Genomic DNA, 49,534 nt, shown 5'->3' with positions numbered 1-49,534 from the left:
GGTGCGTGTCGATGACATGGTCGAGGCGGACGACCTGTTCACCAAGCTGATGGGCGACGTTGTTGAGCCGCGCCGCGAGTTCATCCAGAAAAACGCTCTGAGCGTCGAGAACCTGGATTTCTGAGGTGATGTATGACCGCCCATAAGCTTGCGCTCGCCGCATAAGCTTGCGCGCTTTGCTCAAAAGTCTGCGCGTGGCGTCGTACTCGAGCGCCATGCCAGTTCTTTGGGAGATTTCTGGAAGCCGACACTCATCCCCCGCGAGGGTTTGTAGATCCCACGCATCATGGTGCGCCGTGGCTATCGTGCGCCAGGAACTTCTGGATCGCGGTAGCCGCTCCGAAGCCCGTCGGCGGCCGCTTCCCCTCACATCGCTTGCGATATTTGCCGGGAAAGTTCGGCCAGCGCGCGGCCCAACGCATCGGCCGTGGCGGGCGCGCCGGATCCGGCAATCGGCGTCACGATATCGAAACGCCGCACGAACTCGCGAACGGTTCCTTCAGGTGATGAGACCGCGTATTGGCCCGACAATTCGAAATTGCCGTCGGCGCGGGCATAGGCCTGATCGACACGCACATCCAGCCGGACATCCGGGCCGGTATTCAGCGGCCAGGGCTCGGCCGCGACCGATGCGCCAGTTCGTTCGCTCAGTCCGCGTGCCAGGGCCGAAGTCATGCCACGCGCCGGATCATCGGCCCATTGAGCGCGATCTTGCGTGAACAGTGCCCCACCTTCGCCTTGCGCCACGATATCCGATCCTGCGGCGTAGGCCGGCAACGAGACCTGTCTCACCTCGATCGTGCGTGACCGCAGGTTGGCGGTGCGCTCCCCAGGAGGTGCCGCAATCAAGTAGCGCGGATCGTTTGCACCTGAACAGGCCGACAAAAGGGCAATCGGCAAAAGCAGTATCGCAGCTTTTTTCATGTCATTTTCCAAAAACCAGGGAATTCGGGTTCCGTTCGATCTTGCGGGCCAGCAAAGACACCGCCTGCGCGGCGGCCTTGACCTCGCGCAGAACGCTCAGCGTCTCGGTATTGAACGTCGAGTTGTCCCCGTAAGCGGCCAGCAGGGCTTCGGACTGGGCAAGCAGGCGCTCCAGCCGGGCGGTTAGGGACGGCAGATCCTCGGTCGCCGCCGAAACGGCTTCGGCGGCGCTGCGGGCCGAGGCCATCGCGGCGTTGGCATTGTCCACCATTTCGCCCTCGCGCAGGCTGGTCAGGGTCGCCCGCACCTCGTCGAGCGCCTCAACCATCGCCCCGGGGAGCGCACGGGCGTCATCGGTTCCGATCAAAGCGTCGGCACTGGACATCAACTGATTGGCGGCCCGGATCAACTCTTCGGCTTCCAGCGCGTTGGCCTTGGCAGCGAGCGTGCGGAATTCATCGACCAGGGCGGGCAGTTCTTCCGAGGTCGCGGCCAGATTCGCCGTGATCTTGCTGCCCTGTTCCAGCGCAGAGGCCAGATTGGCGACCGCCTGACCCCGCTCCAGTTCGGCCATTATGGACCGCAGGTCGGCAATCGCCGCCCGCAGCTCGGCCGGCAAGGCCTGCGTCTCTGGATCCGACACGAGCGCGCGGGTGTCCTGCAACAGCGCCACCGCCGCCTGTGGGGCCTGGCGGATGTTTTCATCCGAAACCAGCGCCTCGATGCCGGCCAAGGTGTCGACGGCCTGTGAAATCAACTCCTCGATCGGCAGGTTGCTGATCCGCTCCAACGCCCCTTCTGCGGTGGCCGTGAAATCCGGCAAATCCGACGGGGCGCTTGGCAGCAGCGGGAACGGCTCGGAATCGCGCTGGAATTCCGCCGGATCCGCATCCTCCAGCGTCACCAGTTCGACGAACAACTCGGAACTGAACAACCCGGACGAGGCAAGACGAGCCCGCATGCCGTTGGTGACGGCCTGTTCGAGAAAATCGAAAACCTCCTCTCCGCCCGCACCTTGCGGCAGTCCCATCAGCGCGGGGTCAAGCAACAGCTTCACGACCAGCCGCACCTCGGCTTCGTCGCTTTCGTTCTCGATTACGGCGTTGACACTGCCAACCTCGCCTACCGTAACCCCGCCCAGCTTGACGGCGGCGCCATTGGTCAGGCCGGCAACGGATTCATCGAAGGCAACGGCAACCTCGACCCCGCCGGATCGCGACCGGGCGAACGCCGTGCGTCGGGCAGACGCTTCGTCGGGGTAGATGTCGAAGACCGCGCCGGAACTGACCGGCCTGCCGCCCTCGAACACCGTGTCGAATTCGATGCCGCCTGCAACCAGCGAGGCGATGCTGTCCACGTCCAGCGACAGCCCACCTGCCCCGATTGAGACCGAAAACCCGGACGAATCCCAGAACCGCGTTGCCGAGTTGATGCGGCGGTCGTGCGGGGCCTCGATGAAGGCGTCGACCACGATGCTGTCGCCACTGACCGTCAGACGCGGGCGTTCCAGCCGTCCGACCTCGATCCCGCGAAACAAGACCGGGGCGCCTTCGGAGACCATGCGGCCATCCTCGGTGCGCAGCGTGATCCGCCGGCCGGCCCGACCGGGATGGGCCAGGGGTGGGCTGTCCGCACCTTCGAACCGGGTGCGCGCCTTGCCGGTGGTCTGATCCCAAGCACCTTCGATATAAACGCCGGACAAGACGGTGCTGAGGCCGGATACGCCGCGCGCGCTGACCTCGGGGCGCACGACCCAAAAGGTCGCGTCCTCGTCAAGGTAGGGTGCAATCTCCTTGTCGATGCGGGCCCATACGGACACGCGCGACAGGTCATCGGCAAATCCCACATCCTCGACCTTGCCGATCACCACGTCCCGATAGCGGACGGTTGTGTCATCCGGGGTGATCCCCGAGGCGTTTTCGAAATTAATCTCGATCAGGACGCCGCGATCGGCATAGGATTTCCACGCCACGCCCAGCGAAACCAGCAAGGCCACCAGCGGCACAAGCCAGATCGGCGACAGGTTGCGCCACATCGACGGGCGCGGTTCCGCAACATCCAGATCGGCAGGTTCAGGGGGGGTCATTCAGCGCTCCGGCTGTTGGCGGCCCAAATTAGCCGCGGATCAAAACTCTGGGCCGCCAGCATGGTAAAAGCAACCGACAATGCGAAACTTACCGCGGCAATACCGGGGCTGATGCTGGCTGCAAAGTCAAGCTGGACCAGCGCGGTCAGGATCGCCACGACAAACACGTCGATCATCGACCAGCGGCCGATGAACTCGACAATCTCGAACAGAACCAGCCGGCTGTGGCTGTCCAGAGTCGACGGGCGGCGCACCGAAATCGCCAGATATCCGATGGCCACGAATTTTGCGATCGGGATGAAGATGCTGGCGAAAAACACGATGAAACCGACCCCGAAAGCGCCATGGGCAAACAGTTCGACAATGCCGCCGATCAGCGTGCTTTCCGAACTGTGCCCCAGCGTGGTCGTGCGCAGCATCGGGTAGACATTGGCCGGGACATAGGCAATCAACCCGGCAGCCAGCCAGGCCCAAACGGCTTGCAAGCTGGCCGGATCCGGCGGTGCAATCGCGCTGCCGCACAGGGTGCAAACCCCAGAGCCCCCGGGATTGACGGCCCCGCACATCCGGCAACCGATCATCCCGGCGCGGCTGGCGGTCAGGAATCGCTGCGCGTTTTCAGTGTTTTCCAAACCGTCATCCTGCAGATTGCGCTGTCGGTCATCACCGTGACCACCAGCAGCGCCGCAAAGGACCAAAACGCCGGCCCCAAATCGACCCGGGCCAGGCCCGACACTTTGACCAGCGCAACCGCGACCCCGATTATGAAGATCTCGGCCATGGCCCAGGGCTTGATCCATTCCGCCCAACGATAGACTTCCATCGCGTGTTTGGCGGGACGCCACCCCAAGGCCATCGGCGCCAGCGTGTAGATCAACGCACAGAACCGAGCTGCCGGCAACAACACGATCAGGAAGGCCGTGGCAAAAGACAAAATGGCCATCGGCCCCTGCGAGAATGCCAGAACGGCATCGTACACCGACGCGCGATGCGACAGCCCCTGCGCGTTGAGTTCAAGAAACGGAAAGCCTGCCGCGGCCACAAGCAGGATCAACGCGGTCACCGACAGCATTGTGACACGTGTCATCGCACCCGATTTGGGCGCGGCCAGCACCGAGTCGCAGCACGCGCATCTGGCGATCCGGTGCTTTGGCACGTCCCGGTCACGATGCAGCACATCGCACACGGGACAGGCAATCAGGTCATCGGTGTTCATCGTTCCGCCCTGAAACGGTTGCGCCGTCATTCGGGTGGAACCGATCCGTGCAACACGTCCTTGCCCACCCGTCTGTAGTTGACAAACGAATTCGCACTCATGACCACGAAAAAGCTGTCCATATCAATCAGAATATAGCCCTTCTCGAGCAATGCGCGAGACAACGCCGTCACGTCGTCCTCGTAAAGACGTCGACGCCCGCACAACTCCCGCAGCAGTTTTTGCGGAATCCGGTATCGACCCGAAGATTTTCCGCCGAATTCCCGCCCATAGAGTTCAGCCAGCTTTTCTGCGACCTGTTCCAGTTCCTTCATGCCATTCAGCCATAATTTTTTGCTTATAGACAAAAAATTATCACCAATATACATCGGGCGCAACAGGCGAGGCAACGAGACGATGACCGATTCAACAGAAACCGTTCTGGAACCCGAAGATCTGTCCCAGCGGATCAAGGCTGCGGCGGATGACGCGCGCGCCGAAGATCTTGTTGCCTTGCTGGACCCGCTGACCAGCAGCGAGGCGCTGCGCGAGCTGTTGCAGCTGACGCCTGTGGAGCGGGATACGGTTCTGCAGATCCTACCGGTCGAACTGGCAGCCGACCTGATCGAGGAAGCCCCCAACGAGATGGCCGTCGAACTGGTCGAACGGCTGGAACCGGATCGTGCGGCCGAGATCATCGAGCAGCTGGATTCCGACATCCAGGCCGACGTGATCGGCGAACTGGAAGAAGAGGACGCCGAGGCCATCCTGTCCGAAATGGACGAGGAAGAGGCCGCCGATGTCCGTCGCCTGAGCGCCTATGACGACGACACCGCGGGCGGCCTCATGATGTCCGAGGTGTTCAAGTTCCGCGACGATCAGACCGTCGGCAACGTTCTGCGCGAGTTGGCATCGGACGATGAGGATTTCGAGCGGTATCGTGGTCAGCACCCATATATCGTCGATGCGGATGGGCGCGCGGTCGGTGTGGTCTCGCTGCGCAGCCTGCTGACGGCGAAGCGCAGCGACAAACTGACCACGATCATGGTGCCGCCCTTGACGGTTCCCGTGGATGCACCGCTGGACCAACTTGAGGACGTGTTTGACGAACACCCGTTCCTGGGCGTGCCGGTCGTCGACGAAAACGGCGTTCTGATCGGGGTGGTGTCGCGGACGGCGGTGGCCGACGCGATCCGCGAACGGTCGGAAAGCGAAAGCCTGAAGCGTCAGGGTGTGGTGGGCGACGAGCTGCGCTCGATGCCGCTGATGCTGCGGTCGCGCCGCCGTCTGGCATGGCTGACCGCGAATATCGGGCTGAACATCATCGCGGCCAGCGTGATCTCGGCCTATGAGGAAACTTTGGCGGCCGTCATCGCGCTGGCCATCTTCCTGCCGATGGTTTCCGACATGAGTGGGTGTTCCGGCAACCAGGCGGTGGGCGTCACCATGCGCGAACTCAGCCTTGGCCTGGTGCGCCCGATGGATGCATTCAGGGTCTGGGTCAAGGAAATCTCGGTCGGGGTCATCAACGGAATCGCGCTGGGGATCCTGATCGGGGTGGTCGCGTGGCTATGGAAGGGCAACCCTGCGCTGGGTATCGTGATCGGCGTTGCGCTGGCCCTGAACACGATGCTGGCCGTGTCGATCGGCGGCGTGGTCCCGTTGCTGCTCAAGCGTCTGGGTCAGGACCCGGCCGCCGCCAGCGGGCCGCTGCTGACCACGATCACCGACATGGCCGGGTTCTTCTTCGTGCTCAGCCTGGCGACATTGCTGATGCCGTGGTTGGTGTGACACATGAAACAGAAACAGGACGGGACCATGGACAATACGACGCGGATCATAGGTTGGATGGAATACGTCGATCTACCCGACCTGCCGCTGAACAACATCAAGGCCAAGATCGACACCGGGGCGCTGACCTCGGCCCTGCACGCGATGGAGATCAAACGGTTTCTGCGCGACGGCCATCAATGGGTTTCGTTTCTGACCGAGGACACGGCCGGCGACGGCCTCGTAAAGATCGAAGCGCCCATCAAGGAAAGGAGGGACATCAAGAACACAAGCGGGGTGCCCGAGAACCGGATCGTCATCCGGACGACCATCAGGGTCGGCGATGAAACCTGGCCGCTGGATGTGTCTTTGACCGACCGCAGCAACATGAAGTTTCAAATGATCGTCGGCCGCGCGGCGCTGAAACAACATTCCATCGCCGTGCACACCAATCGCGCGCACCTGCTGCGCAAGAAACCCAGGAAACGCAGAGTAAAGGTAAGCCAATGAAAATTGCCATGCTGGCGCGCAATGCCAAACTGTATACCCACCAGCGTCTAAAGGCCGCCGCCGAAGAGCGCGGGCACGAGTTGGACATCATCGACACGCTGCGATGCTACATGAACATCGCCAGCCGCCGCCCCGAGATCTACTACAACGGGCAGAAGCTCACGGGCTATGACGCGGTGATCCCGCGGATCGGGGCCTCGGTCACGTTCTACGGCACGGCCGTGCTGCGTCAGTTCGAGATGATGGGCGTCTACCCGTTGAACGAAAGCGTGGCGATCGGACGGTCGCGGGACAAGCTGCGCTCGATGCAGCTGCTGGCGCGCGACGGTATCGGGCTGCCTGTCACCACCTTCGCCCATGATCCGAAGCAGACCGAAGAAGTGCTGAAGCTGGCCGGCGGCGCGCCGATCGTGATCAAGCTGCTGGAAGGCACCCAGGGCATCGGCGTGGTTCTGGCCGATACCAACCGGTCGGCGAAATCCGTGGTCGAGGCGTTTCGCGGCGCCGGCGTGAACATCATGCTGCAGGAATTCATCAAAGAGGCCGGCGGAACCGATATTCGTGCCATCGTGATCGGTGGCAAGGTGGTGGCCGCCATGAAGCGCACCGGGGCCGAGGGCGACTTCCGCTCGAACCTGCACCGAGGCGGATCGGCGCAGGTGGTCAAGCTGACACCCGAGGAGCGCGCCACGGCCGTGCGCGCCGCCAAGACCATGGGTCTGAACGCCTGCGGCGTGGACATGCTGCGCGCCAATCACGGCCCGGTGGTGATGGAGGTCAACTCGTCGCCCGGCCTGGAGGGCGTTGAAAAGGCGACCGGCCTGGACATCGCCGGCAAGATGATCGAGTTCCTTGAAAAGAACGCCAAGGCCGGGGCGACCAAAACCAAAGGCAAAGGCTGATCCATGAAGACGCGGCCTCATTTCACGATCGGAAAAACCAAGGTGGCGCCGGGGTCCCGGCTCACCGTGGATCTGCCGGTCAGCGTGCTGTCGGATCACACGCCGGTCACCATGTCGGCCCATGTCGTGCATGGCCGGCATGATGGCCCGACGCTGTTCGTCAGCGGTGGCGTGCATGGTGACGAGGTGATCGGCGTCGAGATCATCCGCCGCCTGCTGCGCGCGCCCAACCTGTCCACGCTCAAGGGCACGCTGATCGCGGTACCGATCGTCAACACATTCGGGTTCATCAGCCATTCCCGCTACCTGCCCGACCGGCGTGACTTGAACCGCGTCTTTCCAGGCAGCGAACACGGATCGCTTGCGTCCCGGCTGGCGCATCTTTTCATGACCGAGATCGTGGCGCGATCCGATCTGGGGATCGACCTGCACTCGGCCGCGATCCATCGGACGAATTACCCGCAGATCCGGATCTCGCCGGACAACCCCCGCACCAAGGAACTGGCCGAGGTTTTCGGTGCGCCAATCGTCATGAAATCACCGTTGCGCGATGGTTCACTGCGCGCCGCCGCCAAGGACGCCGGAACGGATGTTCTGCTCTACGAGGCTGGCGAAGGCCTGCGGTTCGACGAGCTGTCGATACGGGCGGGGCTCGCGGGTATCCTGCGCGTGATGCGGCACATGAAGATGGTTCCTGTAAAAGGCATCTCAAAACCCAAGGCAAAGCCGCATTTCTGCAACTCCAGCAAATGGCTGCGCGCACCGATGGGGGGCGTCCTTCGCGTCTACAAAGCCGACGGTGAACTGGTGCGCAAGGGCGACCTGATGGGGTCGGTCTCGGACCCGTTCGGAGAGCAGGAGATGGAAATACTTGCCCCGTTCGACGGGCTGGTTGTCGGCCGGGCAGTGATGCCCGTGGTCAACGAAGGCGACGCCGTGTTCCACCTTGGCCGTGTTGAGTCAGTTGAGCAGGCCGGCGAGTCGGTAGAAGACCTCAGCGCGCAATTGGAAGACGACCCGATGTTCGATGAGGATGAAATTCTCTGACACGGACGTAACGGGGAGCACCTCAGCAAGACAATGCTTCGTTGAAACAGAAAACCTTGGTTTGAACTTACTGTAAAAACGCTTTTCCAGTTGCTAGTACCCCTTTGTATAGAGAAGGCTTTTTTCCCTGGTTTTGATAGCCATTGTCACTTCACTGCCTGGCAAGCAATGTAAAGAAAAATGTAAAGCGATTTGTATAGCAGAATTGGCCAAAGTAGAGCGGGCTATTTTGCGGAATGGCAAAAAAACACTCAAAGACAAAGGCTTGAGAAAATCTCAATGTGAGGATGGGTGGCGGAGACGAAGGGATTCGAACCCTCGAGACGGTTTCCCGCCTACTCCCTTAGCAGGGGAGCGCCTTCGACCACTCGGCCACGTCTCCGTTGGCGGGTATATCCTTGCCCGACACCCGGATACAAGGCGATTTTCCAGCAAAGATCCATTTTTTGTGAACGTTAGAAACTCGACGGGATGACTCGTGTCATCTCATTGGCTTGTTAGGGATGAATCGCGAACAGAAACAGTTGCTGAGAGGTTGCGAGCACGATGTCTGTTTCCGCGATTGCTCCAACCAAAAGGCGGACGGAACGAGGACAAGCTGCACGCAATGGCAAAACGTTCCTCCGCAAAGTTCAACCACGTCAAACACAGGCGCGACGGATGAGGTCGATTCGGCCCAGGTTTCCCGTCTGCGACCAGTTACCAATTTGGTCGTACCTTTGGTGCGGTCGTCGACGGACCGCTGCCAGCATTTTGGCAACGGTCCGTCTCGATCAGGCCGTCAATCCGGTCTCGCCCCCTCGAATACCAACTACAAAGAATACGAAATAAAATCTTCGATACATTCGAGACCAGCGACTTGCCCGATCCGGTATACCAGTTATGCCGGGGATCAACTTCCGCGACAGTGAAGCAGTTCACATTCCCGAAATTTTTCTAAATTTTGCGCCAATCGAAAAAGCCCGGCCCTGCTTGCCGAAGCAATCTGGTTGCCATGGCGCGGCCCATCTCTAAAGCGTCTTCGATGGCGCCGGTCAAAGTATCGGAGATCGATTCGGAGCCGTCGGGGCGCAGGACTTCGCCGCGCAGACGCAGCTGGCCATCCGCTATCTCGGCCAAGCCGGCGATCGGCGTTTCGCAGGACCCGTCCAGGGCGGCCAGCAAGGCGCGTTCCGCCGTCAGGCGTTGGGCGGTTTCCGCGTGATGGATGGCCTCCAGCATTGCGGCGGCCCGGCTGTCGTCCGCGCGGCGTTCGATGCCGATCGTGCCTTGCGCGATGGCCGGCAGCATGTCATCCGGCGAGATCGCGGTGGCAGGCACGTCCTGCATGTTCAGGCGGCGGAGGCCGGCCATGGCCAGGAACGTGCATTGGGCCACACCATCGGCCAGCTTCTTCAGCCGGGTCTGCACGTTGCCCCGGAATTCGACCACGTTCAGATCGGGTCGGCGGTGCAACAATTGTGCCCGCCGCCGCAGCGACGAGGTGCCGACGACCGCGCCCTCGGGCAGGTCAAGGATCGAGCTGAGGCGAGGCGAGATGAAGGCATCGCGCACGTCCTCGCGCGGCAGGAACGTGTCTAGCACCAGCCCCTGCGGCTGTTCGACGGGCATGTCCTTGGTCGAGTGCACGGCGATGTCGATGTCCCCACCCAGCATCGCCTCTTCGATTTCCTTGGTGAACAGGCCCTTGTTTCCGATCTCTTTCAATGGGCGGTCCGCGTCGATCATGGCGCGGTTGTCGCCAGTGGTCTTGATCACCACGATCTCGAATGCCTGTTCGGGCAGGTCGAAGGCATCGCACAGCCGCTGACGGGTTTCATGGGCCTGGGCCAGCGCCAGCGGCGAACCACGGGTGCCGATCTTCAGCGGCGATGCGGGGGTGGGCAGGGTCAAAGTCATGGGCACAGCTTTAGTCGCGTCACATTGCCCTGACAATGGGGGCCACGCTTGACATTTTGCCGCTGAAGGCGGACCCGTTGCGCGAACCGGAATAGTGGGGGCTGACATGGCCGAGAACAAGAAACTGCTGCGGGCGCTGGCGGGCGAGGTACTGGACACGCCGCCGATCTGGATGATGCGACAGGCCGGACGCTATCTGCCCGAATACCGCGCGACGCGGGAACAGGCGGGCGATTTCCTGTCGCTGTGCTACACCCCCGATCTGGCGGCCGAGGTGACGCTGCAGCCGATCCGCCGCTATGGGTTCGATGCCGCGATCCTTTTTGCCGACATCCTTCTGGTGCCGCAGGCGCTGGGCGCCGATCTTTGGTTCGTCACCGGTGAAGGGCCGGGCCTGTCGACGATCACGCAGCAATCGGATTTCGACGCCTTGAAACCCGTTGATACGATCCACGAAACCCTGTCGCCCGTCTATGAAACCGTGCGTATCCTGTCGCGCGAACTGCCGTCCGAGACGACGCTGATCGGCTTTGCCGGCGCCCCGTGGACCGTTGCGACCTATATGATCGCCGGGCGTGGCACCCCTGATCAGGGCCCCGCCCACGCCCTGCGTGAGGAAAACACCGCGCTGTTCGAGGCGTTGATGGACCGGATCACGGCGGCCACGATCGAATATCTGTCGGCTCAGATCGAAGCGGGGGCCGAGGTGGTCAAGATTTTCGACAGCTGGGCCGGGTCGCTGAAAGGTGAGGCTTTCACCAAATACGCGGTCGAGCCGTGCCGGATCATCACCGAGGCGCTCAAGGAACGCCACCCGGGCATTCCGGTTATCGGTTTCCCGCGTGAGGCGGGCGAGGGTTATGTCGGTTTCGCGAAGGCCACCGGCGTCGATTGCGTGGCGCTGGACAACTCGGTTGCGCCGGAATGGGCGGCCGAACAGGTGCAGGTAGATGGCTGCGTGCAAGGCAACCTGGCCTCGTCGCACATGGTCACCGGCGGGCAAGCGCTGGTGGATGAGACCCGTCGCATTGTGCGCGCCTTTTCCAAGGGGCCGCATATTTTCAACCTGGGTCACGGGATAACACCGGATGCCGACCCGGAAAATGTGCAGTTGATGATCGACACGGTGCGCAGCGGGTAGGCAGCGTGCGAGGGGGCCAGCCCCCTCTTGGCCGTTGGCCAATTCACCCCCGGGATACTTTCGGCCAGATGAAGGGTGTGTCAGGTCTTTTGGGAGCCTTGGAGTTCGATCAGGATTTCGGTCGTGTGTTGGCCGCGGGCCGGGCTAGGTTTCGGCTGCCATTGATGGGTGGAGAAGCGCGGGGCGGCGGCGGCCTGCAAGGTGCCGTCTGCCGCGCGCCAGGTTTGGCGGGCAGTATTCATCGGATGGGTTGCGGCCTCGTCGGGGCTGAGCACCGGGGCGACGCAGGCGTCTGAGCCTTCAAACAGTTCGGCCCAATGGTCGCGCGGTTTGGTTGCGAAGATTTCCGCCAGATGCCGGGTCAGGTCTGGCCAGCGTGTGCTGTCGTATTGTTGCTGGAATGCTGGGTCGTGGGACAGGCCCAGGATTTCCAGGAATTGGGCATAGAATTTCGGTTCGAGGCATTGGACCGAAACAAAGCCGCCATCCGCGCAGGTGTAGGTGCGGCTCCAATGCGGGCCGTCCAACAGGCTTTGGCCGCGCGTGTCGGACAGGTTGCCGGTCTGGCCCAGGCTCATCAGCAGGTTCATCATATGCGCGGACCCGTCGTAGATGGCGGCGTCGACGACCGTGCCCGTGCCGGTTGCGCGCGCGTTCAGCAGCCCGGCCAGTATGCCGGTGACCAAATACATCGCGCCGCCGCCGATATCGCCGACCAGCGTGGCCGGGGTCATCGGCTCGATGCCGGGTGGTGAGCCGTACCAGAGCGCTCCGGACAGGGCGATGTAGTTCAGATCATGTCCTGCGGTGTCGGAAAGCGGGCTGTCCTGGCCCCAGCCAGTCATGCGGCCATAGACCAGCGCCGGGTTCAGAGCGTGGCAGGTATCGGGCCCCAAGCCCAGCTTCTCCATTACGCCGGGCCGGAAGCCCTCGATCAACGCATCGGCGGATGCGATCAGGCGCCGGGCGGTTTCGAGGTCGTCGGGGTCCTTGAGGTCGAGCGCGATCGAGCGTTTGCCCCGGTCCAGCACGGATCGGTCCGGCATGCCCGGTGTGACGGCACCCCCCTTGCGGTGGATGGTCACGACATCGGCCGCCAGATCCGCCAGCAGCATGGCGGCGAACGGGCCGGGGCCAAGCCCCTCGATTTCGACGACGCGGAATCCGTTGAGCATATGTATCCTCCCGGTTCGCGATGCTTTCGGCTTGGCCATGCGAATGCAAGGGCTGGGTGCCGAAAACGTGGCGTCGGGTGAAAAAACCGATGAACGGCCCGGTCTTCGGGGCGCTTGCAAGCCAGGGTCGGCTGGCCTAGCGTTTTCGGCGGGATGTGGAGCGAGGGCTGGAATGCGGCTTTGGATCATGATCGGCGCGGCGCTGGTGGCGGCGGCATTGACCGCGATCGTCCTGCATCTGCACCCTCCGGGCAGCCTGCGGATGGCCGGAGGCCCGAGCGGCGGGGCCTATGAGCAGATCGCGCAGGACTATGCCGAGATTCTGGCGCGTGACGAGATCCGGGTGGAGATTCTGGAAACTGCGGGTTCGGTCGAGAATGCCCGTCTGATCGAAAGCGGCGAGGCAAATGCCGCGCTGCTGCAAGGCGGCATCGTGGCCGATCCCGACAAGGTCGAAGCAATCGGAACGGTTTTCTACGAACCGATGATATTCATGACGCGCGCGGATGCCAGTATTCCCAGCAACCCGGCGCTTTGGCGAGACCTTAGTATCAACCGTGGCGCGGACGGGTCGGGCACGGCCGATGCATTTCGCGATTTTGAGCGTGTAGTCGGCCTGTCCGAGGCGGACAACATCCATGTGTCGCTCGATTATGATCAGGCTGCCGAGGCCTTGCTGGACAACAGGTTGGATATCGCGGTCTTCGTTGCCCCGATCGAGGCGCCCTACCTGCTGGCGGCCTATCAGGAGCCGGGGCTGAAGGTGCTCGAACTGGAGCATGTCGAGGCGATCTCGCGCCGGTTGTCCTATGCGACGGTGGTCACGGTTCCGGCCGGCGGAATGTCACTGGATCCGGTCCTGCCGCCGCGGCCGGTCAAGTTGATCGCGCTGCAAGCGCGATTGGTCGTGCAGGCCGACATTCATCCCGCCCTGGTCAACCGTCTGACGATGGCCGCGATCGAGTTGCATCGGGCGCGGGGCATCATCACCGATGCAGGAGAATTTCCGGGAGTCGAAGGAACGGGCCTGCCGGTCAGCAGTGCCGCGCGAAGGTTGATCGACGAAGGCCCCAGCACGTGGCACAATCTTCTGCCCTATTGGATCGCGGCCCAGGTCAACCGCGTGTTGCTGCTGTTTCTGCCATTCTTTTTCATCGTGGTGCCTTTGGTGCGTGTACTGCCCAAGGCCTATGCCTATCTGCAACGGTGGCGTGTCTGGCAGCATTACCCCGAAATCCGGCAGATCGAGCTTGAGCTTGCCGCCGACCCGTCGCCGGATCAGCTTGGGGACATGCAGGCGCGTCTGCACGAACTGGATGAACGGCTGGCCGAGCTTCGATTGCCGGCCGCTTACCGGCAGGGCCAGTATGACGCGCGGCTGCATGTCGATCTGGTCCAGAAGCGGGTTGCCGAATTGCAGGCACAGGTCGACCTGCGGCAGGCGCACCGCGCCACCCGCGCATGATGGCTGTTGCAAGCTACCGTCTTTCGGGGCTAGGTCTTTTGGGAACCATGCCAGGCAGGAAAGGGGGCGCACCCATGCAGATGAGTGACACGCGCGAGATTCAGGCGGCGCCTGCGGATGTCTTTGCGGCTCTGCTGGACCCCGAGGTCCTGAAAGCCTGCGTCCCCGGCGCGCAAGAGGTCAACGGCAATCCGACCGACGGGTACGAGACCACCGTGGTGCAGAAGGTCGGCCCGGTGAAAGCGACTTTCAAAGGGACGGTGACCATGTCGGGCATGGTCGAGGGGCAGCGCCTGACCATCGAGGGGGAAGGCAAAGGCGGGGCTGCGGGCTTTGCCAAGGGCGGCGCAACGGTGACATTCGCGTCCAGTGACAGCGGCGGAACCGTTCTGTCCTATGACGTCGAGGCCAAGGTCGGCGGCAAGCTGGCGCAATTGGGCAGCCGCCTGATCGACGGCTTTGCCAAGAAGATGGCCGACCAGTTCTTCGCCAACCTGCAGGAGCATTTCGAAGGCCCCGCCCAGCCGGACGAGAGTGCCGACCCCGAGGCGGAACCCGAAAAGAAAGGGTGGTTGGGCCGCCTGACCGGGCGCGACTAGGTCTGCACGGATGCGCATGCCCTTGTGCGGATTTGGCCTGTTCCGGACAGGATCGGCGCGCTAGGGTCTGCGCCGGAACGGGAAAGACGCATGACGACCATTCTTTCGATCAAGGATCTGCGCAAAACCTATGATGACGGTTTCGAGGCGCTCAAGGGCGTGTCGCTGGACATCCGGCAGGGCGAAATTCTGGCCCTTCTGGGGCCCAACGGCGCCGGCAAGACCACGCTGATCTCGACCATCTGCGGGATCACCACGCCGACCTCTGGCACCGTCACCGTGGGCGGGCACGACATTCAGGCCGATTTCCGGGCCGCGCGTCGGATGATCGGCCTTGTGCCGCAGGAAATCGCGCTGGAGCCGTTCGAGAAGGTCTGGAACACCGTGCGCTTTTCCCGCGGGTTGTTCGGCCTGGGCCAAGACAGCGCCCGGATCGAGGAGATCCTGCGCAAGCTGTCGCTGTGGGACAAGCGCAAGAACGCGATCAAGGAACTATCGGGCGGCATGAAGCGGCGGGTGCTGATCGCCAAGGCGCTGGCGCACGAGCCGCGAGTGTTGTTTCTGGATGAACCCACTGCCGGCGTGGATGTCGAGCTGCGCAAGGACATGTGGGCCATCGTCGACGAGCTGAAGGCCGCCGGCGTCACAATCATTCTGACCACGCACTACATCGAAGAGGCGGAGGCCATCGCCGACCGCGTGGGCGTGATCGACAAGGGTGAGCTGCTGCTGGTTCAGGACAAGAAGACGTTGATGGCGCAGATGGGCAAGAAGCAGATCGAGGTCATGCTGACCTGCACGATCCCGTCCATTCCCGACAGATTGGCCCATCACAACCTGGTGCTGAACGGGCAGGGGGATGCGCTGATCTATACCTATGACACCAATGCCGAACGCACCGGCATCACCACCCTGTTGAACGACGTGGCCGAGGCCGGGCTGATACTTCGCGACGTGCAGACCCGGCAATCGAGCCTCGAGGAGATATTCGTCACGCTCGTGTCCGGAGACGTCGCATGAACTGGACTGCCATCGCCGCCATCTACCGGTTCGAAATGGCCCGGTTCTTCCGCACCCTCGCGCAGAGCTTTCTGTCGCCGGTCCTGTCCACCTCGCTCTATTTCGTGGTGTTCGGAACCGCCATCGGCAGCCGGATCCAGGAGATCGAGGGCGTATCCTACGGCGCCTTCATCGTGCCGGGGCTGATCATGCTGTCGGTGGTGATGCTGTCGATCTCGAACGCGTCCTTCGGCATCTATTTTCCCAAGTTCCTGGGCACGATCTATGAATTGCTTTCGGCCCCTGTGAATTTCATCGAGATCGTGATCGGCTATGTCGGCGCGGCGGCCACCAAGGCGCTGTTCGTGGGGTTGGTGATCCTGGTCACGGCGACCTTCTTTGTGGATATCCGCATTGAACACCCCTTTGCCATGGCCGCTTTCCTGATCCTGTCCTGCCTCAGCTTTTCGCTGCTGGGTTTCATCGTGGGTATCTGGGCCAGCAATTTCGAACAGATGTCGCTGGTGCCGCAGCTGGTGGTGACGCCGCTGATCTTTCTGGGCGGCACGTTCTACTCGATCTCGATGCTGCCGCCGGTGTGGCAGACGATCTCGCTGTTCAATCCGGTGGTCTATTTGATTTCGGGTTTTCGCTGGTCGTTCTACGGGCTGTCTGACGTGCCCATCCTGCTTAGCCTGCTGGCGATCCTCGCCTTTACCGGCATCTGCCTTGCGGTGATCGGCTGGATCTTCAAAACCGGATGGCGCATCCGCAGCTAGGGCGTTGCATTTTTGCCGATCACGGCCGCGAAATTCAGTCACGTCGCGTTTCCGCCGGTTCCGGTCCCTTGTTTACGGGTTGGGCGCACTCTACATCGGCACCCATGAAACTCAGCCTGCCGTTTCTGAAAAAGCACCCCGTCGTTGCCGTGGTCCGTCTGTCGGGCGCCATCGGCATGGCCGGTCGCGCCTCGATGAGCGATACCGTGCTGGCGCCGGTCCTGGAAAAGGCGTTCCGCAAGGGCAAGCCCGCAGCCGTCGCGCTCGAGATCAACTCGCCCGGCGGATCTCCGGTGCAAAGTTCTCTGATCGGCGCGCGAATCCGTCGGCTCGCCGACGAGCTGAACGTGCCCGTGCATGCCTTCGTCGAGGACGTGGCGGCCTCAGGCGGCTATTGGCTGGCGGCCTCGGCGGACCGGATCTGGGCCGACGACAGCTCGGTTCTGGGGTCGATCGGGGTGATTTCCTCGGGGTTCGGTGCGCATGTCTTCATCGCGCGTCAGGGCATCGAGCGGCGCGTACATACGGCGGGTCAGTCGAAATCCATGCTGGACCCTTTCGCCCCGGAAAAGCCCGAGGATGTCGCGCGGCTGAAGGGGCTGCTCGAGGATATCCATCACAACTTCATCGCGCATGTCAAAGCCCGCCGGGGCGATCGGTTGGATGAAACGGCCGATCTGTTCACCGGCGAGGTCTGGCTGGCGCGGCGCGCGCAGGATCTGGGCCTGATCGACGGCATCGCGCATCTGAAACCCAAGATGCAGGAGCTGTTCGGCGACAAGGTCCGGTTCCGCCGCTATGGCCTGCGCAGGCCGATCTGGTCGCGTTTCGGGGCGGAAATGGCCCAAGACGCGCTGGCTATGCTCGAGGAGCGCGCGGCCTTCGCGCGTTTCGGCATGTGACATGATCATCAAGGCTGTCACTCTTTTCCTGATCGCGATGGGCGTGCTGGCGATGTTCGGTAAGCTGCGCTTTCCCGGTCAGAGACGTCTGAGCTCGGCCAAATGCCCGCGGTGCGGGCGGTTCCGCATTGGTAAAGGCCCCTGTGCATGTGAAAAAGGAGGCCGTGGATGACGGCGTGGCTGCTTTCCGGCCTTGGTCTGTTGATCCTTTTGCTGGCGGGCGACGCGCTGGTGCGTGGCGCGGTGAACCTCAGCCTGCGGCTGGGCGTGCCGGCATTGATCGTCAGCCTGACGATCGTGGCCTTCGGTACCTCGGCGCCCGAATTGCTGATCGCGATCAAGGCGGTTCAGGAACATGCGCCCGGTATCGCGCTGGGCAATGTGGTGGGGTCGAACACGGCCAACATCCTGCTGGTCCTGGGCATTCCGGCGCTGTTGGCAACCATCCACAGCAGCGAATGCGACACCCGCAGGAACTTCATCTACATGATCCTGGCCTCGGTTCTTTTCATCGGGCTTGCTTTCTGCGGCGTGTTCACCCTGTTCAGCGGCGCGATTCTGCTGGCGGGGCTGGCCCTGATACTGCTGAACGCCTTCCGCGAGGCGCGGGCTCATCGAAACGCCTGCACCGCTCAGGAAGAGATTGAGCTTCTGGAAGAGGCCGACCCGGACATGCCCTATTGGAAGGTCGCGATGTTCCTGATTCTGGGGCTGGTCGGCCTGCCGATGGGGGCGCATCTGCTGGTGGACAACGCCACGATCATTGCCCGCACCTATGGTATCAGCGAAACCGTGATCGGTCTGACATTGGTGGCCGTCGGCACCTCGTTGCCGGAACTGGCGACGACGGTGATGGCGGCGTTGCGTCGGCAGGCGGATGTTGCGCTGGGCAACGTGATTGGGTCGAACATGTTCAACCTGCTGGCCATCGTCGGCATCGCTACGCTGTTCGGGCGCATCCCGGTCGATCCCGAATTTCTGCGATTCGACTTGTGGGTCATGCTGGCTGCGTCGCTTCTGCTGCTTCCCTTCGTGTTTTTCAAACGCGACATTACCCGCACCTGGGGCTTTTTCTTGACGTTTCTTTATGCGGCCTATCTCGTGGCGCTGCTGGCGTGATCTGACCTGGGGAGGCTGCGTATGACCCGAGCATTGGTGACCGGTGCGGGTGCCCGCCTGGGGCGGGCGATGGCGCTTTATCTTGCGCAACGTGGCATGGATGTGGCGGTACATTACGCGACCTCGCAAGGGGCGGCGTCCGAGGTCGTGTCCCAGATCGAATCCCAGGGCCGCAAGTCGACTGCTTTGCAGGCCGATCTGCTGGAGGAGTCCCAGGTCGAGGCCCTGTTGCCGCGCGCGGCCGAGGCGCTGGGCGGGCCGATCACCTGCCTGGTCAACAACGCCTCGATTTTTGAATACGACAACATCCATACGGCAACGCGCCAAAGTTGGGACCGGCACATGGAGAGCAACCTGCGGGCCCCCTTCGTGCTGACACAGGCCATGGCGCGGCAGGGTCTCAAGCCCGCAATCGACGACAGCGGCGAGCCGGTGGCGACTGGTCTGGTCGTCAACATGATCGACATGCGGGTGCGCAAGCTGACGCCCGAATTCATGTCATACACCATTGCCAAGATGGGGTTGTGGGCCCTGACCCGCACCGCGGCGCAGGCGCTGACCCCGACGATCCGCGTCAATGCGATCGGGCCGGGTCCGACCTTGCAGGGCCACCGACAAAGCCCCGAACATTTTCAGGCGCAGCGCAGGAACACCATTCTGGAACGGGGGGCAAACCCGTCGGACATCACTGCCGCGCTCGGCTATTTCCTCGATGCGCATGCGGTCACGGGGCAGTTATTGTGCGTCGACGGCGGGCAGCATCTGGGCTGGCAGACGCCGGACGTTCTGGGCGTAGAATAGGTGAATCCGGTGCAAGTTTTGCACCGCTCGCGATCGTGTTACATGTCCGTTGCAAAAAGGCCTTTTTTTTCATGCACTTGTACGCCGGTCAAAAAAATTTCATGCAAAAACAATAGCTTGATATTCCGCCTATTTTTTGTGCAAGGCGGAGAAAACGCAAGGATTCAAGGAAGAATTCCAGTTCAGGGAAACTTGTCCGCACAGTTATCCACAGGAATCGTGGATTTGTTTTCTCTTGATCTGGGGCGCGCAAGATTGCAGCCACGGGCAGAGAATCGTATCTGATGAGCATGACCGCGGACAACAGATCTCAAGCTGATCCTGAAATCACGGGTTACGCCTGCATCCAGCGCTATGTGAAGACGTTGGACAGTTCGCCGGGTGTCTATCGGATGCTGGATGCAGACAGCCGGGTTCTGTATGTCGGCAAGGCGCGCAACCTGCGAGCGCGGGTGTCGAACTACACCCGCCCGGGACATTCGCCCCGGATCGAGCGGATGATCGCCTCGACCGCGTCGATGATGTTCCTGACCACTCGGACAGAGACCGAGGCGCTGCTGCTGGAGCAGAACCTGATCAAGCAGCTCAAGCCCAAATACAACGTGCTGCTGCGCGACGACAAAAGCTTTCCCAACATACTCGTAGCCAAGGACCACCCGTTTCCGCAGATCAAGAAACATCGCGGGGCCAAGAAGGAAAAGGGCGCCTATTTCGGCCCCTTCGCCAGCGCGGGCGCGGTGAACCGCACGCTGAACCAGCTGCAGAAGGCGTTTCTGCTGCGCAACTGTTCGGATTCGATGTTCGACAGTCGCACCCGGCCCTGCCTGCTCTATCAGATCAAGCGCTGTTCGGGGCCGTGCGTGGGCATGATTTCGCAGGCCGACTATGCCGAAAGCGTGCGCGACGCCGAGCGGTTCCTGTCCGGACGCTCGACCCGTATCCAAGAGGAACTAGCCGCGCAGATGCAGGAGGCCTCGGACGCGATGGAGTTCGAGCGTGCCGCCGCCCTGCGCGACCGGATCCGCGCGCTGACGCAGGTACAGACGGCGCAGGGCATCAACCCACGCGGTGTGGCCGAGGCGGATGTGATCGGCCTCTACATGGACAGCGGTCAGGCCTGCGTTCAGGTGTTCTTCATCCGTGCCAACCAGAACTGGGGCAACCGCGATTTCTATCCAAGGGTCGGGCCCGACGTCTCCTCGGCCGAGGTGATGGAGGCCTTTCTGGGTCAGTTCTACGACAACAAGGAACCGCCGCGCCAACTGATCCTGTCGGACGGGATCGAAAACGCGGACCTGATGCAGCAGGCCCTGTCCGAAAAGGCCGGCCGCAAGGTCGAGATATTGGTGCCGCAGCGGGGCGAAAAGCTCGAGCTGGTCTCTGGCGCGCTGCGCAACGCGCGCGAGGCGCTGGCCCGCCGCATGTCGGAAAGCGCGACGCAGGCCAAGCTCCTGCGCGGTCTGGCCGAGGCCTTTGATCTGGACGCGCCGCCGAACCGGATCGAGGTCTATGACAACTCGCATATCCAAGGCACCAACGCGGTGGGTGCGATGATCGTGGCCGGTCCCGATGGGTTCATCAAGAATGCCTATCGCAAGTTCAACATTCGCGGCGAGGACCTGACGCCGGGCGACGATTTCGGCATGATGAAAGAGGTGCTGACCCGCCGCTTCACCCGCCTGCTGAAAGAGGACCCCGACCGCGACAAGGGCCTGTGGCCCGATCTGCTGCTGATCGACGGGGGCGCGGGGCAGGTGAGCGCCGTGCACGAGATCATGCAGGCGCATGGGGTCGAGGACATCCCAATGGTCGGTGTCGCCAAGGGCGTCGATCGCGACCACGGCAAGGAAGAGTTCCACCGCATCGGCCAGCGCCCCTTCGCCCTGAAGCGCAACGACCCGGTTCTGTATTTCATTCAGCGGCTACGGGACGAGGCGCACCGCTTTGCCATCGGCACCCATCGCGCCAAACGCGCCAAGGCGATGGGAGCGACGCCGCTCGATGAAATCCCGGGCGTGGGCGCGGCCCGTAAACGCGCACTGCTGGCGCATTTCGGCAGCGCCAAGGCGGTCAGCCGCGCCAATCTGGCGGATCTGAAGGCGGTGGACGGGATCTCGGCCGGTCTGGCGCAGAAGGTCTATGATTTCTTTCACGAAAAAGGCTGAGTCCGCTGGCGCCCGCGCCACAGAATGTACAGCCCCGAGGCCACGATCAGCGCGCTGCCCAGCCACATGGCCTGGTCCAGACGTTCGTCAAAGATCAGCACGCCCAGCCCGATGCCGAACAGAAGGCGGGTATAGCGAAACGGGGTCACGGCCGACACTTCACCCGTCCGCATGGCCAGCATTAGCGAAGCATAGGCCACCGCCCCCATCACCACGGCTCCGGTCAGATGCAGGGCGGTTTGGGCGTCCACCGGCACCGCGGCGGCGCCCTCGAAAACCCGGTACAGACCACCGGCAACGACAATTGACAGAAAGCCGTAAAACCCAAGAACGGTGGTCCCCAGCGTGGCAGGGGCGGCGCGGCTGGCCAGATCGCGGCCGGCAAAGCCCAGCATTCCCAGCACCGCAAGAATGGACAGGGCCGAGAAACTGTCTCCGGTTGGCTGGATGATGATCACCACTCCGATCAGTCCGACCATGATGGCGCTCCAGCGTCGCCAGCCGACGGTTTCCCCGAAGAACAACGCGGCACCCGCCACTACGACCAGCGGCGTGGCCTGCAGGATCACCGTGGCCGAGGACAGCGGCGTCAGGGCGATGGCCAACACATAGAACAGGCGACCGAAGACTTCGAATAGCACTCGGATCTTCATCGGCTTGGACAGGACATCGGGGTGCAGCAACCGCCGCCCCTGTAGCAACGCGACCCCGGCGAAAATCAGCGCCCCGCCCAGCCCGAACAGCACCAGAACCTGCCAGATGGGCAGCACTTTGGCTGTACTTTTCAACAGCGCGTCCTCCAGGGCGAACCCAGCCATGGCCGCTATCATCCAGGCGCTGCCGGTCAGGTTGGCGCGCGCATCGGTTCTGATATGTGAGGTCACGGGGCGGATCTTTCCTGGCTGCCGATACCCGCGCAACCTGACCCGTTCTTGGCGCCGCGCCAAGGGGGAAACGGTCATCGATCGGCGGCCTGCGACGGAATGATCTGACGTGGCCCAAACACCTGCGTTCTTGGCAGTTTTTTGTCATGCCGTCTTTTCTGTTCCCGGCCATGGTTGTAGGGTCCGGCGCATGAAGTGGAACCTGCCGAATATTCTGACTTTGCTGCGCCTTCTGGCCGCGCCCGGCCTGGCGGTGATGTTTCTGTATTTCACGCGGCCCTATGCCGATTGGTTCGCACTGATCCTGTTCCTGTCGGCGGCCATAACCGATTGGTTCGACGGCTATCTGGCGCGCGCGTGGAAGCAGGAAACCAAGATGGGCGCGATGCTGGACCCGATCGCCGACAAGGCGATGGTGGTGATCGCGCTAATGATCCTGGTGGGCTATTCGACCGAGCACTGGACGCCCTGGCTGGTGCTGCCCGCCACCGTGATCCTGTTCCGCGAGGTCTTCGTCTCGGGCCTGCGTGAGTATCTGGGCGACGTGGCCGGAACTCTCAAGGTCACCAAGCTGGCCAAATGGAAGACGACCGCGCAGATGGTGGCGATCGCCGTGCTGTTTTCGCAAGGCATTTTCGAGCACTATTTCGTCATGTCTACCTATGGCATGGATACCGACCTGATCGACCAGATCCTGTCGGGCCAGGTCGAGGACATCTCGGGCCTGCAATGGAAGCTGGATGGCATGTTCTGGTCGGGCCGCATCGGGTTGTGGCTGTTGTGGGTCGCGGCGACGCTGACATTGATCACCGGCTACGACTACCTACGTAAAGCCATGCCCCATTTGAAGGAGGGCTGACGCATGGATGTCTTGTATTTCGCTTGGGTCCGCGAGCGGATCGGCGTGCCGAAGGAAAAGGTCGAAACCAGCGCCGCCACGGTGTCCGATCTGGTGGCGGAACTCAGCGCCCGCGAAGACCGCTATGCGGCGGCGTTTGCCGACCTGTCGGCCCTGAGGGTTGCGCTGGATCAGGAATTGTCGGATTTCGACGCGCCCCTGACCGGTGTCCGCGAAGTGGCCTTTTTCCCACCCATGACCGGCGGGTAGGGCGATGCGGATTTCCGTCCAGCAAGAGCCGTTCGATCTGGGGGCCGAGGCCAATGCCTTTGCCGCGGGTGACATGGCCAATGGCGCCATCGTCACTTTTACCGGCGTCGTGCGTGATCTGGCGCAGACCGATCTGGCCTGCATGGAGATCGAGCACTATCCCGGGATGACCGAACGCGCCATCGCCAAGATCGCCGAGGAAGCGAAAAACCGGTGGTCACTGGGCGACGTGCTGGTGATCCATCGCCACGGGCGGCTGGCTCCGGGCGACCGGATCATGATGGTCGCAACGGCAGCCCCGCACCGCAAGGATGCGTTCGAGGCCGCTGAATACCTGATGGATTACCTGAAATCCCGCGCCCCGTTCTGGAAGAAGGAAATCACTGCATCCGGGGCCGATTGGGTTGCCGCCAAGGACGAGGACGAGGACGCTCTGTCGCGCTGGTAGGCGCTCAGTCGGCGTTGTTGATCCGGCCGCGCAATTCCTCGGCTTCCTCACGTGCGGCGCGCAGCCCGTCCATGGCCGCGGCCAGCTCGGCCTCGGTCTGGGTCAGTTGGTTGGTCAGTTCCGCCTCGCGCTGCTGCAGATAGGTGATGGCCTGATCGCGCGCTTCTTCGGCCTCGTGCAACTCCTGGCTCATTCGGTCCAGATCAGCCACGTCGCTCTGCCGGACCCGGGTCAGACGATGCACCAGCCAGTTCGCGAACCAGCCCATGCAGAAGGCTGCGAACAGGATCAGGGCGGTGGCGATGATGAATTCGGTTCTGTTCAACTTACTGGTCCTCTGCGTCCGTGTCGGACACGTTTTCTTGTGCGTTGTCTTGCGCTTGCTCGGTTGCTTCCGCCCCGGCCGGAGTTTCCAGCGCCTCGAGCCCGGTTTCCTCGGGGGCGACCGGTTCGGGCCTGATCAGGAGAAACTCGATCCGGCGGTTCTCTTCGCGGCCTTCTTCGGTTCCGTTGTCTGCGATCGGCTGGGCTTCACCGTACCCCACGGCCGAAAAGCTCGAGGTCGGCACCCGCCGGGCGCGCAATTCGTTCAGAATGGACTGCGCGCGTGCCTGGCTGAGAGTCTGGTTCATTTCCTCGCGGCCCTGACTGTCGGTGTGGCCTTGGATTTCCATTCTGATCGGTCCGCATTCGCGCAGGATGTCGGCGATCCGGTTCAAACTGTCGCGTGAGTCGGCAGAGACCGTGGCCGAGCCCGGCTCGAATGTGATCTTTCGCTCGGACTGGACCTGGGCGATGCGGGCGATGCAGTCCTCGGGGTCGGGCAGGGCGTCTTCGGGCTCGGGGGCAGGTTCATAGGTGATCGACAGGTCGAAATCCTGCCCTTCGCCCAGTTTCTCGGACAGAAGGCCGGCGATCTGGGCCCGTGTGGTCTCATCGTGGCTCATACCGGAAATCGCCACCGTATCTGGCGTTACTGTAAGAACGCCATTGTTCAGCCAGGACAGGGCTTCAAGTCCGGCCAGGACCCGTACGGGCCAGGATTGGGGCAGGCCGTCGACGACGCGGGCGGCGGCATGAACCACGTCGGATCCGAACGCAGCGCGGGCATAGCTGTCGATCATCTCGCGTTGCAGTTCGTCACCAAGGCGCCCGCGCAGCTGCACCAAGCCTTCCGGGCTGCGCGTCGCGGTGAATTCGACCGGGCCGTCCTGCTTGTCGGTTTCGGGTTTCTGCAGCACTGCATGCAGGGCGAAAACCTCGGGCAGGGCGTTTTCCAATTCGCCCACGACCCTCTCGAACAAGGCCGGATCGGTGCTGGGTTCGGCGATCAACGAGATGTCGGCATCCGACAGCGTCACCGAGCCGCGCCCGATTTCGGCCAGCGCCTTGATGCTCAGCGCGGCGGCGGTGGCCCAACGGGGTGAAGGCACGCCCAGCCCGATCGTACAGGAATAGGGCCCGGTCAGCCCGGCCTGTTGCGCGGCGGCGATGATGGCATCGCGGGCCTGTTCATCCTGCGCCGAACAGGCATCGAACCGCCCGCCCTCGTCCGTGACCAGATAGCGCAGGGTAAACGGCGTGATTACCGGACGCGGCGCCGAGATCGCCAGCCCGATGCGCAGGCCGGGCGGCGCGGCGCGGGTCAGTTCCTGTTCCAGCGTTTCCTTTTCTTTCCGGCTGTTGGCAATGGCCGTGATCTTGACCAGTTCGGGGCTGGCCGAGATCTTGGCCCGCGGGAGCCTCGACAGGGCCAGCACGGCATAGTCGATGGCGGCATCCCAGCCTTTGGGTTTGGGGTAGTCGGCGGTTTCCATCAGGTCCGACACCGAAACGCTTGTGTCCAGCCTTTGCAGCCGCTGCACCAATGCGTTTCGGTCGACGCTGGCCGGGATCAGGCCGATCACCGAAATGCCGCTGTCATTGCGCAGGATTTCGGCCGAGAAGCGCGGCGGCGCGAGGTCGGCGGTGGGCGCCACGTCCATCTCGTCGATGACGCGCGAAGTATCCACCTCGGATCCTGCGGCGGTCAATGCGGCAAAGCGGGTGGCCTCGTCGGGCGCCGTGCCGGTCAGAACGACGCGCAGCCCGTCGGCCTCGACCTCAGCCCATTCGTGACCTTGCAGGCTCAGCGCCCTGCGTACGGCCAATTCCGAGTCTTCCTCGACCCGGGTCACGGCGAAACTGGCGGCCAGCAAGCAGAGGGCGGCCGACAGGGCAAAGACCACGGCTGATGTCAGGAAGTAGGGCAGGCGCATGGACGGGCTTCGATCTTCTCGGGCGATTGAGGTCGGGTTTTACAGGCTGCGGTACAGCGGTGCAATCACAGCAGCAATGCGACGCAAAGGAAGATGAGCGGAATCAGGCCGGTATCCCGGTTGGCGCGAAACAGTTGCAACAGTTTCGCGTTGTCTTCGATGTCCAGCCCGCGCAGTTGCCACGCCATGTGCCACCCCATCGCCCACGGCCCGCCGATGGCCACGACCAGTGCCAGGAAACTGGCATCGGGCAGGGCGGCCTCGACGATGGCCAGCCCCATCAGCGCCACGGTCGCCACAAGGAAATACTTCAGCCATTTCGCGGTGTCGGTCCCGAACAGGCGCGCGGTGGACTTGATGCCGATCAGCTCGTCATCCTCGGCGTCCTGGTGGGCATAGATCGTGTCGTAGAACAGCGTCCAGGCGATGCCGGACAGGTACAGCAGGATCGCGGGCCATTCGACCGTACCGCGATGCGCCGCCCAGGCCAGCAGGGCGCCCCAGTTGAAGGCCAGCCCCAGAAATACCTGCGGCCACCACGTGAAGCGCTTGGCATAAGGATAGATCGTCACCGGCAGCAGCGACAGGACGCCCATCGCGATGGCCGCCTGGTTGAAGGTCAGCAGGATCGCGAGCGCCAGAAGGCACTGGATGCCCATCCAGATCACGGCCTGCCGCACGCTGACCTGACCCGAGGGGATGGGCCGCGAGCGCGTGCGGGCGACCTGTGCGTCGAACTTGCGGTCGGTGATGTCGTTCCAGGTGCAACCCGCGCCACGCATCAGAAAGGCCCCGGCCGCGCACCCCGCGGCAATCCACAGGTCGCCCCACCGCGGCTGACCGTCATGCAGGATCGCCAGCGCCAGGCCCCACCAGCACGGTATCAGCAGCAGCCACGTCCCGATCGGCCGGTCCGCGCGCGACAGCCGCAGATAGGGGCGGGCGAAGGACGGGGCGCGGGTATCGACCCAGTTGCCAGTAACAGCGTCGGCGACCTGACCGTCTGGTGTTGGGGCATTGCCTTGCATATGTAGGGTCTCATGAGTGCGAAGATCAGGCTGTATGTAGATCACCCTTTGGGTGCGGGGCAATCGGTTCCTTTGACGCGCGAGCAGGCCCATTACCTGTTCGGCGTGATGCGTCTGGCCGTGGGTGGGCAGGTGGCCCTGTTCAACGGCCGCGATGGCGAGTGGCTGGCGCAGGTGGCCGAGGCGGGCAAACGCGGCGGTACTCTGCGCTGTCTTGAACAGACCCGACCACTGAAACTGCCGCCGGACCTGTGGCTGCTGTTTGCTCCGATCAAGAAGGCGCGCACCGATTTCATCGTCGAAAAGGCGGCCGAGATGGGGGCCGCGAAGATCATGCCGGTCCAGACCGCCTTCACCAATTCCGAACGCATCCGCCAGGACCGTCTGCAGGCCCACGCGGTCGAGGCGGCCGAGCAATGCGGCGGCACCTTCGTGCCCGAGGTCTGCGACCTACAGCGGCTGGACAAGCTTTTGGACAACTGGCCCGACGGCCGCCAGCTGATGTTCTGCGACGAGGCCGAGGCCGGGTCGGCCCTGCGCCTGGCCGCGCAGGACAAGGGTCGGCCCTGGGCCATCCTGATCGGCCCCGAGGGCGGGTTTTCCGATGCCGAGCGCCAGCGGCTGAAGGATCTGCCGTTCACGCATGTGGTCAGCCTGGGGCCGCGAATCCTGCGGGCCGATACGGCGGCGGTGGCCGCGATGACCCTTTGGCAGCAGTCGCTGGGGGATTGGTCCTGATGCGGCGCCCGGCGCGGCTACGCGAACCCGCTGACGTCCGAAGGGCCGTGTTGTTTTTGGCTTCAAAAGCCGCCGCGCGTGCTTATGTTGCGATTGGGTTTGCCCCTGCCGGGACCTTTTCACTGGTCCTGTTCAGCGATCAGATGGAGGCCGCGTCATGAGTTTCATCCGACCCGAAGCCAAACTGGCCCTGTGGCGCTGGCGCGAGGTGCTGGCCGCCGGGTTCGTTCTGATCCTTGGCCTCAGCTGGATCGGCGGTCCGGGCGGGTTGCTGGGCTGGTTGGGCTGGGTGCTTGTGGTGGTCTCGGTCGCGCTGGCCGTGATCGGCATACAGCGCGCGCGGTTCCGGCTGGGCGCGGGCGGGCCTGGCGTGGTGTCTGTGGATGAAGGGCAGATTGCCTATCTGGGGCCGTTGGACGGCGGCATCGTCGCCACCCGCGAAATCGAGAGCCTGACGCTGGACCCCACCGCCAGCCCCGCGCATTGGGTGCTGCAGCAGCCCGGCCAGCCGCCGCTTCACATTCCCGTGAATGCCGAGGGGGCCGAGGCGCTGTTCGACGTGTTCTCGGCCCTGCCGGGGCTGCGGACCGAGCGGATGCTGTCGGAACTGAGGGCCGGGGCGTCGCATCCGGTGGTGATCTGGGAACGCCACCCCTCGCGTCCGGCACACATCCGATTGAACTGAGGATGCATTGACACCGGGGGAGATTGCGACCACCACTGACCCCCACGACTCGACACATCAGGATCGGAGCACGGTTCATGTCCATCCCTCAGTCCGGCGGCGGGCCGATCGAACGCCACGAACAACTGGCCGAATACCTGGCCGATGGCTGCAAACCCAAAAGCGAATGGCGCATCGGGACCGAGCACGAGAAATTCGGCTATTGTAAGGACACGCTGAAGCCGCTGCCCTATGAGGGCGAACGTTCGATCCTGGCGGTGTTGGAGGGGCTGCGCGATGGGCATGGCTGGGCCCCGGTGGAAGAGGCGGGCAAGCTGATCGGGCTGGAAAAGGACGGGGCCAATGTCTCGCTGGAACCGGGCGGGCAGCTGGAACTGTCGGGCGCGCCACTTGAGACCATCCACGAGACCTGCGACGAGGTGAACGCGCATCTGCGTGACGTGAAGGACATCGCCGACAAGATCGGCGTGGGCTTCATCGGGCTGGGCGCCGCACCGATCTGGAAGCACGAGGACATGCCGCTGATGCCCAAGGGCCGGTATGTCCTGATGAACGACTACATGGAAAAGGTCGGCGACATGGGCCGCGCCATGATGCGCCGGACCTGCACGGTTCAGGTCAACATCGATTTCGGCTCCGAGGCGGACATGGTGCAGAAGCTGCGCGTGGCGCTGGCTCTGCAGCCGGTGGCGACCGCGCTGTTTGCCAACTCGCCCTTCTTCGAGGGCAAGCCCAATGGCCACAAAAGCTGGCGCAGCTATATCTGGCGGCATTTGGATGACGCGCGCACCGGCATGCTGCCCTTCGTGTTCGAGGACGGCTTCGGGTTCGAGCGCTACGTGGAATATGCCTTGGATGTGCCGATGTATTTCGTCTATCGCGACGGCAAGTATATCGACGCGCTGGGCCTGTCGTTCCGCGATTTCCTGCAGGGCAAGCTGCCAGCGCTGCCGGGCGAGACGCCGACGCTTTCGGATTGGGCCGACCACCTGACCACCGCCTTCCCCGAGGCGCGGATCAAGAAATTCATGGAAATGCGCGGGGCTGACGGTGGTCCGTGGCGCCGCCTGTGCGCGCTGCCCGCCTTCTGGGTGGGGCTGACCTATGACCAGTCCGCGCTGGATGCCGCATGGGATCTGGTCAAGGGCTGGGACGCCGAAACCCGCGAGGGGCTGCGCGTGGCCGCGGCCCGGGACGGGCTGCAGGCGCAGGTCGGCGGCATCAACATGCACGTTCTGGCGCGCGAGGTGTTGGCCATTGCCGAGTCCGGCCTGAAGGCGCGGGCGCGGCCGGGTGCGGGTGGGCTTGTCCCGGACGAGACGCATTTCCTGAACGCGCTGAAGGAAAGCATCCAGTCCGGCAAAGTACCGGCCGACGAACTGCTCGAGCATTACCACGGCGACTGGCAGGGCGATCTGACGCGGATCTACCCCGAATACAGCTACTGACCGCGACCTGTTGCAATTAGGGGCCTGTTAGCCACTTTCCCGCATCGCGCCTTGTTCGGCGGCGGCGTTTGCGCGATATATTCGGGTCAGGTTTTCCGAGCGTGGTACTGACATGGCGCGTATCAGTGAGCTGCACTATTCCAATGCCTATGCCGCGAGTTCGGGCGTGTCCGAGTTCCTGGAGGTGTCACTTCGCCCGGACGAAGACCCGGCGGATTTCACCGTGTCCTTCTATCAGGCCAACGGGCAGGTCGGGATCGAAATTCCGCTGGACGATCCGGCCATTCAAGTCACCGTGGACCCGGACAACAACGAGATCGTCTATGTCATCTCGGCCGATGATTTCCCGATCCTCTTGACCGACCCGAATGGTGGCGGCCCCAACAATTACGAAGCCTATGCGCTGACCAACACCGCCACGGGTGAGGTGATCGATTTCTACGACATCGGTGGCGGCACGCAGAACATCGTCGCGGTCGATGGGCTGGCGGCCGGGGAAACCTCGGTCAACCTGCCGGTGCTGGTCGGGCCGAACCAGACCACGACGACCCTGCAGTTCAACCAGCCCGATCCTGACACGCTGACATATGGCCCCTTATCGCCCGGGGATACCGGGGCCGCCTGTTTCACGGCAGGAACCTTGGTGGATACCCCCGAGGGGCCCCGCCGGATCGAGACGCTGCAGCCCGGCGACACGGTCCTGACCGTCGATGACGGCCCCTGCCGGGTGCGTTGGATCGGTGGCCGCACGGTGCGCGGCGTGGGCCGGTTCGCGCCGGTGCGCATCCGCGCGGGTGTTCTGGGCGCCAAGACAGACATTCTGGTCTCGCCCCAGCACCGCATTCTGGTCGGCGGCTGGCAAGCCCAGCTTCTGTTCGGCGAGGATGAGGTTCTGGTTCCGGCCAAGTCGCTGGTCAACGGCGATACCGTCACCGTGCAGCCCTGCGACATCGTCCGCTATGTCCACCTGTTCTTCGACCGGCACCAGCTGGTGACCACTTCGGGCCTTGTGTCCGAGAGCTTCTTTCCGGGGCAGGAGGCGCTCTCAGGGCTGGAACAGGAGGCCGCAAGCGAACTGTTTGCGCTGTTCCCCGAACTTCGGACCCATCCGCAGGGCTATGGCCCCACGATCCGCCCGGTCCGGTGTGATCGACAGGCAGCGGTTCTGCGCGCGACCTGATCGCGCGGCCCGGCCCTCTTGCTTTCGCGCGCCGCTGTGATAGCAGGACAGCAACAGAATTCAGGGGACCGTCATGGACGATCTTAAGGCAAAATACCTGGGTCAGATCGCTGACGCAGGCGACGAAAGCACGCTGGAAGCGATCCGCGTGGCCGCGGTGGGCAAAAAGGGCGAAGTGGCGCTGAAGATGCGCGAACTGGGCAAGATGACGCCCGAGGAACGCCAGGTCGCCGGACCCGCGCTGAACGCGCTGAAGGACGAGATCAATTCGGCGCTGGCCGCCAAGAAGGCCGCATTGGCCGATGCCGCGCTGGATGAACGTCTGCGGACCGAATGGCTGGACGTGACCCTGCCCGCGCGCCCGCGCCGCCAGGGCTCGATCCACCCGGTCAGCCAGGCCACCGAAGAACTGACCGCGATCTTTGCCGAGCTGGGCTTTTCCGTCGCCGAAGGCCCCCGGATCGAGACCGACTGGTACAATTTCGACGCGCTGAACATCCCCGGCCATCACCCGGCGCGGGCCGAGATGGATACGTTCTACATGCACCGCGCGCCGGGCGACAATCGCCCGCCGCATGTGCTGCGCACCCATACCTCGCCGGTGCAAATCCGCTCGATGGAGAAGCAGGGCGCGCCGATCCGCGTGATCTGCCCGGGCGGCGTCTATCGCGCCGACTATGACCAGACCCACACGCCGATGTTCCATCAGGTCGAAGGGCTGGCCATCGACAAGGGCATCTCGATGGCGAACCTGAAATGGGTTCTGGAAGAATTCGTCAAGGCGTTCTTCGAGGTCGACGACGTCGAACTGCGCTTCCGTGCCTCGCACTTCCCCTTCACGGAACCCTCGGCCGAGGTCGATATCCGCTGTTCGTGGGACAACGGCCAGCTGAAGATCGGCGAGGGCGACGACTGGATGGAGATCCTGGGCAGCGGCATGGTCCACCCCAAGGTGATCGCCGCCGGCGGGATCGATCCCGAGGTCTATCAGGGCTTTGCCTTCGGCATCGGCATCGACCGTCTGGCGATGCTGAAATACGGCATCCCGGATTTGCGGGCGTTCTTTGACTCCGACCTGCGCTGGCTGCGGCACTATGGGTTCGCGGCGCTGGATATGCCGAACCTGCATGGTGGTTTGAGTAGGTGAGTGGTTCGATCGAACTACAACTTCTCGAATTCATTGACGAATGGAACTCGTCACCCGATAGCCCGCCGGGAGGCGCTTGCATTTTGGTGCCGGACATCCTCTCAGAATTGCAGTGGCCGGACGAATTTGATCGCTCAGACCCAGCACGTTTTGGGCGAAAGGTTCAGATTGAAATGCAGGCTTTGAAAGAAAAGGGATATATCACCTCTGAGCTTCTGTTGAGTGGAGCTTGGACGAGCGTTCGATTGACCAGCGCAGGACACAAATACCTTCAAAGCCTTCGCTCTACGTTGGAGGTCAACCAGAAACCACAGAAAAATGAGAGTTTTTCCTTTCTGGGGATCTTGGGGGCTTTTTGTAGTAAGTATCTCCTCCCGGTCGCCGTGGGGGTCACTATAGCTTTGGTGTTGTTTAGTCTGGGGATTGGCAAGTGACACGCGAGTTGAATACGGCGCGGAGCAAAGGCCGATAGGCCGCCGCGCCATCGCCAGACCGCCCGCACGGGCTGGCGATTTTTCTCCGCCAGCACACCGTTTGAACGTCACGCGGACTTGGCCAGCATAAACTGCCCACCACAGCCCGAGGATCGCCACCCCGCGGTCTGGCGATGGCGCGGCTTGGCGCAAAGCGCACAGGTTGGCCCATCCACCCCGCCCAAGGCTTGCACCTTGGCCCATTCTTTGCCATTGCCTGTGCCGACTGGATGTTTGCCAAAAAAGGCCGCGTGCAATGAAATTCACCCTCTCCTGGCTGAAAGACCACCTGGACACCGACGCCTCGGTTGACGAAATCGCCGAGGCGCTGACCGATCTCGGGCTCGAGGTCGAAGAGGTCATCAACCCGGCCGACAAGCTCAAGGATTTTACCCTCGGCTATGTGAAACATGCCGAGAAACACCCCGACGCCGACAAGCTGCGCGTCTGCAAGGTGGACACCGACGAGGGCGAGTTGCAGATCATCTGCGGTGCGCCCAACGCGCGCGAGGGCATCACCGTCGTGGTCTGCAAGCCAGGCACCTACATCCCCGGCCTCGACACCACCATCAGCGTCGGCAAGATCCGCGGCGTCGAAAGCTTTGGCATGATGGCGTCCGAGCGCGAGCTGGAACTGTCGGACGAGCACGACGGCATCATCGAGCTGCCCTCGGGCGAGGTGGGCCAGCGGTTCGTCGACTGGCTGGCCGAGAACGACCCCGCCAAGATCGACCCGGTGATCGAGATCGCCATCACCCCCAACCGCCCCGATGCGCTGGGCGTTGCGGGCATCGCGCGCGATCTGGCGGCGCGGGGTCTGGGCAAGTTGAAGCAGCGCGACTATGCCCCGGTGCCGGGGGATTTCGAAAGCCCGATCAAGGTGACGATCGACGACGACACGCTGGATGGCTGCCCGCATTTCACCGGTCGCCTGATCCGCGGCGTCAAGAACGGCCCCAGCCCGCAATGGCTGCAGGATCAACTGAAGGCGATCGGCCTGCGTCCGATCTCGGCCTTGGTGGACATCACCAACTACATGACCTTCGACAGCAACCGCCCGCTGCACGTCTTTGACGCCGACAAGGTCAAGGGCAACCTGCGGGTGCACCGCGCCAAGGGCGGTGAGAAGCTGGTGGCGCTGGATGAAAAGGAATACACGCTGCAGCCCGGCATGATGGTGATTTCCGACGACAACGGCCCGGAATCCATCGCTGGCATCATGGGCGGGCAAGAGACCGGCTGTACCGAAGACACGGTGAACGTGTTCCTGGAAAGCGCCTTTTGGGATCATGTCCAGATCGCGCTGGCGGGGCGCGCGCTCAAGATCAACTCGGACGCGCGGTACCGGTTCGAACGCGGGGTCGATCCGGCATACACGCTGGAAGGGTTGGAGCACGCGACCCAGATGATCCTGGATATCTGCGGCGGCGAGGTTTCGAAGGTGGTCGAAGCCGGCAAGGCGCCGGACCATTCGCGCGCCTATCGGCTGGATGCGGCGCGGGTGCAGTCGCTGGTGGGCATGGACATCCCCGAAAGCGAGCAGCGCCAGACCCTGACGCGGCTGGGCTTCCGGCTGGAAGGCGATATGGCCCATGTGCCCAGTTGGCGCCCCGACATCCAAGGCGAGGCCGATCTGGTCGAGGAGGTTGCCCGCATCGCTTCGCTGACCAAGCTGCAGGGCAAGCCGCTGCCGCGCGTCACGGACGGTATTCCCAAGCCGGTCATGACTCCGGCCCAGCGGCGTCAGTCGATGGCGCGGCGCACCTGCGCGGCGCTGGGGTACAATGAATGCGTCAGCTATACCTTCATCGATCGGGCCTCGGCCGCGCTGTTCGGCGGCGGCGATGACGCGACAATGCTGGAAAACCCGATCTCGTCCGAAATGAGCCACATGCGCCCGGACCTGCTGCCCGGCCTGCTGCAGGCCGCGGCCCGCAACCAGGCGCGCGGCTTTGCCGATTTGGCCTTGTTCGAGGTCGGCCCCGTCTTTTTCGGCGGTGAACCCGGCGAGGAACGCACCCAGATCGCGGGCCTTCTGGTCGGACGGACCGGACCCAAGGATGTGCATGGCACCACCCGCGCGGTCGACGTGTTCGACGCCAAAGCCGATGCCGAGGCTGTGCTGGCCGCCATCGGTGCCCCGGCCAAGGTGCAGATCCTGCGCGATGGCGATGCCTGGTGGCATCCGGGCCGTCACGGCAAGATCTGCCTGGGCCCCAAAAAGGTGCTGGGCGTGTTCGGGGAACTTCATCCATGCGTGCTGCAGCAGTTGGATATCAAGGGTCCGGCCGTGGCCTTCACCATCTGGCCGGACGAGGTGCCGCTGCCGCGCAAATCCGGCACCACCCGCTCGGCGCTGGAACTGCGCGACCTGCAGGCGGTCGAGCGTGACTTTGCCTTTGTCGTCGATGCCGATGTCGAGGCGCTGACGCTTGTGAATGCCGCTGCCGGAGCCGACAAGGCGCTGATCGAAGAGGTGCGCGTGTTCGATGAGTTCATCGGCGGCAGCCTAGGTGAGGGCAAGAAATCTCTGGCCATCACCGTGCGTCTGCAGCCGACGGAAAAGACTCTGAAGGAAAAAGACATCGAGGCGGTGGCGGAAAAGATCATCGCCAAGGTCACCAAGGCCACCGGCGGCGTTCTGCGCGGCTGAGGTGGCGTGAACCCGAAGTGACACGCGCGCCCGTGGCGCGCGTGTTTCATTTTGCGAAGAACTCCGCCAGCAGGTCAAAGACCAGCCGGATGCGGCGGCTGGTATGCAGTTCGCGATGGGTGGTCAGCCAGATCGGGAACCGCAGCGGCTCCATGTCGGGAAGCACACGCTCCATACCCGGCGTGGCATTGCCCACCGGCTCGGACATGGGCGCGATGCCAAAGCCCTGCCGGGCAAACTCCCACGCGACGATGCCGTTCTGCGACCCCAGCCGGAAGTTTTCTTCCGTGAGGTGCAGGCCGATCGGTTCGAAATAGGCGATCATCTGGGCTGTGTCGCCGAAACTGATGAACTCGTGCCGGGACAAGTCTGACAGTGATTTGGGACGTCCAGCGCGGTTCAGGTAGGCGGAGGCGGCATAGAAATGCCCGTCAGCCTCTTGCACCAGTTTTGCGATCAGGTCTGGCTGGTCGGGGCGGACATGGCGGATGGCGATATCCGCCTCGCGCCGCATCAGATCGCGGATGTCGTTCGCGGCGATCACGTCGATCCGCAGTTTCGGAGCCTGCGCGCGGATCTTGCGCAGCAGATCCGGCAAGATATAGGCCGACATCACGTCGCTTGCGGTGATCCGCACCTGCCCCTCGATCGACTGCGCCTGACCGGACGCCGCCAGCGCAATGCGATCTGCAGCTGCGCCCATGGTCCGTGTGTGCTCCAACAGCTCGATCCCGGCGGTGGTGATTTGAAGTGACCGGCCGACCCGCTCGAACAGCATCACGCCCAGGTCGGATTCAAGCGCGGCGATCTGGCGGCTGAGGGTCGGTTGTGTCTGGTCCAATCGTCGTGCCGCCGCCGAAAGCGAGCCGGTCTCGGCCGTGGCCAGAAAGGCGCGGATATGGTTCCAGTCGAATTTGCGCGGATCATCCATGCATGAATGTATAAAGATTCTGCGAATTTCGGCAATTCACCTTTGAAACGCGTATCACTACCTTGCGCTCAAAGGAGAGCCGACATGACCGCCACAGCCAAATTCTGGGATGGTATCGCCGAGAAATACGCGAAATCCCCGATCCGGGACATGGAGTCCTACGAGCACACGTTGCAACGCACGGTGTCCTATTTGAAGCCGACCGATCAGGTGCTGGAACTGGGCTGCGGAACGGGGCGCACCGCGCTTCGGCTGTCCCGCCATGCGGCTACGATCACGGCGAGCGATGTCTCTCCAGGCATGTTGGCCGTGGGTCAGAGGCTGGCCCAAGAGGAGCAGATCGAAAACGTCGTCTTTGTCGAGGCAGACGCGAACCGCCCCCCGAATGGGACTTTTGATGTGGTAATGGCGTTCAATCTTCTACACCTGATCCGGGATCTCGACGCGACGCTGGCCGGGGTTCATGAGGTGTTGAAACCCGGCGGCCTGTTCATTTCAAAAACGCCGTGTCTAGCCCAAGGTGGTTTGGGGTTCAAGTTCGGCTTGCTGAAGCTGCTGCTGCCGGTCATGCAGCTTTTGGGCAAGGCGCCATTCGTCAGCCAGTTCGACATCAAGACGCTGGAAACGACCATTGAAAGGGCCGGGTTCGAGATCATCGAAAGCGGGAATTTCCCGGCGAAACCGCCCTCGCGCTATCTGGTGGCCCGCAAGCTGTGAAGCCAGTGCCGCATCGGCAGGCAACTTCCGCATTGGGCTTTGCGGGATTGGGCAGTAAACAGGGCCAGAAGCAAAATGAGGAGGCTGCAATGGGATTGAATGTCTACCTGTCGGGCGAGATCCACACGGATTGGCGCGAACAGATCATCGAAGGCGCGCAAGGGCTGGACGTCACGTTCAACAGCCCAGTGACCGATCATGCGGCCAGCGACGATTGCGGAGTCGCCATTCTGGGGGCCGAGCCGAACAAGTACTGGCACGACCACAAAGGCGCGATGGTCAACGCGATCCGAACCCGCAAGGGGATCGCCGATGCCGATGTCGTCGTGGTGCGGTTCGGGGACAAGTACAAACAGTGGAACGCGGCTTTTGATGCGGGCTATGCTGCCGCCTTGGGCAAGTCGATCATCGTGCTGCACGGCCCCGAACATCAGCATGCGCTGAAAGAGGTCGATGCTGCCGCGTTGGCGGTGGCCGAAGAGCCGCGCCAGGTGGTCGAGATCCTGCGATATGTTCTGACCGGGAAGCTGCCCGGTTGACCGGAACAGAGGCTGCAGCCCGACACGTGTTCGGTATATTTACAGGCTGGCCGCGGCGACAGTCGGCCGGCCGGGCTGCATCTCGGTCCGGAGGATTTTTTGGTTCTGCAATTCGGCCGTGCGCCCCAGGCATGAACGATGCCCAAAAGATGCATTTTGGGGAAAAGTTTGTGCTGTTTCCCATGAAATACTGCACAAGGTTCGTGGAAAAGAGATATCGAATGATGCGTATATGCGCGAATTGAAACGCACGGGGACGAAATGCTCGAGGAATTCAAATCATTTGTTGCCAAGGGCAATGTCATGGATATGGCTGTCGGTATCATCATCGGGGCAGCCTTTACCGCAATCGTCACTTCGCTGGTCGGCGATCTGATCAACCCGCTCATCGGGCTGTTCACGGGTGGCGTCGACTTTACCAACAACTATGCCGTTCTGGCCGGCGATGTTCCGGAAGGTGCCAGCCTCGAGGCTGCGAGGGAAACCGGCGCTTCGATTTTTGCCTATGGGGCGTTCATCATGGCGGTCATCAACTTTTTGATCATCGCCTGGGTGGTCTTCCTTCTGGTCAAGATGGTGAACCGGGTGAAGGATGCCGCTGCGAAACAAGAAGAGTCAGCGGAAGAGGCGCCGGCAGGACCCAGCGAGTTGGATATTCTCATGGAGATCCGCGACGCTTTGAAAACATAAGTGCGCTTTCGGCAACCCGTTCGGGGTTGCCGTTCCGAAACAGACGGGAGGGGACAGATGGATCAAGCAATGGATATGGCGGGCCAGGCGTGGCCGTTGGTGATCAGCGCGGGCAAGGCGCTGATCGTTCTGGTTTTAGGGTGGATCGCTGCGGGGTCGATTTCGGGCGTTGTCCGAAATCGTATCAACCGGACCCCGCAGATAGACCCGACCCTTGGGAATTTCGCCGCCAGTACGGTCAAATGGGTGATCTTGGCCATTGTCCTGGTTGCCGTCCTTGGCATCTTCGGCATTCAGGCAACCAGCATCGTGGCCATTCTGGGCGCCGCCTCGCTGGCGATCGGTCTTGCGCTGCAAGGTACGCTCAGCGATCTTGCCGCCGGTGTGATGCTGGTCGTGTTCCGGCCTTACAAGCTGGGTCAGTTTGTCGATATCGGCGGGACGGCGGGAACGGTGAAAGACCTGAACCTGTTCACCACCGAACTGGTGACGCCGGACAACGTTCAGATCATCGTGCCGAACGGTCAGGCCTGGGGGTCGATCATCACCAACTACTCGGCCCATGACACGCGGCGCGTCGACCTGGTGTTCGGGATCGACTATGGCGACAGCGCCGACGAGGCGATGAAGATCATTCTGGATGTCGCAAAGGCGGATGGCCGCGTTCATGCCGACCCCGAGCCCTGGGTGCGGGTGACCAATCTGGGCGACAGCTCGGTCGATCTGACCGCGCGCCTTTGGTGTGCCGCCGCCGACTATTGGGACGTCAAGTTCGATCTGACCAAGGCGGTGAAAGAGGCGTTCGATGCCAAGGGCATCTCGATCCCCTATCCGCATTCGGTGGAGATCCACAAAGAGGGCTGAGCGCTCCCGCCCGTCAGTCGGGCATTGGAAATGCCCTGTTTCGGTTGGGCGTGGCGCCGCGCGAAACGCGCGGCGCCGTTGTTTCTGGCCGAGGCGGGATCAGCCCTTGATTACAACCGACGGGGAAACCACGTCGATCCCCAGCGCCTTGCCGACGGCGTAGTAGGTCAACTGCCCGGCATGGATGTTCAGCCCGGCCAGCAGGTGCGGGTCGTCTTGGCAGGCCTGCCGCCAGCCTTTGTCGGCCAGCGCCAGCATGAAGGGCATGGTTGCGTTACCCAGGGCGATGGTCGAGGTGCGGGCGACCGCGCCCGGCATGTTGGCCACGCAGTAGTGCATGATGCCGTCGACCTCGTAAATCGGGTCGGCATGGGTGGTGGGTTTCGATGTTTCGAAACACCCGCCCTGGTCGATGGCCACGTCCACAAGAACCGCGCCGGGCTTCATGGTCGACAGCTGAGCGCGGCTGATCAGTTTCGGCGCGGCCGCGCCCGGAATCAGCACCGCGCCGATCACCATGTCGGCATCGCGGATCAGCTCGGCCGTGGCGCCGGCGGTCGAGTACTGGTTCTTGAACTGGCCGCGGAACACATCGTCCAGATACCGCAGCCGCGGCAGCGAGCGGTCCAGAACCGTGACATCCGCGCCCATCCCGGCAGCGATGCGGGCCGCGTGGGTGCCGACCACCCCGCCGCCGATCACCACGACCTTGGCCGGCCCCACGCCGGGCACGCCGCCCATCAACACGCCGCGCCCGCCATTGGCCTTTTGCAGCGTCCACGCGCCGACCTGCGGGGCCAGGCGCCCGGCGACTTCGGACATTGGTGCCAGCAGCGGCAGCCCGCCATTGGCATCGGTCACGGTTTCATAGGCGATCGCGGTGCAGCCCGACGCCAGCAGATCCTTGGTCTGCTCGGGATCGGGGGCGAGGTGCAGATAGGTGAACAGCACCTGGCCTTCGCGCAGCATCTTGCGTTCGACCGCCTGGGGTTCCTTGACCTTGACGATCATCCCGGCGGTGGCGAAGACCTCGGCGGCGGTGTCCACGATGCGGGCACCGGCGGCGATATAGGCCTCGTCGTCAAACCCCGACCCCAGGCCGGCGCCGCGTTCGATGATGACCTCATGCCCGCGCGCGACGGCCTCCTGCGCGGCGTTCGGGGTCATGCCGACGCGGAACTCCTGCGGTTTGATTTCTTTTGGGCAACCGATTTTCATTGGGCTCTCCGTTCACAAACTGCACAAATTATGTGCAGTTTGTGGCGCAATTTTTGTGAAACTCGATGCGCATTCGAACTAAAATGCGGGACAATATTCGATAGACTTAGATAAACTTGCAAAGAAAGTGCGCCAATGAGCCTGGATGCGACCGACCGAAAGATTCTGGCTGCTCTGCAGCGCAAGGGGCGGATGTCGAATGCGGAACTGTCCGAACAGGTCAACCTGTCGCCCTCGGCCTGTCACCGTCGGGTGCAGCGGCTGGAGGCCGACGGCTATATCCGCGACTATGTCGCCCTGCTGGACGCGCGCAAGCTGGGCGTTCCGACGACCGTGTTCGTCGAAATCACCCTGCAGGGTCAGGCGGAAGAGGTTCTGGAGGCTTTCGAGAAGGCGGTGCGGCGCATCCCCGACGTGCTGGAGTGCCACCTGATGGCAGGAACCGCCGACTATGTGCTGAAGGTCGTGGCCGAAAACACCGAGGATTTCGCGCGCATCCACCGCCAGTATCTGTCTCGGTTGCCGGGCGTGGCGCAGATGCAAAGTTCGTTCGCGTTGCGAACGGTGTTCAAGACCACGGCTTTGCCGGTCTAAGCGCGGCCGGCGGCGGTTGTATCCGCCGGGCGGTCGGGCCAAGATCGGGGTCCGGCGGTAGCGGTCGCCGCGTCATGTCCCGGTTACACGGGATGGCTAAGACCCTCAGCCACGAAAGACAAGGAGCAGCCCAATGGCCGAAGAAGAACAACAAACCCCGTTGGCCGACCAGAATGAAAACGGCCGCGACGCCGACGACGACACCCCCGACTGGCTGGAGGCCGAGCTTCAGGACACGTTGGACGAGGATATCGAGATCGAGTTCAGCGAGCCGATGCTGTCGATGGAGGTGCGCAAGATCTACCGCGAGCAGCACCCCGACATGCTGGATCGCCGGGTCTATTTTCGCAACCTGCTGCGCCTTCAGGCCGAGCTGATCAAGGTACAGGACTGGGTTCAGCATACCGGCGCCAAGGTCTGCATTCTGTTCGAAGGCCGCGATGCGGCGGGCAAGGGGGGTGTGATCAAGCGAATCACCCAGCGCCTGAACCCCCGCGTCGCACGGGTCGTCGCGCTGCCGGCCCCCAGCCGGCGCGAACAGAGCCAATGGTATTTCCAGCGCTATGTGCCGCACCTGCCGGCCGCGGGCGAGATCGTGCTGTTCGACCGGTCCTGGTACAACCGCGCCGGGGTTGAGCGTGTGATGGGCTTTGCCACCGAAGACCAGGTGGAACAGTTCTTTCAGGACGTTCCCGAATTCGAGCGGATGCTGGTCCGGTCCGGCATCATCCTGCTGAAATATTGGTTCTCGATCACCGACGAGGAACAGCAGCTGCGGTTCCTGATGCGGATCCACGACCCGATGAAGCAATGGAAACTGTCGCCGATGGACCTCGAATCGCGCATCCGCTGGGAGGACTATACCAAGGCCAAGGAGGACATGCTGTTCCGTACCAACATCCCCGAGGCGCCCTGGTACATCGTCGAAGGCAACGACAAGAAGCGCGAGCGCCTGAACTGCATGGAGCACATTCTGACCAAGATCCCCTATGAGGACGTTCCGCACGAAAAGGTCACGCTGCCCGACCGCAAATACAACCCCGAATACGAGCGTCGTGTGCTGCCCGACGAGTTGTACGTGCCCAAAATCTATTGATGGACCGCCCCGATCCGGGGCGCGCCTCTCACGGGATCAAAACAGGAAATCGCCGCGTCCGAGGTCGGCCAGAAGGATGTCTTCCAATATCATCTGGTGGCCCAGACCATCGTCGATCATCACGTCGTTGCCTGACTGAACGGCGTGGTTGTTCATCAGATCGGCATAGTTGGCGATTGCGTCGCTGCCGCGCAGATCGACAAGATCGGCGGCGCCAAAATCGATGACCCGGTCGATGCCGCTGGAAAAGACGAACTGATCGGCTCCGCCACCGCCGACAAGGGTGTTAGCCCCTCCGCCGCCGACCAGCCTGTCATTGCCACTGCTTCCGACCAGCCGGTCGTCTCCGGTCGCGCCGAGCAGCAGATCATTGCCCGCGCCGCCATGCAGAAGGTCATTCCCGCCGCCACCCAGCAGGCGATCGGTGCCGGCCGCGCCGACCAGCCGGTCGTTGTCGCCGTGTCCTTTGAGCACGTCATTGCCGTCGCCGCCGTTGATCCGGTCGTCGCCGAATCCGCCCGCGATCAGGTCGTTGCCGCCACGCCCGTTCAGCGTGTCCGCCCCGTTGCGCCCAATCAGGACATCGCGCCCGGATTGCCCGATCACTATGTCGTCGCCGGCGCCGCCATCGATGCGTCCGGAATCTCCGGCTTGCAGAACCAGCCAGTCGTCGCCGTCGCTGCCCACCGTCCCCGCGGCGACGATCTGACGCTGTGGGTCCGTCGGGGCGGGCGGTGTTGGGGCGGTACCGGTATCCAGTTGGACAGGCGCCGCAGTGCGCGCAAAATTTTGCGTCACCATGACCGCGTCATAGTTGACGCCATTGTGCAGGTACTTGCCCAGTTCGATGCCGATTCCGACAACCGTGACATTGGGGTCCAGAATATTCGCCCTATGTCCGGGGCTGTTCATCAAGGCGGTATGCAGGTCCTGCACGTCGTCGCTCAGCCCGGGGGCTCCGCGCACGCTTTGCCATGCAATATTTTCGGTCGCGCGCCAACTGCCCGAAAACGAAAACCCGGCGCTGGCCATCCTGTCCCACGGGTCCGACCCGCCGGCGCCGGTGTGGCTGAACTGGTCCACCTGCAGCATCCAGCGGCTGTGGTCTTCGGCCGCGTCATTCAGGCGCAGCTCGAGTTGGACAGGAGCAAGGCCTCGACTGCTGCGTTCGGCATTGATGAGGTCCAGCATCTGCCGTTCAAGGTTGCTCGCGACTGACAAAGTTCCGTCTCCAGTGACTCGGGCCTATTCTGGCCGGACCATAGTGGCGACAATTTGACGATGGAACGCAGAAAGCCTGCTGAAATCGCCGCTGGGCAGATCACCACTCAGACATGCGCGGCAATGTGCGGCAATCTGCCTATGCGCGTTGCCCCGCTGTTGCACCGGGCATGACAAGGAATGCGGTCAGATTCGGCAATCGCAAACGACAAACCCCCGGGCAAGGCCTCGGGGGTCGTCAATAGTGTCATCCAAAGCTGGAGGAGGTTTGCTCAGAGCAGACCTTCGCGCTGGGCTTTCTTGCGTGCCAGTTTGCGGGCACGGCGGATCGCTTCAGCTTTCTCGCGCGCTTTTTTCTCGGACGGTTTCTCGAAATGCTGCCTCAGCTTCATTTCACGGAACACGCCTTCGCGCTGCAGCTTTTTCTTCAGGGCACGGAGCGCCTGATCGACATTGTTGTCGCGAACACTAACCTGCATGTGGTTGTCACCACCTTTCTAAGTTCGAGTTGCAAGGAAATTGCAGGAATTGGCCGTATAGCAAAGCGGACCTAACTTGTCTAGTACTATGCCAGACAGTTGGAGAGCCGCCATGACCGTGATCTATGAAGACGCCAAGCAGCAGTTGCTGGACGCCATCCTTACCCATGTGCCCTTTGACGGTTGGTCGGATACCAGTTTTCGCGCGGCGATTGCCGACTGTGTCCTGGACGAGGGGCTGGCGCGCGCGATCTGTCCGCGCGGTGCGGTCGATCTGGCCTTGGCCTTTCACGACCGGGGCGATGCGGCGATGCTGGAACGGCTGAAATCCGAGGATCTGAGCGATCTGAAGTTTCGCGACCGGATCGCGGCGGCGGTTCGGTTCCGCCTGCAGGCGGTTCCCGACAAAGAGGCCGTGCGCCGGGGCGTGGCCCTATTTTCCCTGCCCATGTATGCCGGTGACGGCGCCAAGGCGGTCTGGGGCACCTGTGACCTGATCTGGGATGCGCTGGGCGACACGTCCGAAGACGTGAACTGGTACACTAAACGCGCGACGCTTTCGGGGGTATATTCCTCGACCGTTCTGTTCTGGCTGGGCGATGACAGCCCCGACCATCAGCGCACATGGGAATTTCTGGACCGTCGCATCGAAAACGTGATGCAGTTCGAAAAGCTCAAGGCGCAGGTGAACAAGAACCCGCTTCTCAAGCCGTTTCTGGCCGTTCCCAACTGGCTGGCGGGCCAGGTGCGGGCTCCGATCCGGATGCGCGCCGACCTGCCGGGCATGCTGCACCCGCGCAAGTAAGCGGCTGTTCCCGCTGGGCCTTTGCCGATTTGACTGATACCAGTTGCGCAAAGGAGATTTGCCGATGACCAAGATGATGCGCGCTGTCGAGATCACCTCGCCGGGCGGCCCGGATGTTCTGCAACTGACCGAACGCCCCATACCCGACCCCGGCCATGGTCAGGTGGTTCTGAAAGTGGCCTATGCCGGCGTCAACCGCCCTGATGCGTTGCAGCGGGCCGGGGCCTACGATCCGCCGCCGGGGGCCAGCGATCTTCCGGGGCTCGAAGCGTCGGGCGAGGTGGTCGCCATCGGCGCGGGGGTCTCGGGTCTGGCCCTGGGCGACAAGGTCTGCGCGCTGCTGCCCGGTGGCGGCTATGCCGAATATGTCGCCACGCCCGCTGCGCATTGTCTGCCGGTGCCCACCGGCATGGGCTTGAAAGAGGCCGCCTGCTTGCCCGAAACCTTCTTTACCGTTTGGTCCAACGTCTTCACCCGCGGCGGGCTCAGGGCGGGCGAGCGGTTCCTGGTGCATGGCGGCTCCAGCGGTATCGGCACCACCGCGATCCAGTTGGCCAACGCGTTCGGCGCCCGGGTCTTTGCCACCGCCGGGTCTGACGAGAAATGCGCGGCCTGCGTGGCGCTGGGGGCGGAAAAGGCGATAAACTACAAGACCGAGGATTTCGTGGCCGCCCTGCGGGCCGAGGGCGGGGCCGACCTGATCCTTGACATGGTGGGCGGCGACTATATCCCCCGCAACGTCAAGGCGCTGGCCGAGGATGGGCGGCTGGTCCAGATCGCCTTTCTGCAGGGGCCGGTGGCCGAATTGAACTTTGCCCTGATGATGGTCAAGCGTCTGACCCTGACCGGCAGCACCCTGCGCCCGCAAAGCGACTTGGCCAAGGCCCGGATCGCGCAGGACCTGCGCGAGGCGGTCTGGCCGCTGCTGGAGGCGGGCAAGGTTGCGCCGGTCATGGACAGCGAGTTCGATTTGGCCGAAGCGGCGGCCGCGCATGCGCGGATGGAAAGCTCGGGCCATATCGGCAAGATCGTTTTGAAGGTTTCGGGCTGAGGGCGGCAGCCCCGCGTGCTTCAGGCGACGGCCCGGCGGTACAGGTGCCAGGTGGCGTGACCCAGAACCGGGATCACCACGATCAGCCCCATCATCAGCGGAAGCGCACCAAGCACCAGAAATGCGGCCACGATGCATCCCCAGGTCAAAATGACCCTGGGGTTGCGCCGCAGTACCCGGACCGAGGTGACGACGGCCACCGGCAGGCCGACCTTTCTGTCCAGAAGCAGGGGAAAGCTGACCACGCTGATGGCCAGCGCAACCAGCGCAAAGCCAAAGCCCACCAGGGTACCGGCCAGGATCATGGTCCAGCCCGCGCTTGTGGTGACGGCCTGCGTCAGGAACGGGCCCAGCGCCGTTGGCGCTTGTGGCCCCATCGTGTGCAAGAAGATCGCATGCGCCGCCGCCAGCCACACCAGCAGCAACATCACCAGGTAGAAGCCCAGCGCCAGGATCGCGCCCAGTGACGGCGAGCGGAACACGCCGAACGCGTCCAGCCAATGCACCTCGTGCCCCTGTTCTCGTCGGCGGCTGATTTCGTACAGGCCAAGTGCCGCCACCGGGCCGATCAGGGCAAAGCCCGCGATCAGCGGGGCCAGCAGGGGCGCCATTTCGGCCTGCATGCCAAGCCCGAACATCACCAGCCCGGCGATCGGATAGATCAGGACGATGAAGATCGCGTCGGCGCGGCCCGCCTTGAAATCCTCGTACCCGGCCTTCAGGCAGGCTCGCAGGTCCTGCAGGGTCAGCCTGCGCACCTGCGGCAGGTGCCGGGTGTCCGCGCTGCCGATACCTGTGACGTTTTCCGCGATATGCTCGGTGGTCGCACCCAGATTGCGGGCGGCCCAACTGACTGGATTGCCGATCGTTTTTGCCATCTTGATCCCTTTCCTTGGCCCATTCGCGCCGCGGAATGCATCCGGCATCGGGTTGCCCGTGGCCGGATGACCCGGCAACGCCCTATTTCAATTTACCACATTCCGGCAGTCATGCACTTCACTGTTCCGAGATCGGGTGATTGCCCTGTGGCGCAGGCATGTTAGCTTGGCAGCAGTTTTCAGGAGGTGAGCATGCAGCAATCGGCGCGTAACGTAGTCATCCATGAAACCGGCGGCCCCGAGGTTCTGAAGATCGAGGACAGGCCTCTGCGCGATCCCGGGCCGGGGGAGGTTCTGATCCGGCACCATGCCTGCGGGTTGAATTTCATCGATGTCTACCAACGTTCGGGCCTGTATCCGCTGGACCTGCCGCATGCGCTGGGCATGGAGGGCGCCGGCGTCATCGAGGCCGTGGGCGAGGGGGTGACCCATCTGCAACCCGGCCAGCGCGCGGCCTATGCCGCCATGCCGCCGGGCGCCTATTGCGAGGCGCGGGTGATGCCGGCGGCCCAAGTCTGCCCGCTGCCGGGCGGGATTTCATTCGAGACGGCGGCGGCCATGATGCTCAAGGGGTTGACGGTCGAATATCTGTTCCACCGCACCACGCCGCTCAAGCGGGGCGACACGGTCCTGTTCCACGCCGCTGCCGGGGGCGTGGGCCTGATCGCCTGTCAGTGGGCCAAGTCCGAAGGCATCAAGCTGATCGGGACCGCGGGCACCGACGACAAGTGTCGGTTGGCGATGTTCAACGGTGCGACCCATTGCATCAACTATCGCACCGAAGATTTCGAATCCCGCGTGGCCGAAATCACCGGCGGCAAAGGTGTCGATGTGGTGATGGATTCGATCGGGGCCGACACGTTCAACGGGTCGCTGAACTGCCTCAAGCCGCTGGGTATGATGATCTCGTTCGGGAATGCCTCCGGCCCGGTGCCGCTATTCGACATCGGGATTCTGGCGAAGAAAGGATCTCTGAAGATCACCCGCCCAACGCTGTTCACCCACATCGCCGACCACGCGGTTTGTCAGGCAATGGCCCGCCGGTTGTTCAACAAGGTCACCGGCGCCGAGGTCAAGATCCACATCGATCAACGGTTTGCGCTGGATGAAGTGGCCGAGGCGCATCGCGCTCTCGAGGCGCGCAAGACCACCGGCAGCACGATCCTGCTGCCATGAAAAAGGCCCGGCGTATCTGGCCGGGCCTTTCGATTTCGGGGGAGGGGTCAGAACCGGTAGGCCGCGCGGATCTGGAACGTCGTGGCGTCCACGTCCACGCCGGTCGAATTGAAATTGTCGAATTCGTGGTACAGAATTTCGCCCGCGATCGAGACGTTCGGAACGATGATCTGTTCATAGCCTGCGCCGATGAACCAGCCGTCGTCGCTGCCCAGTGTGTCGGTACCGGCCTCGGCGTACCCGGCCACGCCGTAAAGCAGGCCCTGCGGGTTAACCTTGTAGCCGGCACGGGCTTTCAGTCGCCAGACATCCTCGACCGTCGCGGCCCCCGACAGATCCACATCCGACCAGTCATAGTCGAAGCCGCCGCCGACGACCCAATCGCCCAGATCATAGTCGTAGCCCAGGATGATACCGCCGATCACGCCGTCGCCATCGACCCCGGACAGGCTGGTGCCAATATCGGCATAGCCGATCTGCGCGCCGCCGTAGAAACCGGTCCAATCGCCCGAGGATTGCGCCATCGCGGTGCTGGCAGCCAAGGTCGCAACCGTAGAAAGAAGTGCCAATTTTCCCGTCATCTTCGTTCCTTTCAGTCAAATGATGTGCCGCGGCCACAGGTCGCCGGCGATCCGTGAAATCGTATACGGCCGGTCGCCGGCCGTGGATCAATCTGGTCTGACGCTCGGGCCATATGACGCCCCCTTTTGGGGAAGAAATGTGCTGGCTTCATTGAAAATACATGGACCTGCGCACACGGCTTTCAAGCAACGCCCGGCGGCAGAGGCGAACTGCCGCCGGGGTGTCAGCGGATTATTGCTGCAGTTCGGCCGGATCCTTGTCGGCGATGGTGTCCCAGTTTGCGCTGGCTTTTTCGATAAAGCCGGGAATGTCGCCTTCCCAGCGTTGCTGGATGTCTTCCGACAGGTTCAGGTACAGCTTGTTGTCGACGATCTTCCAATAGGTCGGATCCCCGTCGAACTTGAAGCCCATCGCGGCCCCGAATGCGCAATAGCCGCCATAGGCCGGCAGATATGCCTCGGGGTTGGCCTCGAAGGCTGCCTTGTGTTCCTCGGTCGCGAAGCGGTACAGCGCGTCATTGTGCAGGGCCGTGATCTTGTAGCTGCCCTTGGTCGCCTCACCTTCGGTGAAATAGGCCACCGGGTCATAGCCCTGCATGGCCAGACCGGTCGACGAGGCGTTGATTTCGACCCCGGCCGCGAGGGCCGAGCTTGCTATTGCGACCGACAGCGCCACGCCGCCCAACAGGGATTTGATCTTGTTCATGGTTCCACCTTTCCTGATCGGGCCAGCCCGGCATGTCCACGCGCGGGTGTTCCGGCTCCGAAATTGCGTATCGTGCGCCCGGTGATCGGGTGTCACGACACCTCAGGTGGGAAAGGCGCCGATCACGTTCAAAGCAATCAAACGTGATTGGGCCGTGGACGGGCAGACGGCGCTAGGATTTGCCGATCTTGGGTTCGGTTCCGGCCTTGATGCGGGCCAGGTTTTCACGGTGCCGCCAGTAGATCAACAGCGTCAGCACCGCGCCAAGGGCAAAGGTGGCGCCGTTGGTCAGCAGGGTGATCCAGATGGTCGACAGCGCCGCCGCCGCAAGGGCACCGATGGATGAAATCCGCCAGATCGCCGCCGCCACCAGCCAGGTCAGGCAGCAAGCAACGCCGACCCGCCAGTCCAGCGCCAACCAGAGACCCAGAAAGGTGGCCACACCCTTGCCGCCCTTGAA

General features: G+C 62.9%; 52 protein-coding genes and 1 tRNA gene. 33 read left to right on the top strand and 20 right to left on the bottom strand.

Going from position 1 to position 49,534, the window contains the following annotated elements:
- On the top strand, positions 1-124 hold a 124-nt coding region (locus AC2FM3_RS11575; protein ID WP_496681876.1), incomplete at its 5' end, for a hypothetical protein.
- A 242-nt stretch (positions 125-366) separates the two neighbouring features.
- Here the strand turns inward: AC2FM3_RS11575 and AC2FM3_RS11570 are convergent.
- The 5 genes from AC2FM3_RS11570 to AC2FM3_RS11550 are packed head-to-tail and all read right to left on the bottom strand — an operon-like array spanning position 367 to position 4,540.
- Positions 367-924 carry a PqiC family protein gene (locus tag AC2FM3_RS11570; RefSeq protein WP_496681874.1) on the bottom strand — a complete coding sequence of 186 codons (558 nt, stop codon included), beginning with the start codon at positions 922-924 and terminating at the stop codon, positions 367-369.
- A 1-nt stretch (position 925) separates the two neighbouring features.
- Entirely contained in the window at positions 926-3,010 is a 2,085-nt protein-coding gene (locus AC2FM3_RS11565) for an MlaD family protein (protein WP_496681872.1), read from the bottom strand.
- Complete coding sequence (locus AC2FM3_RS11560; RefSeq protein ID WP_496681870.1) at positions 3,007-3,642, bottom strand: paraquat-inducible protein A; 636 nt, start codon at positions 3,640-3,642, stop codon at positions 3,007-3,009. The genes AC2FM3_RS11565 and AC2FM3_RS11560 overlap by 4 nt, the downstream gene beginning before the upstream one ends.
- Entirely contained in the window at positions 3,609-4,226 is a 618-nt protein-coding gene (locus AC2FM3_RS11555; protein ID WP_496681868.1) for a paraquat-inducible protein A, read from the bottom strand. The genes AC2FM3_RS11560 and AC2FM3_RS11555 overlap by 34 nt, the downstream gene beginning before the upstream one ends.
- A 26-nt stretch (positions 4,227-4,252) precedes the next feature.
- Positions 4,253-4,540, bottom strand: a complete 288-nt coding sequence (locus AC2FM3_RS11550; RefSeq protein WP_496681867.1) for a hypothetical protein — start codon at positions 4,538-4,540, stop codon at positions 4,253-4,255.
- Between the two features lie 82 nt (positions 4,541-4,622).
- Between AC2FM3_RS11550 and mgtE the strand changes: the two genes are divergently transcribed.
- The 4 genes from mgtE to AC2FM3_RS11530 are packed head-to-tail and all read left to right on the top strand — an operon-like array spanning position 4,623 to position 8,434.
- Positions 4,623-5,996: a magnesium transporter gene (mgtE, locus tag AC2FM3_RS11545; protein WP_496681865.1), complete on the top strand. Its 1,374-nt coding sequence runs from the start codon at positions 4,623-4,625 to the stop codon at positions 5,994-5,996.
- Between the two features lie 3 nt (positions 5,997-5,999).
- On the top strand, positions 6,000-6,485 hold the full coding sequence (locus tag AC2FM3_RS11540) for an ATP-dependent zinc protease family protein (RefSeq protein ID WP_496681863.1): 486 nt from the start codon (positions 6,000-6,002) through the stop codon (positions 6,483-6,485).
- Entirely contained in the window at positions 6,482-7,387 is a 906-nt protein-coding gene (rimK, locus tag AC2FM3_RS11535) for a 30S ribosomal protein S6--L-glutamate ligase (protein ID WP_496681862.1), read from the top strand. Before AC2FM3_RS11540 ends, rimK begins: the two co-directional genes overlap by 4 nt.
- A 3-nt stretch (positions 7,388-7,390) precedes the next feature.
- Positions 7,391-8,434 carry a succinylglutamate desuccinylase/aspartoacylase family protein gene (locus tag AC2FM3_RS11530; protein WP_496681859.1) on the top strand — a complete coding sequence of 348 codons (1,044 nt, stop codon included), beginning with the start codon at positions 7,391-7,393 and terminating at the stop codon, positions 8,432-8,434.
- Between the two features lie 292 nt (positions 8,435-8,726).
- Here the strand turns inward: AC2FM3_RS11530 and AC2FM3_RS11525 are convergent.
- Together AC2FM3_RS11525 and hemC are read right to left on the bottom strand one after the other, a co-directional pair.
- Positions 8,727-8,816: transfer RNA gene (locus tag AC2FM3_RS11525), tRNA-Ser, on the bottom strand.
- 554 nt (positions 8,817-9,370) lie between these two features.
- A complete protein-coding gene (gene hemC, locus AC2FM3_RS11520; RefSeq protein ID WP_496681857.1) occupies positions 9,371-10,333 on the bottom strand; it encodes a hydroxymethylbilane synthase in 963 nt (320 codons plus the stop codon).
- A gap of 106 nt (positions 10,334-10,439) precedes the next feature.
- Here hemC and hemE point away from each other — a divergent pair, with 106 nt between their 5' ends.
- The gene (gene hemE, locus AC2FM3_RS11515) at positions 10,440-11,474 is read left to right on the top strand and encodes a uroporphyrinogen decarboxylase (protein WP_496681855.1); all 1,035 of its coding nucleotides are present in this window, start codon (positions 10,440-10,442) and stop codon (positions 11,472-11,474) included.
- An 80-nt stretch (positions 11,475-11,554) separates the two neighbouring features.
- Here the strand turns inward: hemE and AC2FM3_RS11510 are convergent, their stop codons facing one another.
- Positions 11,555-12,649, bottom strand: coding sequence for a CaiB/BaiF CoA transferase family protein (locus tag AC2FM3_RS11510; RefSeq protein ID WP_496681853.1), 1,095 nt, complete (start codon positions 12,647-12,649; stop codon positions 11,555-11,557).
- A 172-nt stretch (positions 12,650-12,821) separates the two neighbouring features.
- Here AC2FM3_RS11510 and AC2FM3_RS11505 point away from each other — a divergent pair, with 172 nt between their 5' ends.
- From AC2FM3_RS11505 to uvrC, 8 genes are all read left to right on the top strand, one after another.
- Entirely contained in the window at positions 12,822-14,114 is a 1,293-nt protein-coding gene (locus tag AC2FM3_RS11505) for a TAXI family TRAP transporter solute-binding subunit (RefSeq protein WP_496681850.1), read from the top strand.
- Positions 14,115-14,188: 74 nt separating this feature from the next.
- Positions 14,189-14,713, top strand: coding sequence for an SRPBCC family protein (locus tag AC2FM3_RS11500; protein WP_496681848.1), 525 nt, complete (start codon positions 14,189-14,191; stop codon positions 14,711-14,713).
- A gap of 90 nt (positions 14,714-14,803) precedes the next feature.
- Positions 14,804-15,733: an ABC transporter ATP-binding protein gene (locus AC2FM3_RS11495; RefSeq protein ID WP_496681847.1), complete on the top strand. Its 930-nt coding sequence runs from the start codon at positions 14,804-14,806 to the stop codon at positions 15,731-15,733.
- A complete protein-coding gene (locus AC2FM3_RS11490) occupies positions 15,730-16,491 on the top strand; it encodes an ABC transporter permease (protein ID WP_496681845.1) in 762 nt (253 codons plus the stop codon). The genes AC2FM3_RS11495 and AC2FM3_RS11490 overlap by 4 nt, the downstream gene beginning before the upstream one ends.
- A gap of 104 nt (positions 16,492-16,595) precedes the next feature.
- Positions 16,596-17,393 (top strand): S49 family peptidase, encoded by a 798-nt coding sequence (locus tag AC2FM3_RS11485; protein WP_496681844.1) that lies wholly within the window; start codon positions 16,596-16,598, stop codon positions 17,391-17,393.
- A gap of 168 nt (positions 17,394-17,561) precedes the next feature.
- Complete coding sequence (locus tag AC2FM3_RS11480; RefSeq protein ID WP_496681842.1) at positions 17,562-18,512, top strand: calcium/sodium antiporter; 951 nt, start codon at positions 17,562-17,564, stop codon at positions 18,510-18,512.
- 21 nt (positions 18,513-18,533) lie between these two features.
- The gene (locus AC2FM3_RS11475) at positions 18,534-19,313 is read left to right on the top strand and encodes an SDR family oxidoreductase (RefSeq protein ID WP_496681840.1); all 780 of its coding nucleotides are present in this window, start codon (positions 18,534-18,536) and stop codon (positions 19,311-19,313) included.
- A gap of 290 nt (positions 19,314-19,603) precedes the next feature.
- Positions 19,604-21,478 (top strand): excinuclease ABC subunit UvrC, encoded by a 1,875-nt coding sequence (gene uvrC / locus AC2FM3_RS11470; RefSeq protein WP_496681838.1) that lies wholly within the window; start codon positions 19,604-19,606, stop codon positions 21,476-21,478.
- On the opposite strand, the gene AC2FM3_RS11465 is transcribed toward uvrC, so the two are convergent.
- On the bottom strand, positions 21,463-22,362 hold the full coding sequence (locus tag AC2FM3_RS11465; RefSeq protein WP_496681836.1) for a DMT family transporter: 900 nt from the start codon (positions 22,360-22,362) through the stop codon (positions 21,463-21,465). The two genes, uvrC and AC2FM3_RS11465, sit on opposite strands and share 16 nt — an antisense overlap.
- 190 nt (positions 22,363-22,552) lie before the next feature.
- Between AC2FM3_RS11465 and pgsA the strand changes: the two genes are divergently transcribed.
- Genes pgsA through AC2FM3_RS11450 form a run of 3 tightly spaced genes read left to right on the top strand, consistent with a single transcriptional unit; the run spans position 22,553 to position 23,918 of the window.
- Positions 22,553-23,221 (top strand): CDP-diacylglycerol--glycerol-3-phosphate 3-phosphatidyltransferase, encoded by a 669-nt coding sequence (pgsA, locus tag AC2FM3_RS11460; protein WP_093963574.1) that lies wholly within the window; start codon positions 22,553-22,555, stop codon positions 23,219-23,221.
- A 3-nt stretch (positions 23,222-23,224) separates the two neighbouring features.
- Complete coding sequence (moaD, locus tag AC2FM3_RS11455) at positions 23,225-23,470, top strand: molybdopterin converting factor subunit 1 (protein WP_496681834.1); 246 nt, start codon at positions 23,225-23,227, stop codon at positions 23,468-23,470.
- A gap of 4 nt (positions 23,471-23,474) precedes the next feature.
- Positions 23,475-23,918 carry a molybdenum cofactor biosynthesis protein MoaE gene (locus tag AC2FM3_RS11450; RefSeq protein ID WP_496681833.1) on the top strand — a complete coding sequence of 148 codons (444 nt, stop codon included), beginning with the start codon at positions 23,475-23,477 and terminating at the stop codon, positions 23,916-23,918.
- A gap of 4 nt (positions 23,919-23,922) precedes the next feature.
- Here AC2FM3_RS11450 and AC2FM3_RS11445 read toward each other — a convergent pair whose 3' ends face one another.
- From AC2FM3_RS11445 to ubiA, 3 genes are all read right to left on the bottom strand, one after another.
- Positions 23,923-24,243: a hypothetical protein gene (locus AC2FM3_RS11445; protein ID WP_496681830.1), complete on the bottom strand. Its 321-nt coding sequence runs from the start codon at positions 24,241-24,243 to the stop codon at positions 23,923-23,925.
- Between the two features lies 1 nt (position 24,244).
- Positions 24,245-26,176 (bottom strand): OmpA family protein, encoded by a 1,932-nt coding sequence (locus AC2FM3_RS11440; protein WP_496681828.1) that lies wholly within the window; start codon positions 26,174-26,176, stop codon positions 24,245-24,247.
- A 65-nt stretch (positions 26,177-26,241) separates the two neighbouring features.
- Entirely contained in the window at positions 26,242-27,204 is a 963-nt protein-coding gene (ubiA, locus tag AC2FM3_RS11435) for a 4-hydroxybenzoate octaprenyltransferase (RefSeq protein WP_496681826.1), read from the bottom strand.
- 12 nt (positions 27,205-27,216) lie between these two features.
- Between ubiA and AC2FM3_RS11430 the strand changes: the two genes are divergently transcribed.
- The 7 genes from AC2FM3_RS11430 to pheT all read left to right on the top strand — a co-directional run bounded on the left by AC2FM3_RS11430 (position 27,217) and on the right by pheT (position 35,528).
- Entirely contained in the window at positions 27,217-27,942 is a 726-nt protein-coding gene (locus AC2FM3_RS11430; RefSeq protein ID WP_496681823.1) for a 16S rRNA (uracil(1498)-N(3))-methyltransferase, read from the top strand.
- Between the two features lie 157 nt (positions 27,943-28,099).
- On the top strand, positions 28,100-28,627 hold the full coding sequence (locus AC2FM3_RS11425) for a hypothetical protein (protein ID WP_496681821.1): 528 nt from the start codon (positions 28,100-28,102) through the stop codon (positions 28,625-28,627).
- Between the two features lie 77 nt (positions 28,628-28,704).
- The gene (locus AC2FM3_RS11420; RefSeq protein WP_496681820.1) at positions 28,705-30,075 is read left to right on the top strand and encodes a glutamate--cysteine ligase; all 1,371 of its coding nucleotides are present in this window, start codon (positions 28,705-28,707) and stop codon (positions 30,073-30,075) included.
- Positions 30,076-30,187: 112 nt separating this feature from the next.
- Positions 30,188-31,255 carry a Hint domain-containing protein gene (locus AC2FM3_RS11415; RefSeq protein ID WP_496681817.1) on the top strand — a complete coding sequence of 356 codons (1,068 nt, stop codon included), beginning with the start codon at positions 30,188-30,190 and terminating at the stop codon, positions 31,253-31,255.
- Between the two features lie 73 nt (positions 31,256-31,328).
- Positions 31,329-32,402: a phenylalanine--tRNA ligase subunit alpha gene (gene pheS / locus AC2FM3_RS11410; RefSeq protein ID WP_496681814.1), complete on the top strand. Its 1,074-nt coding sequence runs from the start codon at positions 31,329-31,331 to the stop codon at positions 32,400-32,402.
- Positions 32,399-32,836 (top strand): hypothetical protein, encoded by a 438-nt coding sequence (locus tag AC2FM3_RS11405; protein ID WP_170583214.1) that lies wholly within the window; start codon positions 32,399-32,401, stop codon positions 32,834-32,836. Before pheS ends, AC2FM3_RS11405 begins: the two co-directional genes overlap by 4 nt.
- 295 nt (positions 32,837-33,131) lie before the next feature.
- Positions 33,132-35,528 carry a phenylalanine--tRNA ligase subunit beta gene (pheT, locus tag AC2FM3_RS11400; protein WP_496681812.1) on the top strand — a complete coding sequence of 799 codons (2,397 nt, stop codon included), beginning with the start codon at positions 33,132-33,134 and terminating at the stop codon, positions 35,526-35,528.
- Positions 35,529-35,574: 46 nt separating this feature from the next.
- Here the strand turns inward: pheT and AC2FM3_RS11395 are convergent, their stop codons facing one another.
- On the bottom strand, positions 35,575-36,459 hold the full coding sequence (locus tag AC2FM3_RS11395; protein ID WP_496681811.1) for a LysR family transcriptional regulator: 885 nt from the start codon (positions 36,457-36,459) through the stop codon (positions 35,575-35,577).
- An 84-nt stretch (positions 36,460-36,543) separates the two neighbouring features.
- Here AC2FM3_RS11395 and AC2FM3_RS11390 point away from each other — a divergent pair, with 84 nt between their 5' ends.
- The 4 genes from AC2FM3_RS11390 to AC2FM3_RS11375 all read left to right on the top strand — a co-directional run bounded on the left by AC2FM3_RS11390 (position 36,544) and on the right by AC2FM3_RS11375 (position 39,269).
- Entirely contained in the window at positions 36,544-37,176 is a 633-nt protein-coding gene (locus AC2FM3_RS11390) for a class I SAM-dependent methyltransferase (RefSeq protein ID WP_170369849.1), read from the top strand.
- An 89-nt stretch (positions 37,177-37,265) separates the two neighbouring features.
- Positions 37,266-37,715, top strand: coding sequence for a YtoQ family protein (locus AC2FM3_RS11385; RefSeq protein ID WP_005979113.1), 450 nt, complete (start codon positions 37,266-37,268; stop codon positions 37,713-37,715).
- Between the two features lie 261 nt (positions 37,716-37,976).
- On the top strand, positions 37,977-38,405 hold the full coding sequence (gene mscL, locus AC2FM3_RS11380; RefSeq protein WP_496681808.1) for a large conductance mechanosensitive channel protein MscL: 429 nt from the start codon (positions 37,977-37,979) through the stop codon (positions 38,403-38,405).
- Positions 38,406-38,462: 57 nt separating this feature from the next.
- Positions 38,463-39,269, top strand: a complete 807-nt coding sequence (locus AC2FM3_RS11375; protein ID WP_496681805.1) for a mechanosensitive ion channel family protein — start codon at positions 38,463-38,465, stop codon at positions 39,267-39,269.
- Between the two features lie 99 nt (positions 39,270-39,368).
- Here AC2FM3_RS11375 and ald read toward each other — a convergent pair whose 3' ends face one another.
- Positions 39,369-40,487, bottom strand: coding sequence for an alanine dehydrogenase (ald, locus tag AC2FM3_RS11370; RefSeq protein ID WP_496681802.1), 1,119 nt, complete (start codon positions 40,485-40,487; stop codon positions 39,369-39,371).
- 135 nt (positions 40,488-40,622) lie between these two features.
- Between ald and AC2FM3_RS11365 the strand changes: the two genes are divergently transcribed.
- Entirely contained in the window at positions 40,623-41,081 is a 459-nt protein-coding gene (locus AC2FM3_RS11365; protein ID WP_490359842.1) for an Lrp/AsnC ligand binding domain-containing protein, read from the top strand.
- A 133-nt stretch (positions 41,082-41,214) separates the two neighbouring features.
- The gene (gene ppk2, locus AC2FM3_RS11360) at positions 41,215-42,177 is read left to right on the top strand and encodes a polyphosphate kinase 2 (RefSeq protein WP_496681800.1); all 963 of its coding nucleotides are present in this window, start codon (positions 41,215-41,217) and stop codon (positions 42,175-42,177) included.
- A gap of 36 nt (positions 42,178-42,213) precedes the next feature.
- Here ppk2 and AC2FM3_RS11355 read toward each other — a convergent pair whose 3' ends face one another.
- Entirely contained in the window at positions 42,214-43,368 is a 1,155-nt protein-coding gene (locus tag AC2FM3_RS11355; RefSeq protein WP_496681797.1) for a CAP domain-containing protein, read from the bottom strand.
- Positions 43,369-43,670: 302 nt separating this feature from the next.
- On the bottom strand, positions 43,671-43,877 hold the full coding sequence (gene rpsU / locus AC2FM3_RS11350) for a 30S ribosomal protein S21 (RefSeq protein WP_007818122.1): 207 nt from the start codon (positions 43,875-43,877) through the stop codon (positions 43,671-43,673).
- A gap of 112 nt (positions 43,878-43,989) precedes the next feature.
- On the opposite strand from rpsU, the gene AC2FM3_RS11345 reads away from it, so the two are divergent.
- Together AC2FM3_RS11345 and AC2FM3_RS11340 are read left to right on the top strand one after the other, a co-directional pair.
- On the top strand, positions 43,990-44,682 hold the full coding sequence (locus AC2FM3_RS11345) for a COQ9 family protein (protein WP_496681793.1): 693 nt from the start codon (positions 43,990-43,992) through the stop codon (positions 44,680-44,682).
- A gap of 64 nt (positions 44,683-44,746) precedes the next feature.
- Positions 44,747-45,733 (top strand): NAD(P)H-quinone oxidoreductase, encoded by a 987-nt coding sequence (locus AC2FM3_RS11340; RefSeq protein WP_496681791.1) that lies wholly within the window; start codon positions 44,747-44,749, stop codon positions 45,731-45,733.
- A gap of 20 nt (positions 45,734-45,753) precedes the next feature.
- Here the strand turns inward: AC2FM3_RS11340 and AC2FM3_RS11335 are convergent, their stop codons facing one another.
- Positions 45,754-46,611 carry a DUF2189 domain-containing protein gene (locus AC2FM3_RS11335; protein ID WP_496681788.1) on the bottom strand — a complete coding sequence of 286 codons (858 nt, stop codon included), beginning with the start codon at positions 46,609-46,611 and terminating at the stop codon, positions 45,754-45,756.
- A 192-nt stretch (positions 46,612-46,803) separates the two neighbouring features.
- Here AC2FM3_RS11335 and AC2FM3_RS11330 point away from each other — a divergent pair, with 192 nt between their 5' ends.
- Positions 46,804-47,787 carry a quinone oxidoreductase family protein gene (locus AC2FM3_RS11330; protein WP_496681786.1) on the top strand — a complete coding sequence of 328 codons (984 nt, stop codon included), beginning with the start codon at positions 46,804-46,806 and terminating at the stop codon, positions 47,785-47,787.
- Between the two features lie 47 nt (positions 47,788-47,834).
- Here AC2FM3_RS11330 and AC2FM3_RS11325 read toward each other — a convergent pair whose 3' ends face one another.
- The 3 genes from AC2FM3_RS11325 to AC2FM3_RS11315 form a co-directional block, all read right to left on the bottom strand.
- Positions 47,835-48,368, bottom strand: coding sequence for an outer membrane protein (locus tag AC2FM3_RS11325; RefSeq protein ID WP_496681785.1), 534 nt, complete (start codon positions 48,366-48,368; stop codon positions 47,835-47,837).
- Positions 48,369-48,600: 232 nt separating this feature from the next.
- A complete protein-coding gene (locus AC2FM3_RS11320; protein WP_496681783.1) occupies positions 48,601-49,074 on the bottom strand; it encodes a YHS domain-containing (seleno)protein in 474 nt (157 codons plus the stop codon).
- A 172-nt stretch (positions 49,075-49,246) separates the two neighbouring features.
- The coding region (locus AC2FM3_RS11315) for a glycerol-3-phosphate acyltransferase (protein ID WP_496681781.1) at positions 49,247-49,534 on the bottom strand (288 nt) is incomplete at its 5' end.

The sequence above is a fragment of the Ruegeria sp. BHSB172 genome, from assembly GCF_059613165.1.
Note: the sequence above shows the minus strand (reverse complement) of the source record. Positions and strands in the feature narration are given on the sequence as shown.

What these genes read in the sequence shown, in the direction of transcription:
- AC2FM3_RS11570 (WP_496681874.1), bottom strand. Translation starts at nt 924, where the DNA reads ATGAAAAAAGCTGCGATACTGCTTTTGCCGATTGCCCTTTTGTCGGCC.
- AC2FM3_RS11565 (WP_496681872.1), bottom strand. Translation starts at nt 3,010, where the DNA reads ATGACCCCCCCTGAACCTGCCGATCTGGATGTTGCGGAACCGCGCCCG.
- AC2FM3_RS11555 (WP_496681868.1), bottom strand. Translation starts at nt 4,226, where the DNA reads ATGAACACCGATGACCTGATTGCCTGTCCCGTGTGCGATGTGCTGCAT.
- AC2FM3_RS11550 (WP_496681867.1), bottom strand. Translation starts at nt 4,540, where the DNA reads ATGAAGGAACTGGAACAGGTCGCAGAAAAGCTGGCTGAACTCTATGGG.
- mgtE (WP_496681865.1), top strand. Translation starts at nt 4,623, where the DNA reads ATGACCGATTCAACAGAAACCGTTCTGGAACCCGAAGATCTGTCCCAG.
- AC2FM3_RS11540 (WP_496681863.1), top strand. Translation starts at nt 6,000, where the DNA reads ATGAAACAGAAACAGGACGGGACCATGGACAATACGACGCGGATCATA.
- rimK (WP_496681862.1), top strand. Translation starts at nt 6,482, where the DNA reads ATGAAAATTGCCATGCTGGCGCGCAATGCCAAACTGTATACCCACCAG.
- AC2FM3_RS11530 (WP_496681859.1), top strand. Translation starts at nt 7,391, where the DNA reads ATGAAGACGCGGCCTCATTTCACGATCGGAAAAACCAAGGTGGCGCCG.
- hemC (WP_496681857.1), bottom strand. Translation starts at nt 10,333, where the DNA reads ATGACTTTGACCCTGCCCACCCCCGCATCGCCGCTGAAGATCGGCACC.
- hemE (WP_496681855.1), top strand. Translation starts at nt 10,440, where the DNA reads ATGGCCGAGAACAAGAAACTGCTGCGGGCGCTGGCGGGCGAGGTACTG.
- AC2FM3_RS11510 (WP_496681853.1), bottom strand. Translation starts at nt 12,649, where the DNA reads ATGCTCAACGGATTCCGCGTCGTCGAAATCGAGGGGCTTGGCCCCGGC.
- AC2FM3_RS11505 (WP_496681850.1), top strand. Translation starts at nt 12,822, where the DNA reads ATGCGGCTTTGGATCATGATCGGCGCGGCGCTGGTGGCGGCGGCATTG.
- AC2FM3_RS11500 (WP_496681848.1), top strand. Translation starts at nt 14,189, where the DNA reads ATGCAGATGAGTGACACGCGCGAGATTCAGGCGGCGCCTGCGGATGTC.
- AC2FM3_RS11495 (WP_496681847.1), top strand. Translation starts at nt 14,804, where the DNA reads ATGACGACCATTCTTTCGATCAAGGATCTGCGCAAAACCTATGATGAC.
- AC2FM3_RS11490 (WP_496681845.1), top strand. Translation starts at nt 15,730, where the DNA reads ATGAACTGGACTGCCATCGCCGCCATCTACCGGTTCGAAATGGCCCGG.
- AC2FM3_RS11485 (WP_496681844.1), top strand. Translation starts at nt 16,596, where the DNA reads ATGAAACTCAGCCTGCCGTTTCTGAAAAAGCACCCCGTCGTTGCCGTG.
- AC2FM3_RS11480 (WP_496681842.1), top strand. Translation starts at nt 17,562, where the DNA reads ATGACGGCGTGGCTGCTTTCCGGCCTTGGTCTGTTGATCCTTTTGCTG.
- AC2FM3_RS11475 (WP_496681840.1), top strand. Translation starts at nt 18,534, where the DNA reads ATGACCCGAGCATTGGTGACCGGTGCGGGTGCCCGCCTGGGGCGGGCG.
- uvrC (WP_496681838.1), top strand. Translation starts at nt 19,604, where the DNA reads ATGACCGCGGACAACAGATCTCAAGCTGATCCTGAAATCACGGGTTAC.
- pgsA (WP_093963574.1), top strand. Translation starts at nt 22,553, where the DNA reads ATGAAGTGGAACCTGCCGAATATTCTGACTTTGCTGCGCCTTCTGGCC.
- moaD (WP_496681834.1), top strand. Translation starts at nt 23,225, where the DNA reads ATGGATGTCTTGTATTTCGCTTGGGTCCGCGAGCGGATCGGCGTGCCG.
- AC2FM3_RS11450 (WP_496681833.1), top strand. Translation starts at nt 23,475, where the DNA reads ATGCGGATTTCCGTCCAGCAAGAGCCGTTCGATCTGGGGGCCGAGGCC.
- AC2FM3_RS11440 (WP_496681828.1), bottom strand. Translation starts at nt 26,176, where the DNA reads ATGCGCCTGCCCTACTTCCTGACATCAGCCGTGGTCTTTGCCCTGTCG.
- ubiA (WP_496681826.1), bottom strand. Translation starts at nt 27,204, where the DNA reads ATGCAAGGCAATGCCCCAACACCAGACGGTCAGGTCGCCGACGCTGTT.
- AC2FM3_RS11430 (WP_496681823.1), top strand. Translation starts at nt 27,217, where the DNA reads ATGAGTGCGAAGATCAGGCTGTATGTAGATCACCCTTTGGGTGCGGGG.
- AC2FM3_RS11425 (WP_496681821.1), top strand. Translation starts at nt 28,100, where the DNA reads ATGAGTTTCATCCGACCCGAAGCCAAACTGGCCCTGTGGCGCTGGCGC.
- AC2FM3_RS11420 (WP_496681820.1), top strand. Translation starts at nt 28,705, where the DNA reads ATGTCCATCCCTCAGTCCGGCGGCGGGCCGATCGAACGCCACGAACAA.
- AC2FM3_RS11415 (WP_496681817.1), top strand. Translation starts at nt 30,188, where the DNA reads ATGGCGCGTATCAGTGAGCTGCACTATTCCAATGCCTATGCCGCGAGT.
- pheS (WP_496681814.1), top strand. Translation starts at nt 31,329, where the DNA reads ATGGACGATCTTAAGGCAAAATACCTGGGTCAGATCGCTGACGCAGGC.
- pheT (WP_496681812.1), top strand. Translation starts at nt 33,132, where the DNA reads ATGAAATTCACCCTCTCCTGGCTGAAAGACCACCTGGACACCGACGCC.
- AC2FM3_RS11395 (WP_496681811.1), bottom strand. Translation starts at nt 36,459, where the DNA reads ATGGATGATCCGCGCAAATTCGACTGGAACCATATCCGCGCCTTTCTG.
- AC2FM3_RS11390 (WP_170369849.1), top strand. Translation starts at nt 36,544, where the DNA reads ATGACCGCCACAGCCAAATTCTGGGATGGTATCGCCGAGAAATACGCG.
- AC2FM3_RS11385 (WP_005979113.1), top strand. Translation starts at nt 37,266, where the DNA reads ATGGGATTGAATGTCTACCTGTCGGGCGAGATCCACACGGATTGGCGC.
- mscL (WP_496681808.1), top strand. Translation starts at nt 37,977, where the DNA reads ATGCTCGAGGAATTCAAATCATTTGTTGCCAAGGGCAATGTCATGGAT.
- AC2FM3_RS11375 (WP_496681805.1), top strand. Translation starts at nt 38,463, where the DNA reads ATGGATCAAGCAATGGATATGGCGGGCCAGGCGTGGCCGTTGGTGATC.
- ald (WP_496681802.1), bottom strand. Translation starts at nt 40,487, where the DNA reads ATGAAAATCGGTTGCCCAAAAGAAATCAAACCGCAGGAGTTCCGCGTC.
- AC2FM3_RS11365 (WP_490359842.1), top strand. Translation starts at nt 40,623, where the DNA reads ATGAGCCTGGATGCGACCGACCGAAAGATTCTGGCTGCTCTGCAGCGC.
- ppk2 (WP_496681800.1), top strand. Translation starts at nt 41,215, where the DNA reads ATGGCCGAAGAAGAACAACAAACCCCGTTGGCCGACCAGAATGAAAAC.
- AC2FM3_RS11355 (WP_496681797.1), bottom strand. Translation starts at nt 43,368, where the DNA reads ATGCTGGACCTCATCAATGCCGAACGCAGCAGTCGAGGCCTTGCTCCT.
- rpsU (WP_007818122.1), bottom strand. Translation starts at nt 43,877, where the DNA reads ATGCAGGTTAGTGTTCGCGACAACAATGTCGATCAGGCGCTCCGTGCC.
- AC2FM3_RS11345 (WP_496681793.1), top strand. Translation starts at nt 43,990, where the DNA reads ATGACCGTGATCTATGAAGACGCCAAGCAGCAGTTGCTGGACGCCATC.
- AC2FM3_RS11340 (WP_496681791.1), top strand. Translation starts at nt 44,747, where the DNA reads ATGACCAAGATGATGCGCGCTGTCGAGATCACCTCGCCGGGCGGCCCG.
- AC2FM3_RS11335 (WP_496681788.1), bottom strand. Translation starts at nt 46,611, where the DNA reads ATGGCAAAAACGATCGGCAATCCAGTCAGTTGGGCCGCCCGCAATCTG.
- AC2FM3_RS11330 (WP_496681786.1), top strand. Translation starts at nt 46,804, where the DNA reads ATGCAGCAATCGGCGCGTAACGTAGTCATCCATGAAACCGGCGGCCCC.
- AC2FM3_RS11325 (WP_496681785.1), bottom strand. Translation starts at nt 48,368, where the DNA reads ATGACGGGAAAATTGGCACTTCTTTCTACGGTTGCGACCTTGGCTGCC.
- AC2FM3_RS11320 (WP_496681783.1), bottom strand. Translation starts at nt 49,074, where the DNA reads ATGAACAAGATCAAATCCCTGTTGGGCGGCGTGGCGCTGTCGGTCGCA.